At 59.7% G+C, this 57671-nt stretch carries 47 protein-coding genes and 3 pseudogenes (1 of these 50 only partly in view); 25 read left to right on the plus strand and 25 right to left on the minus strand.

What is annotated here, in order from left to right; all coding sequences use genetic code 11:
• Positions 1–302 precede the first annotated feature (302 nt).
• On the plus strand, positions 303–548 hold the full coding sequence (locus tag AB0P14_RS09495) for a hypothetical protein (RefSeq protein WP_068731859.1): 246 nt from the start codon (positions 303–305) through the stop codon (positions 546–548).
• Entirely contained in the window at positions 545–1534 is a 990-nt protein-coding gene (locus tag AB0P14_RS09500; RefSeq protein ID WP_363840939.1) for a Clp protease N-terminal domain-containing protein, read from the plus strand. Before AB0P14_RS09495 ends, AB0P14_RS09500 begins: the two co-directional genes overlap by 4 nt.
• Positions 1535–1760: 226 nt before the next feature.
• Here AB0P14_RS09500 and AB0P14_RS09505 read toward each other — a convergent pair whose 3' ends face one another.
• From AB0P14_RS09505 to AB0P14_RS09540, 8 genes are all read right to left on the minus strand, one after another.
• Positions 1761–4829, minus strand: coding sequence for a Tn3 family transposase (locus tag AB0P14_RS09505; protein ID WP_363840942.1), 3069 nt, complete (start codon positions 4827–4829; stop codon positions 1761–1763).
• A gap of 262 nt (positions 4830–5091) precedes the next feature.
• Positions 5092–5604, minus strand: a complete 513-nt coding sequence (locus tag AB0P14_RS09510) for a hypothetical protein (protein ID WP_104111872.1) — start codon at positions 5602–5604, stop codon at positions 5092–5094.
• Positions 5605–5614: 10 nt separating this feature from the next.
• Positions 5615–6193 carry a sigma-70 family RNA polymerase sigma factor gene (locus AB0P14_RS09515; protein ID WP_104111873.1) on the minus strand — a complete coding sequence of 193 codons (579 nt, stop codon included), beginning with the start codon at positions 6191–6193 and terminating at the stop codon, positions 5615–5617.
• Between the two features lie 162 nt (positions 6194–6355).
• Positions 6356–7435: a hypothetical protein gene (locus AB0P14_RS09520; protein WP_363840946.1), complete on the minus strand. Its 1080-nt coding sequence runs from the start codon at positions 7433–7435 to the stop codon at positions 6356–6358.
• A 26-nt stretch (positions 7436–7461) separates the two neighbouring features.
• A complete protein-coding gene (locus tag AB0P14_RS09525; protein WP_146073263.1) occupies positions 7462–7731 on the minus strand; it encodes a hypothetical protein in 270 nt (89 codons plus the stop codon).
• Between the two features lie 96 nt (positions 7732–7827).
• Positions 7828–8160, minus strand: a complete 333-nt coding sequence (locus tag AB0P14_RS09530; RefSeq protein WP_104111875.1) for a helix-turn-helix transcriptional regulator — start codon at positions 8158–8160, stop codon at positions 7828–7830.
• The gene (locus tag AB0P14_RS09535; protein ID WP_104111876.1) at positions 8160–9278 is read right to left on the minus strand and encodes a site-specific integrase; all 1119 of its coding nucleotides are present in this window, start codon (positions 9276–9278) and stop codon (positions 8160–8162) included. Before AB0P14_RS09535 ends, AB0P14_RS09530 begins: the two co-directional genes overlap by 1 nt.
• A 570-nt stretch (positions 9279–9848) precedes the next feature.
• Positions 9849–10841: a hypothetical protein gene (locus AB0P14_RS09540; RefSeq protein WP_132365259.1), complete on the minus strand. Its 993-nt coding sequence runs from the start codon at positions 10839–10841 to the stop codon at positions 9849–9851.
• Positions 10842–11222: 381 nt separating this feature from the next.
• Between AB0P14_RS09540 and AB0P14_RS09545 the strand changes: the two genes are divergently transcribed.
• Positions 11223–12182 (plus strand): PfkB family carbohydrate kinase, encoded by a 960-nt coding sequence (locus AB0P14_RS09545; RefSeq protein ID WP_363840951.1) that lies wholly within the window; start codon positions 11223–11225, stop codon positions 12180–12182.
• Here AB0P14_RS09545 and AB0P14_RS09550 read toward each other — a convergent pair.
• Positions 12179–12904: pseudogene (locus AB0P14_RS09550) on the minus strand (ROK family protein); the annotation flags it as partial. The gene AB0P14_RS09545 and the pseudogene AB0P14_RS09550 overlap by 4 nt on opposite strands.
• Before the next feature lie 66 nt (positions 12905–12970).
• Here AB0P14_RS09550 and AB0P14_RS09555 point away from each other — a divergent pair.
• The 4 genes from AB0P14_RS09555 (at position 12971) to AB0P14_RS09570 (ending at position 18427) form a co-directional block, all read left to right on the plus strand.
• Positions 12971–15985, plus strand: a complete 3015-nt coding sequence (locus tag AB0P14_RS09555) for a Tn3 family transposase (RefSeq protein ID WP_363840954.1) — start codon at positions 12971–12973, stop codon at positions 15983–15985.
• A gap of 214 nt (positions 15986–16199) precedes the next feature.
• Positions 16200–16661, plus strand: coding sequence for a DUF2306 domain-containing protein (locus AB0P14_RS09560; protein ID WP_363840957.1), 462 nt, complete (start codon positions 16200–16202; stop codon positions 16659–16661).
• Positions 16662–17018: 357 nt separating this feature from the next.
• Positions 17019–17603: a recombinase family protein gene (locus AB0P14_RS09565; protein ID WP_019481146.1), complete on the plus strand. Its 585-nt coding sequence runs from the start codon at positions 17019–17021 to the stop codon at positions 17601–17603.
• Positions 17604–17845: 242 nt separating this feature from the next.
• Positions 17846–18427, plus strand: a complete 582-nt coding sequence (locus tag AB0P14_RS09570) for a peptidoglycan-binding protein (protein WP_363840962.1) — start codon at positions 17846–17848, stop codon at positions 18425–18427.
• A 571-nt stretch (positions 18428–18998) separates the two neighbouring features.
• On the opposite strand, the pseudogene AB0P14_RS09575 reads toward AB0P14_RS09570, so the two are convergent.
• Positions 18999–19838: pseudogene (locus AB0P14_RS09575) on the minus strand (IS3 family transposase); the annotation flags it as partial.
• A gap of 57 nt (positions 19839–19895) precedes the next feature.
• Between AB0P14_RS09575 and AB0P14_RS09580 the strand changes: the two are divergent.
• Positions 19896–22829, plus strand: a complete 2934-nt coding sequence (locus tag AB0P14_RS09580; RefSeq protein ID WP_363840965.1) for a Tn3 family transposase — start codon at positions 19896–19898, stop codon at positions 22827–22829.
• 393 nt (positions 22830–23222) lie between these two features.
• A complete protein-coding gene (locus AB0P14_RS09585) occupies positions 23223–24041 on the plus strand; it encodes a S8 family serine peptidase (RefSeq protein ID WP_363840967.1) in 819 nt (272 codons plus the stop codon).
• Here the strand turns inward: AB0P14_RS09585 and AB0P14_RS09590 are convergent.
• The 3 genes from AB0P14_RS09590 to AB0P14_RS09600 form a co-directional block, all read right to left on the minus strand.
• A complete protein-coding gene (locus AB0P14_RS09590) occupies positions 24035–24523 on the minus strand; it encodes a hypothetical protein (RefSeq protein WP_363840970.1) in 489 nt (162 codons plus the stop codon). The genes AB0P14_RS09585 and AB0P14_RS09590 overlap by 7 nt on opposite strands.
• Positions 24524–24705: 182 nt before the next feature.
• Positions 24706–25257 carry a hypothetical protein gene (locus AB0P14_RS09595; protein ID WP_363840973.1) on the minus strand — a complete coding sequence of 184 codons (552 nt, stop codon included), beginning with the start codon at positions 25255–25257 and terminating at the stop codon, positions 24706–24708.
• Between the two features lie 81 nt (positions 25258–25338).
• On the minus strand, positions 25339–26226 hold the full coding sequence (locus AB0P14_RS09600) for a hypothetical protein (RefSeq protein ID WP_363840976.1): 888 nt from the start codon (positions 26224–26226) through the stop codon (positions 25339–25341).
• Between the two features lie 375 nt (positions 26227–26601).
• Here AB0P14_RS09600 and AB0P14_RS09605 point away from each other — a divergent pair, with 375 nt between their 5' ends.
• Entirely contained in the window at positions 26602–27162 is a 561-nt protein-coding gene (locus AB0P14_RS09605; RefSeq protein ID WP_363840978.1) for a recombinase family protein, read from the plus strand.
• On the opposite strand, the gene AB0P14_RS09610 is transcribed toward AB0P14_RS09605, so the two are convergent.
• Positions 27159–27797 (minus strand): SDR family NAD(P)-dependent oxidoreductase, encoded by a 639-nt coding sequence (locus tag AB0P14_RS09610; protein WP_363840981.1) that lies wholly within the window; start codon positions 27795–27797, stop codon positions 27159–27161. The genes AB0P14_RS09605 and AB0P14_RS09610 overlap by 4 nt on opposite strands.
• A gap of 227 nt (positions 27798–28024) precedes the next feature.
• On the opposite strand from AB0P14_RS09610, the gene AB0P14_RS09615 reads away from it, so the two are divergent.
• The 3 genes from AB0P14_RS09615 to AB0P14_RS09625 all read left to right on the plus strand — a co-directional run bounded on the left by AB0P14_RS09615 (position 28025) and on the right by AB0P14_RS09625 (position 31331).
• Entirely contained in the window at positions 28025–28723 is a 699-nt protein-coding gene (locus AB0P14_RS09615; RefSeq protein WP_363840984.1) for a TetR/AcrR family transcriptional regulator, read from the plus strand.
• Positions 28724–28945: 222 nt separating this feature from the next.
• On the plus strand, positions 28946–30298 hold the full coding sequence (locus AB0P14_RS09620; protein WP_363840987.1) for a hemolysin family protein: 1353 nt from the start codon (positions 28946–28948) through the stop codon (positions 30296–30298).
• Positions 30291–31331 (plus strand): hemolysin family protein, encoded by a 1041-nt coding sequence (locus AB0P14_RS09625; RefSeq protein WP_363840990.1) that lies wholly within the window; start codon positions 30291–30293, stop codon positions 31329–31331. Before AB0P14_RS09620 ends, AB0P14_RS09625 begins: the two co-directional genes overlap by 8 nt.
• Positions 31332–31952: 621 nt before the next feature.
• Here AB0P14_RS09625 and AB0P14_RS09630 read toward each other — a convergent pair.
• The gene (locus AB0P14_RS09630; RefSeq protein ID WP_363840992.1) at positions 31953–33467 is read right to left on the minus strand and encodes an MFS transporter; all 1515 of its coding nucleotides are present in this window, start codon (positions 33465–33467) and stop codon (positions 31953–31955) included.
• 159 nt (positions 33468–33626) lie between these two features.
• Here AB0P14_RS09630 and AB0P14_RS09635 point away from each other — a divergent pair, with 159 nt between their 5' ends.
• Positions 33627–34298 (plus strand): TetR/AcrR family transcriptional regulator, encoded by a 672-nt coding sequence (locus AB0P14_RS09635; protein ID WP_363840995.1) that lies wholly within the window; start codon positions 33627–33629, stop codon positions 34296–34298.
• 394 nt (positions 34299–34692) lie between these two features.
• On the opposite strand, the gene AB0P14_RS09640 is transcribed toward AB0P14_RS09635, so the two are convergent.
• Positions 34693–34851 carry a hypothetical protein gene (locus tag AB0P14_RS09640; protein ID WP_363841432.1) on the minus strand — a complete coding sequence of 53 codons (159 nt, stop codon included), beginning with the start codon at positions 34849–34851 and terminating at the stop codon, positions 34693–34695.
• Between the two features lie 27 nt (positions 34852–34878).
• Between AB0P14_RS09640 and AB0P14_RS09645 the strand changes: the two are divergent.
• Positions 34879–35429 (plus strand): annotated as a pseudogene (locus tag AB0P14_RS09645) (maleylpyruvate isomerase family mycothiol-dependent enzyme); the annotation flags it as partial.
• 180 nt (positions 35430–35609) lie between these two features.
• Positions 35610–37022 (plus strand): mycothione reductase, encoded by a 1413-nt coding sequence (locus AB0P14_RS09650; protein ID WP_363840998.1) that lies wholly within the window; start codon positions 35610–35612, stop codon positions 37020–37022.
• On the opposite strand, the gene AB0P14_RS09655 is transcribed toward AB0P14_RS09650, so the two are convergent.
• Complete coding sequence (locus AB0P14_RS09655) at positions 37019–38446, minus strand: PLP-dependent aminotransferase family protein (protein WP_363841001.1); 1428 nt, start codon at positions 38444–38446, stop codon at positions 37019–37021. The genes AB0P14_RS09650 and AB0P14_RS09655 overlap by 4 nt on opposite strands.
• A 107-nt stretch (positions 38447–38553) precedes the next feature.
• Positions 38554–39768, minus strand: a complete 1215-nt coding sequence (locus AB0P14_RS09660) for a calcium:proton antiporter (RefSeq protein WP_363841004.1) — start codon at positions 39766–39768, stop codon at positions 38554–38556.
• 757 nt (positions 39769–40525) lie between these two features.
• Here AB0P14_RS09660 and AB0P14_RS09665 point away from each other — a divergent pair.
• Both AB0P14_RS09665 and mtnN read left to right on the plus strand, forming a co-directional pair.
• Positions 40526–40993 (plus strand): S-ribosylhomocysteine lyase, encoded by a 468-nt coding sequence (locus AB0P14_RS09665; RefSeq protein ID WP_363841007.1) that lies wholly within the window; start codon positions 40526–40528, stop codon positions 40991–40993.
• Positions 40990–41808: a 5'-methylthioadenosine/S-adenosylhomocysteine nucleosidase gene (gene mtnN, locus AB0P14_RS09670; RefSeq protein WP_363841009.1), complete on the plus strand. Its 819-nt coding sequence runs from the start codon at positions 40990–40992 to the stop codon at positions 41806–41808. The genes AB0P14_RS09665 and mtnN overlap by 4 nt, the downstream gene beginning before the upstream one ends.
• On the opposite strand, the gene AB0P14_RS09675 is transcribed toward mtnN, so the two are convergent.
• Entirely contained in the window at positions 41783–42487 is a 705-nt protein-coding gene (locus tag AB0P14_RS09675) for a TetR/AcrR family transcriptional regulator (protein ID WP_363841012.1), read from the minus strand. The two genes, mtnN and AB0P14_RS09675, sit on opposite strands and share 26 nt — an antisense overlap.
• Here AB0P14_RS09675 and AB0P14_RS09680 point away from each other — a divergent pair, their 5' ends adjacent.
• The 3 genes from AB0P14_RS09680 to AB0P14_RS09690 all read left to right on the plus strand — a co-directional run bounded on the left by AB0P14_RS09680 (position 42488) and on the right by AB0P14_RS09690 (position 45850).
• A complete protein-coding gene (locus tag AB0P14_RS09680; protein ID WP_363841015.1) occupies positions 42488–43918 on the plus strand; it encodes an NAD(P)-binding domain-containing protein in 1431 nt (476 codons plus the stop codon).
• A complete protein-coding gene (locus AB0P14_RS09685; RefSeq protein WP_363841018.1) occupies positions 43915–44790 on the plus strand; it encodes an SDR family oxidoreductase in 876 nt (291 codons plus the stop codon). The genes AB0P14_RS09680 and AB0P14_RS09685 overlap by 4 nt, the downstream gene beginning before the upstream one ends.
• Positions 44791–44932: 142 nt before the next feature.
• On the plus strand, positions 44933–45850 hold the full coding sequence (locus AB0P14_RS09690) for a 2-hydroxyacid dehydrogenase (RefSeq protein ID WP_363841021.1): 918 nt from the start codon (positions 44933–44935) through the stop codon (positions 45848–45850).
• Between the two features lie 44 nt (positions 45851–45894).
• Here the strand turns inward: AB0P14_RS09690 and AB0P14_RS09695 are convergent, their stop codons facing one another.
• From AB0P14_RS09695 to AB0P14_RS09710, 4 genes are all read right to left on the minus strand, one after another.
• Positions 45895–47325, minus strand: a complete 1431-nt coding sequence (locus AB0P14_RS09695) for an alanine racemase (protein ID WP_363841024.1) — start codon at positions 47323–47325, stop codon at positions 45895–45897.
• A gap of 2 nt (positions 47326–47327) precedes the next feature.
• Positions 47328–49079: an FAD/NAD(P)-binding protein gene (locus AB0P14_RS09700; RefSeq protein WP_363841027.1), complete on the minus strand. Its 1752-nt coding sequence runs from the start codon at positions 49077–49079 to the stop codon at positions 47328–47330.
• Entirely contained in the window at positions 49076–50116 is a 1041-nt protein-coding gene (locus tag AB0P14_RS09705) for a pyridoxal-phosphate dependent enzyme (RefSeq protein ID WP_363841030.1), read from the minus strand. The genes AB0P14_RS09700 and AB0P14_RS09705 overlap by 4 nt, the downstream gene beginning before the upstream one ends.
• Positions 50117–50317: 201 nt before the next feature.
• Positions 50318–50494: a hypothetical protein gene (locus tag AB0P14_RS09710; RefSeq protein WP_363841033.1), complete on the minus strand. Its 177-nt coding sequence runs from the start codon at positions 50492–50494 to the stop codon at positions 50318–50320.
• A gap of 196 nt (positions 50495–50690) precedes the next feature.
• On the opposite strand from AB0P14_RS09710, the gene AB0P14_RS09715 reads away from it, so the two are divergent.
• Positions 50691–52148: a hypothetical protein gene (locus tag AB0P14_RS09715; RefSeq protein ID WP_363841036.1), complete on the plus strand. Its 1458-nt coding sequence runs from the start codon at positions 50691–50693 to the stop codon at positions 52146–52148.
• Positions 52145–52651 (plus strand): M17 family metallopeptidase, encoded by a 507-nt coding sequence (locus AB0P14_RS09720; RefSeq protein WP_363841038.1) that lies wholly within the window; start codon positions 52145–52147, stop codon positions 52649–52651. Before AB0P14_RS09715 ends, AB0P14_RS09720 begins: the two co-directional genes overlap by 4 nt.
• A gap of 45 nt (positions 52652–52696) precedes the next feature.
• Here the strand turns inward: AB0P14_RS09720 and AB0P14_RS09725 are convergent, their stop codons facing one another.
• Positions 52697–53629 carry a DUF808 domain-containing protein gene (locus tag AB0P14_RS09725; protein ID WP_363841041.1) on the minus strand — a complete coding sequence of 311 codons (933 nt, stop codon included), beginning with the start codon at positions 53627–53629 and terminating at the stop codon, positions 52697–52699.
• A 90-nt stretch (positions 53630–53719) separates the two neighbouring features.
• Complete coding sequence (locus AB0P14_RS09730) at positions 53720–54553, minus strand: alpha/beta hydrolase (RefSeq protein WP_363841044.1); 834 nt, start codon at positions 54551–54553, stop codon at positions 53720–53722.
• Positions 54554–54921: 368 nt separating this feature from the next.
• On the opposite strand from AB0P14_RS09730, the gene AB0P14_RS09735 reads away from it, so the two are divergent.
• Both AB0P14_RS09735 and AB0P14_RS09740 read left to right on the plus strand, forming a co-directional pair.
• Positions 54922–56808, plus strand: coding sequence for an ABC transporter ATP-binding protein (locus AB0P14_RS09735; protein WP_363841047.1), 1887 nt, complete (start codon positions 54922–54924; stop codon positions 56806–56808).
• Positions 56805–57671, plus strand: the 5' end (the start) of a protein-coding gene (locus tag AB0P14_RS09740; RefSeq protein ID WP_363841049.1) for an ABC transporter ATP-binding protein. It continues 1092 nt past the right edge of the window; only the first 867 of its 1959 coding nucleotides appear in the window; the start codon lies at positions 56805–56807; the stop codon falls past the right edge of the window. The genes AB0P14_RS09735 and AB0P14_RS09740 overlap by 4 nt, the downstream gene beginning before the upstream one ends.

Genomic DNA, 57671 nt, shown 5'->3' on the forward strand with positions numbered 1-57671 from the left:
GGGACATGGTAGCAAGACAGTGGCATCCTTGTATCGTCAAGGATCCCAAGGTGTCTTGATCCGCTGTCTTGCATCCCAAGCGTTATGAGACATCGCGCGAGGCATCATTCTTTTTAAGATACCGACCTTCGCCCATCGGTCCATTTCAGAAGTCGTCTGCACAAATTTCAGTACTCGCCTGCACGGCCCCGTCGCGACCGGAAGGAAACGGTCGACGGGGCAGTGGAACTAGACATGTGCAAGCGGTGGCATTGCAGCAACTTTGGTTGACAGAAGCATGTACAGCAACGTAGGTTGACAGTATGGAGTCTTCACAGATCGCTTCCGTGGCAGCCGACACCAGCGACCCGAAAGCGGGGCTGCGGGCAGTGTCGTCGTTGCGCGTGCTCGCGGACACCTTAGAGCTGCGGCAAGTCGAGGCAGCGCTGCGTTCGGGTATGAATTGGCAGGACATCGCTGACGCGCTTGGGGTGACACGGCAGGCCGCTCACAAGAAGCACTCCAAACGAATTGACCCCACGATCCCGATTCTCAGGAGGAACGCATGAACAAGCTCGTTCGCGCTGCTCAGACAAGTCAATCTCTCTCGCTTGCCGCCATGGAGGAAGCCTCTCGGCTAGGCCTTCGGGAAGCAGACATCGAGCACCTGTTCCTGGCCCTCGTTATCAATGACCAATCCGCCGGACGCGCGCTTCGCAGTATGGGTATTGGCCTTGATGCCGCCCGCCAAGCGGTTGGAGAACAGCGCGAAGTGCAACTTGCTTCGCTCGGCATCGAGGCCTCATTCCCCGAGGCCGGACGGATCGTGTTTCACGAAACGGACGGGTACGAGTGGAGTCCTCGCGCTCTTGGCCTCATCACCAAATCCAGTGGCAAAAACAAGACGGGCGACGCCGCCGCAGTGCTCCGAGAATTGGTCACAGAGCCCAGTGGTTTGATTGCAGAAATCCTGGTCCGTCTAGGTACGACATCCGATGCTCTGCTCAAGCAGCTCGACCAGTTCGACTCACCTGCTGAGAAGACTACGCCTGCCGAAGAAAAGGTGAAGGGGCGGATCTCGGGTTCGTCTGAGACGTTCGTTTCCGCACCGATGGAAAAGGTGTGGGAGTTCCTCGCAGACCCGACACACGTCCCCGAGTGGGAACCTAGCATCGGTTCCGTCGAACACAGCGGACAGGAAACGACTGCAGGTGCGGTCTGGCAGGGTCTCGCACCCACAAGTCACCCAGACGGGAAGCCGGTGAAGATAAAGCCCCAGTTTCGCCTCCGCAGCATTGAACTCGTCGCAGCGCATCGACCGGAAAGGATTGTGTGGAGCTTCGCGCATCCCGATGTTGCCCGAAGCAGTTCGGTTCTGACGGAGTTCACCCTGGTGAACGCAACCGGTGGTACTCAGGTCCAGATCACTAAGTCGTGGTCTCGACGCCATGGTTGGCGGAGTCTCGTTGTATTACCGTTACGACCCATCCAGAAATTCCTCGCGTGGATCACGCTGTTCCAGACTGGCAGCGCGATCAGCCGAGCATTTCGCTAACCCCAGGGGCGAGAATCAACTGACCCACTTGGAGCCGCGGCGAACACCTAAACCGAGAAAAGCCGACACGGAGGGCTGCGACTCATAGCCACACGTCATCGACTTCGTCTGTGTATCGTGCCCGCGACAGGAACCAGGCAGAGCACTACTTTTGACTACCGAATCAGAGTCGTCGTCCCGTTAGGGGTCTGTCCGGATTGACGTTTCGGATCGTACCGCAAGGGGGTCAGGTTCCGGACGCGGCCGCGCCTCGAAATGGTCGCAGTCCTTGAGGCGCGGGTGCGGTGAATGCGTAGCGGCCCAACATGTTGATGTGAGCGTCAGCCAGCGGGGATAACCTCGTGATGTCCTCTTCCGGGATTTCTTGCCCATTTTCACGCAGTTCCGTGATGGCGGCATCGGTGTATTTGGTGTTCCAGAGCACGACGGCGTTAACTACCAGCCCCAGCGCGCCGAGCTGGTCTTCCTGGCCCTCGCGGTAACGCTGGTAGATTTGCCCGCGCCTGCCGTGGAAAATCGCCCGGGCCAGACGATGACGTGACTCCTGCACGGTGAGCTGGGAGTTGATGGCCCGCCGGTAGCTCTCATCGCTCGGGTCGATCAGGGACAACAAATGCAGGGTCTTGGCGATGCGTCCGTACTCAATGAGCGCTGCCCCGAGCGGAGCCGGGGAACCATTCTCACGGGTGAGCATGCGCAGCAGATCGTAAGCGCGCACCGATCCGGTCACCAAAGAAGCGGCCACACGAGTCATATCCTCCCAGTGCGTCGTGATCTTTCCCAGGTTGATCCTGTGCCGTGCGACGTCATTGAGTACCCCATAGTCGGCGGCCACCTCGCCAGGGAAAGTTGCGCGCCACAGGCGCTGGTCGCTCAGGTCCGCGATGCGTGGCGAGAATCTGTAGCCAAGCAGCGTGAAGATCCCAAAGACCATGTCCGAGTAGGAAGCGGTGTCCGAGGCGACGATCTCGGGTTTGGGTCCGCCGTCGAGATTGAGCATCGTGTCCAGCACGTACAACGAGTCCCGGGCCGTCCCCGGGACCACCACGGCACCGATGCCGGCGACCTGGTCGTTGACGGCGTTGAACCATGTCAGACCCCGCCCGTGGCCAAAGTACTTCGGGTTCGGGGCCGCGTTGATCGTGCGCACCGGGACAACAAACCGCAGCCCGTCCACAGAGGCCAGCAGCCCGCCGCCCCAAGAACGGGCTACCGGAACATTCGACTGGGCCTCGATGAGGAACTCGTTCGCGGCGGTGTGGGTCTCGGCGCGGATGTAGTTTGCATCCACATGCCCCAGCCGGTCCCGAGTCAACGCGGGATGCCCGTCGGCCACGACAGGGGTCAACCCCACATTGCAGGCCTGGGCGATGAGCGCGGCAGCCACCGACACCGGCAGCTCATCCATTCTGGGAACAGACCCGGAAATGTGAGTGTAGGCGTCAAGGAAACCGGTCCACGAATGCACTTCAAGCAGGATCTCGGGAAGATCCACCCTCGGCAGCATATCCGCGATTTGTACCCGCAACCGGGTGAGCGATTCCGGGATATCCAGGGCATCGAGCGGTGACACCGACAGTTTGGCTTTCCCCTCACCGTCATCGACCAGACGGACGCTGGCCTCCGGGCCAGCCTGCCCGATTGATTCCGCCAAACCTCTCCAGGCGGCGTCTAACACCTCGAGCTTCGCCTGCAAGTGCTCGCCCACCGGGGCATCCAGACTCAACGACCGCAAGGCCGGTTCGCGTGCCGCGTCCCACGCGGGGCCCGCGAGCAGTTGTGCGCGCGGATCACCCCATCGGGTTGAAGTTGTTGCGAACACGTCACGGCGGCGCAGGCTCGCACGTAGCTGTTCCAACACGCACACCACCCACGCATCGCGGTCAACTTCGGCCTCGTTGCTCGCTCCGAACACGGCCGTGTGCCAGGACGGCGGCACCAGTGCCTCGTCGATTTCATCTCGGCGTACTTTGCGCCGCCCATGCAGAGCATCAACCCCAACCAGTGCCTCCACGACCCGTTCCCCGGCCGGTGTAGCGCCCCAGGGAATCGTGGTTCCAAGCAGCCTCAGGAATGGGGCAACCGTGCGGAAGCGTCGGGACATTTGCTCGCGCATCGCACCCTCAGCACTCGTTCCGTCCGGGACGAGTTCGCCCACTTTCGCCACTGCATCGACAATCCGGTCCCGGGTAGTGATCTTCTCCAGGGCAGCCCAAGCGGCACTGACATCAAGACTCTCACCCGCACCTTCAAGCACGCGCAGCAGCTCGGCTCCGACCCGGGCCAAGACGCTGGAGGCTTTCTCGAGCTCGGGCATCTTCGCCAATCGCTCCGCGGCCGCGGCACGACGAGAGGGACCCAGCACCTTTGTTGCCATCAGGAGATCAAATAGGTCCAGTGCATCATCGACTGTGGACGCTTCCAAGGCCGCGACCGTGGCCACCAACGTTGCCGTGCGGCGTGGCTCGGCAAGCCGACCCAGCGTCTGGGCCTTCGACCCCAAACCGTACCGGGCCAAAGAACGCACCCGTGCCGGAGGCACCATCGATAGATCCACCGCACCGGCCCCGAACGAACGCACCACAGCCGCCCGCTGCAAAGCCCTTTCCAACGCCGGGCCCGAAACCCGCGTTGGCCCAGTACGCAACAATTCCAGGCGGCTTGCCCGATCGCCCTGACCAATCGTCAGCAAGCTCCACAACACCGCCGGCAACCGCGGATCGACACTCTCCGCCGCAACAGCAATCTGTGCGTGCAAACGTACTGTCGCCTGTTCACGGGTCGCAGCCACGAGCCGTGCCAGGACGCTCACGCCCGGCAAAAGGACCTTCTCCCGGCGCAACCAGGCAACCGCGTGTCCGAACAACGTGGTGATCCCCTCGCCATGCGTCCAGGACCGCGAAAAGACGAACGCCGTCAATGCTTCAGTTAGCGGAGCATCAAGATCCCGGTACCCGTAAACGGCACGGATCTCGCGCGCATGCGCGTTGGCTGTCTCAACGCGCTCGGTGTATCGCTTGACCACCGAGGGATCCGCGACTCCGAGCTGCGCCGCAACGTAATCGACCACGGACCATGGCACATCGAGCGGGTCAGCAAGAAGCGCCCCCAAAAATCGTGCCGTCCCGACCTGTACGGCAAACCCAAGCCGACTGTGCTCACCCCTGCGCCTGCGGATCAACTCCTGATCGGTGTCGTCGAGATGGAAGAACCGCTCCAGATCGTTCTGCGAAGGTTCTCCCACGAACCGCCCGAACGCGGCAGCCTGCGCATCACTCAAGAATTCAACTGGCACAACCTACAGACTACCGACAGTCACGTAGCCGAGGGCTAAACGCGCAATCCTGTTCCATTACTACTCATACCCCGAGAACATCCCGATCAGCGCAGCCGCCACAACGGACACAGACAGTTTTAGTGTTTGTTTTGAAACTTTCATTTGAACCCCTCAGTAGTGACGTATGATGATTTTCGACACAATTAGAGGTTTCTCTAGTGGTCTGTCCAGTTTGGGCGCCAGCACTTTTCTTAGCGGATTAGCTGGCACCCAAACTCAATTATTTGGTTGCTGCACGTAGACTGAGCTTCTGGCAAAGTTCCTCTGGGGTCAGGACCGTCCCAGCTGCACTGGTGAGTGGAAACACTGCCAAGATGTCGTTGGGTTGGAGGCATACGCCTAACGGCGGGGCCGCGGCGATTGGCTGTTGGTTGTCCGTGATGTGGACCTGCCCGAGGGTGATGTTTCCGTAGGCCCAGGCTGCTCCACAGTTGGTTATGGCGCTGGACTGGTTGAGCTCCGCTTGGCCGTCTGCTAGGGCTACGTCGGAATACTGGGATTCCGTGCTCTGGTCGCTGTAGCAGCGTGCCGTTGAATCCAGTTGAGTTTGTGTAGCTGGAATGATAATTGCACCTGCCGTGATGCCCAGTGCCAGGGCGCCAGATCCGGCGATCAGGGTGACTTTACGCCGGTGGGCGGTCTTTGCCTGCTTGGTAATGGCCGTCTGAGTGGAATCCCAGATCCGGTCCATATCTGCATCTGAGGGCCACTGACGGTCATATGAGTTAGACATGGTTCCTCCTTCAATTTTTTGCTGTGAGAAAAGTACGGAGTTTCAACTTCAGGCGGGAAAGCCTGTTGCGAACGGATGACTTCGTTATGCCCAAGCTCTGGGCGGCACTGTCGTAGCTGAATCCTTCGATGAGACAGAGCCGGAAAATTTCGCGGTCGACCTGGGACATTTTGGAAATCTCGCGATCAAGGCTCTGGATCAGTGCCGCATCGATGACCTGATCCTCAAGGGAGCGATCCCCCGCTTGGAGTTGGGGGAAATCATCGATGGAGGTGTGGTCTCGTCGCCATTCTTTCTTCTGGATATTGCGGCACTGCAACCTACACACTGTCGCAAGCCACGGCATGAGTGACGAGTCGGCGAGAACGATCTCTTTCGACTTCTGCCACAGAACGAGAAACGTTGCTTGAACGGCATCTTCGCTGAGCTCTTTGGAGCCAAGGAACCTCAAAGCGATCCACGCCACCGCCTTGAAGTGGCGTTCATATATCTGCCGGAAGGCATCCCTGTCTCCGGACTGGACTAGGGACAGCAACGCAATGTCAAGAGACATGTTGCGGTCGGTCTCGATATCCGTATAGTGCTCCATGTCTCCCCCCAATTCCCATGCAACTGCTTCCCTTATGCCTACTTATGTCCTGTGAAACCAAAACGTCTCACAAGTGACAAATCTTTTTTTGGGGCTTGCTGGTGATGGTCTGTATTAGAGTTGCCTGCTTTCGTGTGGTTTCTGGATTCCGTCTGCGGTTGCCTAGTCGTGGCCTCCTGATGCGTAGCCGGACCAAGGGGAACCGGATTCTGCGGCGATTCTGGTGCTGCTGGTGTGGTGGTAGCCGAGCGCCTGGGCTAGGACGGGGGCCGGTACTTGGAGCACTAAGTGTCGTAGTGCGGAGGTTCGTCCGCGTTGGGGTGGGATGCCTTGTTTGTGCAGGAAGGCCCGGAGGGTGACCGGGTGAATGGGTTGACCGGCGCGTTGTCCGGGGAAGAGCCAGTGGGATCCGGGGTTGGTTGCGGCGTCCAGGTTGATGCGGTTCGTCAGGTAGTCCTGCAGGAGCCGGGCCACTGATTCGGGTACCGGTGTCGGAGGATCACCAAACCGGATGGTGGTGGTGTTGTAATCTGTGGTGATGTCCCCGACCGTGAGCCTGACGATGCGTGTTGCAGGCTGGGCGTAGAGCAGAACCAACAGGCCCGCTATTCTGGCATGCAGCGGGATATTCTCCTCGGCGAGAAGGCGTCGGATGGCGTTGATTCTGTGGTGTTGACTCATAGGCGCCTGACGCGCCGCTTGTCGGGAATGGATGGTCAGGACGGGCATGCGGCCCGTGTTCATGCACCAGGTCAGGAATGCGTGGGACGCCCGGCGCGTGAAATAGTTCTCGCTTTGCCAGGCGTCCAGATCGCCTTGCCGGGTGTCGTTTACGGCGGTGCCGCGGTGGTTGAGCCAGTTCAGGAACGCCAAAGCCTGGATTTGTTGCTCATGGGCTTCCCGGACTGTCGAATCGCCCAGCGGGGCTTTAGCTGCTTTGGCCCGTAGCTTGCGTAGTTGATGCCAGGTGGCGAAACGGCGCAGCAGCTTGGCATGGTCGGGATCGGCCACGGCGCCCAGATGGGTCTCCAGCCATCGTTCAAAGAGGAGGAGTTGCCTGTCTTTGAGCGGCAAGACTCCGCTTTGCATGAGCAGATCGCGTAGATAGGCAGCGCTTCTCCAATTGGGTACTTGCTGGAATGCTTCATGGGTCAAGGCAAGTCGCCCGGCGGCAATATCTCTGAGCATCGCGTGGGGCTGGGCACTCTGGATCCAGCCCAGCCCCAAGACAGGCTTCTGCATGGTCCTAAGCTGATCAAAAAGCGGGATCAGTGGCGGATGGATCCGGCCGGTTCCATCATCGAGCAGTGAGCGCAGACGGTCAGTGAGGGTGCAGCGTTCGCACAACCTTCCACCAAGTAAACGTCCCTCAAAATGACAACGATCGCAGAAGAAATCGCGGCTAATTCCTGCACAATCTCGGCAAACAGGTTGGCCAGTGCTGTCCCGGCCCGGCAATAGACGCTCCGTACCGCAGCCGGTGCAGGAACCGTAGGTGCGGCTGGCCTTATCGAGGCAGTTCCGACAGATTGGCCCATCTGACCAGTTCGCCGCCTTGGCAGCTTGCCGGCCGCAACGAGCGCAGATCCGTATATGCCACCGCTCATACTTTTCACGGCTGTCGTAGGACGGACTCACCGTGCGGGGGTGATCCGGGCACGCTTGGGCCGGATAGTGGCCGCGAGATCCACGACCTCGGCACCACCGGTGGCCGTGCGGCGTGGAGCCACGGCCTCTGCCCGGGTGGCGATCAGCTCGGCAGGGGTCACATCCAGGATGTCGCAGAGCGCGGCAAGAACTGGCAGAGAAAGCCGCTCCGGGACCTGAGTAACCAGCCGCCAGACCTGCACCGAGGACAGCTCAATGCCGCGCTGAAGCAGTAGCGGGGACAGGTCGGTGGCGTTGAAAATCCCCCGGGTGGCCATGACTTCCCGCAGCCTCCATTGGTAACTTACCTGGCGTTTCATCAAAGTTTCCTTTCCAGCTGCAAGGCAGCAGCAAGCGTGGTGTCCAGGGCACGGCGGAGTGTTCTGGTGCGGAAGTCTGAAGAGACACACGTGTAGATCGAGGTCGTGGAAGCGTGTTCGTGTCCTACTTGTTCCTGAACGAACCTCGCATCCCAGCCGTCCTCGATCAGGTGCGTGACGTAGGAGCGCCGAAAGGAATGAAAATCCAGACCCTTATCCAGACCGAGACTGTCCCGATAGGTCCCGAAACGGGTATTCATCTGGGTAAATCCCACACGCGGGGAACGTTCCGAAGGCCACAGCGCCCCGGAACCAGCCGTGGAGAACAAGGGACGGACCTCTTCAGTCCACTGCTGCAAAATCTCCGCCGACCAATTAAAGACCGTCAACACACTGCGGCGCTTGGGCGCAGAGCCCTTCATGGCCTTGCCATGAAGGACATAGAGAACGCCGTAGTCCCCAAACTCCGACCCTTGGGGATTGCGGCCAAAATCCACAACATCCAGCATCCTCGCCTCGTTGCGGCGCAGCCCGAAAGCATAAGCCGTCTTGAAGAGCATCGCATCACGGAAAGCCGGCAACCAACCCTTGCGTCCACGCCCGCGCACCCGCACAACCTGTTCATCGGCATAATCGAAGAACGCCTGCAACTCATCACGCGTGAAGGCACGCTTCACCGGGCCAGATTCGGCCTCCTGAACATGCACGGCCGCGTTCCACTCGTGGATCACCTGTATCGGGTGGGTGCCGAAGCGATCCTGGCAAATGGTCGCCCAGCCATAGCCCGGGTCGGTCACAAACCCGCAAAAGGAACGGATGGTCCCCTGGTAGGTCCGCAATGTGGAGTGGTGCAGATTCCGGACCGACCGCAAATCACCCATCCACTCATCCACCATCAGCGGCGTCCAGGCCCACGGGAAAGCGTCGGCATGTAGGGCGAATGCTCGCACCGCCTTCTCACGACCCTCGATCGTGGAGAATGCCAAGTTGCGGGCCAACTGCTGGTTGCGCCAACCATCCAACATGGCCGTGAAGACCTGTTCCTCCGGCCGCAGCAAGGGCAGATCACCGATCAGATGCAGACTCGGTGCCCCAGGTGCAAAGCTATTCCCGACCATCCAAAAACACCCCCTCCACATCTTGCATTAGATGAATATATCTTTCATCAGATGCAATCTGATTGCAAGGGTGCAGGTCAGGAAGCTTTCTGACCTGCACGGAGACAAGGTAGAGAAAAATATCCAAGTGGAGTCCAGAGACGGATTAGGGCCCTGACCTGCATAAATGGCGACGATCCTCGGACTAATTTAACTAACCTCAATAGAGTATTGGATGAAATAGCGGCCATAATGTGAAAAAGTGAAATATCCGACGTTAGTGCGATATTCCCCTAAGTTCCGGCTAGTTCATCGTGGCCTCATTAGACCAGGTGAGGTCGTGGCGCGTGGTGTCCTACAAGGGAGGTAGCCAATACATTGGCGCGTACACGGGAAGCGTTACATCACAGGCCTCTAGAACCCAGGGCGGCATCAGCGCCTCGGGAAGTGTCTCGTGAACGATCGTTACCGGACGCCCCGCAGGTCTAGAGTCGGATATTTGACGAATTCACAAGCCGCCCATACTAGAAACCTGCCCTTTCTGAAACGTGCGACACAAGGCTATTGTCCCGTGTCACCCGGTTCCCTCTATCACTTGGGCAGGAAGTCGAACGCGCTACCGATTTCGTCCAAGTTCGTCGCGCCTCGCGCCTGGCACACCTCAACTCCATCGTCATCCTCGTCCATTTCACGTTCACCCATCCGTTTGTACGCCTCATCAAGCTCTTCCTTGACGACTTCGTCGTCAGAGAATCTCGCGATCTGGAAGTTGAAGAAGTCCACAGATGAATGGATGAAACTTACAGCGACGACTTCGCCAAGCGTTGGGAGATTCATGATCCGGTAGCTTTGTGCTTCATCATGGTGCGGGCTGTCCGTGACAACATCAAGGATTGTAGAAACCCACCGGACCATCCGGAACAGGCTCAACATCACACCGACCGATGGCTTATACAACTGAATTTCGAGGTCAGGTCTCATGCTCTCGTGGGTAGATTCAAGCTCTAAGTTGATCATTTCCGATTCGATGACATTCGCCAGTGACTCCTTGAGGGCAATTAGCCCGTGCACTTCAGCTGAGACAGAATCCTTTGCTTTTGCCGCAAGTTCACACCACTCTTCATAGGTCTTGACCTCAGCTTTGTCCTTCCAGAGCGAATCCAGGTGCTCGTATCGTCCGCTTCCTTGGGCGAACCGCAGAACTGTCGCTGTGAGCTCTTTTTCAAAGTCACCATCCGGTCGGACGAGGTATTTCGACCTATATTTTGAGGACCCAAAGCCCTCAAGACTCAAATCCGCAACGGCGTCGAGCAGTTTTCCAATCTTGTGTGAATATTTTTGGAGCTCGGGGAACTCTCCCGTAGTTACATATCCGTGGCATGCGATAGCCAGTTTGCACAGGCGCTCTAGTCCGGACGAGTACGAGTACATTCCGACGTGAAGTGCGTAGTTTTGGTCGTCGCTGCCATACATGGCTTCTACAGGGTCGGTAGGGACGGCGGACAGCCTCCGTAGTCCGGTAAGGGTCAGTTCATTGGCGAACTGGGTCTCGACAACAAGATTCTTCCAGGTGGAGGTGATCATCTGACAATTCAATCCTATTCAGGTAAGGGTCTGTGACAGCGGCCATGAAGGGGCAGCTCGTGAATTCGCCAAATATCCGGTTCTAGACCTGCGCGGCATCCGGTTGACCGCCGGGCGTTGCAATACTGATGCCTGCGAAGATTGGACCCAGAGCTTCAAACGGGACAGATCCCCGGTCAACGGCGGCACACTTCTCGCAGAAAACCGCACTAACGTCGGATATTTCACTTTTTCATAAGCCACCCCGTCATATGCGTTTTGCGGTGATTTCGCGGCTGGGATAGCACATGCCAAAGGAGTGTTGCTGCGGCTCGGGTGTAGTGATGGTATCAGCGGCGCAACCTCTCATTAGATGGGAGATTCTTGTGTAGAGTTTGATCCGTGAATATTGAAGCCGGCCGGATTCCGGCCGTTCTGACCACCGCCAATGATGCGGCCCAGGGTCAGGTTGTTATGAATGAAGGGCTGGATACGGCCATGTCTGCGCCTCCTTCTGTAGCTGTCTGCGGCCCCGCATCGTGGAATCAACTCATCCTCCTCGACCACCTTCCGGAACCTGTCCCCCACATGCAGTTTGCCCGCCGCTCGTGGCACACCATCGGAGGGACCTCCGCTGGCAAGGCCCTGCATCTGGCCGGCCTGGGCATCAAAGTGCGGATGTGTTCGCCGCTTGGAACTGATGCCGAGGGGCAGCGGATCCGCAGCGCCCTTACGGCAGCCGGGGTGCACGTCGAGCCCTTGGCGTCCGAGCAGACCGAACGCCACGTCAATTTGATGTCCGACGGCGGCAAACGGGTGTCGCTGTACGTTGCGGTTCCGTCGACGCCCACCGAGCGCGAACTCAGCATCGCGGCTGAGGCGGTGGCCGCCGCCGACGTCGCCGTCGTTGACCTCAGCGAACTTGGTGCGCTCCTGTTGCAGCGCTTGGACGCGCAGGAGACGCCCATTTGGGCGGACCTTCACGACTATGACGGATCGTCAGAATTCCACGAACCGTTCCTTCGCGCTGCCACAACGGTGTTCATGAGTGACGACAATGCAGAAGACCCGTGGGACCTTATGCGTTCCTGCCTGGAACGCGGCCCCCGCTTGGCCGTTTGCACCCGCGGAGCAGAGGGTGCAATTGCACTGGAGGCATCCGGGGCGCGGCACGAGGTCAGCGCTCTTCCCGCCGAGGTTGTTGATACCAATGGTGCTGGTGATGCCTTCATGACCGGTTTCCTGGCCGCGACACTCCGCGGTGCCACCATTGACGATGCCCTGACGGTAGCCGCGACTCAGGCCCGCACTGCGATTGAAAGTAAGCATCTGCACCCGAAACTGTCCGAGCTACTGACCTAACTGTGGCGTAGCTCGATATCCAGGGTCTCCTTCTCGACAAAGTCCAGCGCGCTTCTGACCGCACCCATGGTCACCACCGAATCACCCAGGGGTGAAACGGCCAGCCGTGGAGGGGTCGCGGTGAATTGGGGCAGTTGCTCAGCAATTGGGTCCATCAGTGCGCCTGCAGACTTGGCAACTGCACCACCTATCACCACAAGCTCCGGGTTGTGGATGGTAGCGACGGCCCCGATGACCCGTGCCATGCGATCGGCAAGCCGATCCAGAATCCGCCGTGCCACAGCGTCACCTTGGCGAGCGGCGGCGAAGACGTGTTCAGCTCCAATTGCTTCGGCAGGATATTCGCGGAGCAGCGTGTCATCACGTCCAGCGAGGGCCTCCGCAGCCCAGGTGCGTGCCATCAGGGCAATGCCAAAGGTGTCCCCTACCCCCTCGACTTGTTTGAGGAATGCCAGCTCGCCGGCGCCTCCGCCACAACCATGCAGAAGCCTGCCGTCGTCGATCACTCCGGAACCAAATCGCTCACTGGCGAGGATAACCACGACGTCGTCCACCCCCACCGCTGAACCGCGCCAACGCTCGCCCAGGGCCGCCAGGTTTCCGTCGTTGGCGAGCAACACTGTCCATCCGTGAAGATCCTTCAGTGCCGATTTCAAGCCAACGTCCAGAAGAGCCCAGAAGGGTTGAGTCACCAATACATCGCCGTTACGGCCCACCGGAGCCGGGGTCTGAGGAAGAGCGGTACGGAAATTCACGCTAAGGTGTCAGCGGCCTGTTGAATGGGTGGCATGGCGGTCGATTTTCTAAGTGATGAGCAGGTTGCAGGGTTCGGCGGATTCCCCGACGAGGTACCAGCGGAGGACCTGGAACGCTTCTGTTGGTTGGACGACGCCGACCTGTCGGTGGTTGGTCGCCGCCGGGGAATGCACAACCGCCTGGGATTTGCTGTTCAACTGATCACGGTGCGGGTAGCCGGACGTTTTTTGACGGATCCATTGGCTGTTCCGTGGCCGGTGGTGGAATCCCTGGCCGGACAGCTGGGCATTGCCGATGCTTCCGTGCTCAAGCTGTATGCGCAGCGGGGACAGACCGGGTATGAGCACGCCGCGGAAATCTCCACCGCGTACGGGTATACGGATTTCTCCGATCCGGCCAGGTACGAAGAGCTGAGGCTGTTCCTGGAGGCCCGGGCCTGGACTTCGTCGGAGGGCCCGGTGCGTATGTTTGAACGGGCAGTGCTCTGGCTGCGTGAGCGCAAGGTCCTGCTCCCCGGCCTCTCCACGCTGACACGACTGGTTTTAGAGGTCCGTGCAGGATCAAATGACCGTCTCTATTCCTTGCTGATTGACGCTGCCGGCCCCGCGTTGATTCTGGAACTGGAAAGCCTGCTCCGCGTTGAGGAGGGATCAAGGCTGACTGCGTGGGAGCGGCTGCGAACCGGACCGGCGAGGGTATCGGTGCCGGAGTTGTTGCGGCAGTTGGAGCGGCTGGTTCTCTTGCGGGCATTGGGTGCCGGGTCCATCGATGTGGAGATGGTCCCCGAGGGCCGGATGAATGCCCTGGCCCGCTACGGGTTGGCGGGCAAGGCCTCATCGCTTCGAGGACTATCGGGACAGCGCCGGGGTGCGACACTGCTTTGTGCCGTGCGCGCATTGACGTCGGAGGTTGCCGATGATTTGTGTGATGCTCTGGATGCCATTGTTACCGAACGCGTTCTGCGCAAGGCAACCAGGGAATCCAGTGCGGCTCGGTTGAAGTCCCTGCCCCGTTTGTCCAAGGCCTCACTGCAATTGGCGAAGGCCGCGAAAACGCTGGTCGAGGTGTTGGACAATACGGAGTATTCCGGCGCAGAGGCCGCCTCGGTGCTGGCCGATCAGGTTTCCTTGTCCGAGCTACGCGCCGCGCTGGAGGTGGTGAACGAAGTGGTGAATCCCGACGGTGCCGAGGCTGACACCGCGGCCGAGATGCTGCGCCGGTTCGCCACCGTGCGCTCGTTCCTGCCGGCGTTGGCCACCGCGGCACCCTTCGGGGCCACCGTGGGCGGGACGCCAACGTTGGCGGCACTGACAGCGCTTCCGGAGGTTCTGGACGGCCTCAAGAAAGACCCGGCCGAGGTTGATCTGTCCGTGCTCTCGCCGGCTTGGCAGCGTCTTGTCACGGTTGCGGAGGAGATCGATCGCAAGGCCTACACGGTGGCGGTGACGGTGGCCGTCCACAAGGCGCTGCGGCGCCGGGACATTTTCGTGGTGGGCGGGCGTCGCTGGGGAGACCCTCGGGCGCGGTTGCTGACCGACCCGGTGTGGAAGGCCACCAAAAACGAGACCTTGAGGGCGCTCCAGCTGCCGGAAGACCCAACGGACCACCTTGCCGGTGTTCGTCACCGCCTGGACATCAGCTATCGTTCGGCGGCGGAACAAATCGAAGACAATCCTGCGGTACGCATTGATGATGCTGGCAAGGTCCACCTCTCACCCCTGGAGGCCAAGACGATACCGGAGTCCCTGACCCAGTTGCGGGGGCTGGTCTCCGGGATGCTGCCGCGGGTGGACCTGCCCGATGTGCTGCTGGAAGTGCATTCCTGGACGGGGTTCCTCTCGGAATTCAGCCACGTCTCGGAGGCCTCCGCGAGGATGGGCCAGCTCAGCGTCTCGGTCGCCGCCATCCTGGTGGCCGAGGCATGCAACGTCGGGCTAACACCGGTGGTCAAGGACGGCCACCCAGCACTGACTCGGGGACGCCTGAGCCACGTCGATCAAAACTATGTGCGCGCCGATACGCTTCGCGCGGCTAACGCCCGGCTGATCCAGGCCCAGTCCGGTCTGGGACTCGCGCAACGCTGGGGTAACGGGTTACTGGCGTCCGTCGACGGAATGCGGTTCGTGGTTCCGGTGGCCACCGTCAATGCCGGGGCGAATCCGCGCTACTTCGGTCAAGGCCGAGGCCTGACCTGGCTGAACTATCTCAACGACCAGGTCTCCGGCCTGGGTGCCGTTGTGGTTCCGGGGACGGTCCGCGATTCCTTGCACATTCTCGATGGGCTGCTCGACCTTGACGGCGGCCAACGCCCCGAGATGGTCGCCACCGACACAGCCTCCTACTCGGATCAGGTTTTCGGGCTCTTCACCCTGCTCGGATACCGGTTCTCACCCCGCCTTGCAGGGTTGCCGGACCAGCGGTTCTGGCGCATCGACACCACAGCGGACTACGGGAAGCTGAACGCGGTGGCCGGCCGCAACCGCATCAACATGGAGCTCATCACGGCCAACTGGCCGGACATGCTCCGCCTTGCCGGATCCCTGACCGCCGGGACCGTGCGCGCCTCGGAAATCCTGCGGGTCACCCAGGGCGGTGGGACACCAACCCTGCTCGGAAAGGCGTTGGCGGAGTACGGAAGAATAGCCAAGACCGAGCATCTGCTGGATTTCATCGATGCTGATGAGGGCTACCGCCGGCAAATCCATACGCAGCTAACGCTGCAGGAATCCCGGCACGCCCTGGCCAGGCTCATCTTCCATGGCAGGAGGGGGCAGATACGCCAGTCCTACCGGGAAGGCCAGGAAGACCAACTCGGCGCACTCGGTCTGGTGCTGAACGCGGTCATCTTGTGGAACACCCGCTATCTGGACGCCGCGCTCACCGAACTCCGCGACCGCGGCGTCCCCGTCGCCGACGAGGACGTACAACGACTGTCGCCGCTGGTCTCGGAACACATCAACATGCTGGGCCGATACTCTTTCGCCACGGACTCCACCGGCACGCAACTTCGACCCTTCAGGAACCCCGACAAGGACCTGGAGACCTAAACGAGGCGACATTGCCCTGAACATATCTCGGCCGTAGGGGGAACCTTGAGTGGGACAACGGAGGGAAGTTAAGACTTGGGCATACCCGTTTGTGACTGTCAGGAACTCAGAATAGATCTATTCACGCTTGCCCATCGTGTAGCGTAACCAATCGGCGCATCTGCGCCATCGATTGGGGGAAATTTTGGGTTCACCGTGGGCACCACTCATTGCTGTGCACGCCATCGCAGCAACTTATTCACTTGTCTTTGGTCTGTTCCAGCTGGTGCGTCGCCGCAAAGGCGGCCCCCTCCACCGCTTTGTTGGACGTACATGGATTATCTGTATGTACATTGTTGTTCTCACTTCATTTGGCATCTACACAATCGATGGCGGATTTACCTGGCTGCATGGCCTCTCCATCTTTACGTTCTGCACGGTCACTATTGGTCTCCGGGCGGTGGTCAAAGGGAAGATCCAAGCACACAAGTCATTTATGACAGGCAGCTACTTTGGTATTGTCGGCGCCTTTATAGGTGTGATCGTCGTGCCGGAACGTCGCATTCCTCAGATGGCTATGCACAATGCACCGGGACTGACCCTATGGATACTGGTACTTCTAGCTTCGGCTGCGTTCACGGTATACGGTGCCTCCCAGCTGACAGAAAATCGAAAGCTAGCAGACGCACACTCATGACCTGACGGCATGTAGCCTTCCTTGCCCGAATATTCCAAGTAGCGGGGTCGTACCTGCTGTTGGTTCCCACTATTCAGGATGCCGAACCTGGCTTGATGGGAGGACCGCAGGTACTTCGCGAGAATTGCAGCGACGTCAATTTGGTCACTGCGATGAGGATCTACCCGGGTAGAGCGGGCTAGAAGGTCTTTCGGAACTGATCAGCAATACCGTCCCGCAAGCCGGTCGGCCAGCGGAGCGTGTGCAGACGACTTCGGACTTTTTTCAAAACCGCGTGTTTCCGCACATGTCAGATTCCCGTATACCGTGCCCGCAATTAAGCCCGGTGATGGGGGGCTAAACGGTACACTCAAAGCCATGACCGGACTCCTGATCGGATACGCGCGCGTATCCACCAATGACCAAGACCTCACGGCGCAGAAGAACGCCTTGCTTGCCCTCGGAGTGTCACCGGAAAAGACTTTCACCGACCAAGGCCTCACCGGCGCGAACAGGGCACGGCCCGGACTGGGGCAAGCGTTGGCGGCCTGCCGGGGCGGGGACACCCTGGTCGTGACCAAGCTTGACCGCCTGGCCCGGTCCCTGCGCGATGCAAAGGACATCGTTGACGAACTCACCCGTCGCGAGGTCAAGCTCAGCATCGGCGGCTCCGTCCATGACCCCACCGATCCCGTGGGCAAACTCCTCTTCAATGTCCTGGCCATGGTTGCCGAATTCGAGGCAGACCTGATTCGGGCCCGCACTCGTGAGGGGATGGCCGTCGCCAAGGCAAAGGGCCGGCTACGCGGAAAACAACCCAAACTCTCCAAAGCCCAGGAAGCACACCTGGTTTCCGTTCACCGGGCGGGAACGCACACGACTGTTGAAATTGCCGAACTTTTCGGCGTAGCCCGGTCCACCGTCTACCGTGCCATCAAACGCGCTGGCGAGCCCGCCGCTTAGATCCATAGAATTTCACCGCCCGAGCCGGAGCGCCCTTAGCGTGAATTTCCGGGCGATTCTTCCCCGGACCCCTATCCTTACTCGCGGATTCGGGTCTGAGGCAACGTATGGGCCTACGCGGAGGTTTCTTTGTGAGGCAACGCGCATTCTTGCCCAGTCGCCACGCGTGCGTTAGGTTGGGTGTAATACCGCACTTGCACGCCCCGTGCCACCGCGGCTGCAACCGAGGAAGGGCCTCCGCTTTGACTGAACCCACTGTTAAGCCCATGTCCAAACTACTTTCGCGACGAGTGGCGCTGTCCGCGGGCAGCGCGACCGCGCTGGCAGGTGTGGCGGCGTTGCTCGGCGCGCCAACAGCCAGCGCGGAGTCGGCTAGCTACTTCCCCAAGCTGAAGTACGCCATGATACATAGCAAGGTAACTCTGTTGCAAGAATATCTACACGTCATCGGCCTGCCCAGAGGCGCCGATCTTCGGAACGGGAACCGCTTTACGATTTCCATGCGGGCGTCGGTCATGAAATACCAGCGTCGGTACGGCTTGACCGACGACGGCGTCGTCGGCCCAAAAACTTGGGCGTCAATGATAGTTGTAGCCCCGAGCAGCCGATTCGGATACCCCACTTTGCGTCGCGGGTCACGAACCAATCCGGTGATCAGCGTGCAGCGCGCGCTCGTTGCCCGCCAGCGTCGGTACCTCGATTGCGATATGGTCTTCGGCGGCACCACCGAGTCGCGTGTCAAGGAGTACCAGCGCAGCTGTGGGCTCGTAGCTGATGGCGTTGTCGGAAGCCGGACCTGGGCCGCTCTGCGCACCGGTCGCTGATCCCCTGCTTCGTCCACTCACGGTGGCCCTAGGAAAGAGGACGCTCTGACCCAGGGTCACCGGGACCGCCATACAATTCACCAGCTTGGTATCCCGCGAAACGATCCTTGCCGCCGGGCGATGTCCAAATCCGCATCATAAGGAGTACCCGCTCGAACTTCGGAAGATCCAGGCCGCTGCGTCGCAGCGGCGCCCAAGCCGGCATTGCCCTCGGCCGAGCGAATCGTGAGCGTGCCGAACATTCCATAGTCGAGGTCACGCGGGTTTGGGCCAAAGTAAGGTAGATCGATGGGGATCTGCTGGCGACGGTGCGGGCCATTGTGATTGCAGAGTTTGAAGGTGATGGAGTTTCGGAAGAGCGTGAGCCAGCGCTTGCTGTCAGACCCGAATCCGCGAGTAGTGGATTTCAGGGGCTGACCTTCTGGCGATGCGCGGGAATTGGGCAATTCTCGGTTTTTGGGCACGCCGACGACCCCGGGTCACGTGCCGGTTCTGTGAAGAGTCCACTTTCCCTGGGGATCTACTTTCTCGTGTGTGGGGTTCCCCGCAAGTTGTGGACACGTGTTCTGCATCATGCGGCTTGCGTGAGTGCTTCTTCCGTCATTGCGTCCGACGCTGTTTGAGTGCGTAACTGCTGTTCATACTCCGCCGGCGGCACCATCCCCAGCTTCGAGTGAAGACGTTGACGGTTGTAGAAATCTTCAATCCACCACCCGACGGCGGTCTTCGCCTCGGCCCGGGTCAGCCAGGCTTTCCGGTCATAAAATTCTGTCTTCAGGGTGGACCAGAATGACTCCTGCATTGCGTTATCCCAGCACACTCCCGTGCGTCCGACAGATTGCAGGATCCCTAATTCTTTTGAGGCTTCCCATAGCTGTGTCGAGGTGAACTGCGCGCCGCGGTCCGCGTGAAATACGACGTCTGCAGGCAGCTCGCCACGGAGCGTGTGGGCCATGCGCAACGCCCGCTCAACCAGGTCGGTGTTCTGCACCGAATCCATCGCCCAGCCCAACACACGCCGAGAGCAGCCGTCCCGGACAGCACACAAGTACAACCAGCCTTCCCGAGTCTTCAGGTAGGTGATATCGGAAATCCACACAGCATCCAACCGTCCCCGGTCCCATCTGCGGCTGACCAGGTCCGGCAGGTGATGGGTGTTGGTGCCCGGGATCGTGGTGACCGGCCGGAACATCCTTGGACTGATCCCTTCAATGCCCTGCCGACGCATGGAGTCAGCGACCGTCTTCGGGTTCGCGGGCGTCCCTTGGCGGGCCAGCTGTGCCGCTACTCGCGGCGCCCCATAGGTCTGTTGAGACTCGTCAAAGACCGTAGCGACCCGCTTGTCGCGTTCCCGCCGGGCCACCGCCCGTGGGCTGGGCCCGTCCACGAGACGCCGGTGCCAGTTGTAGTAGGCCCGGTACTCCTAAAGGTGTCGCCAGGGGCAATCTAGATGTGATTAGGTTCTGGTATGGGCCTGAAACTGACGAGTGATCTTCTTGATTCGTGGACTTTAGTCGATGAGGACGTGGCATTGATGGCTAAGAAGTCAGGAGTTACTCGGGCAGGGTTTGCTGTCCTTTTGAAGTTCTTTCAGCAACATGCCAGGTTTCCAGGCGGTCCTTCGGAGCTTCCGCTGGGAGCGTTGGACTACATCGCGGCGCAGATTTCTGTGCCGAATAGTGAGTTGGGTCCTTATTGGGGTGGGCGCTCCATCAAATACCATCGCGCCGAGATCAGGTCTCATTTTGGGTTTCGGGAGTTCACCTCGGCTGATGAGGCCCGGTTGGCGGGGTGGCTGGCGGAGCGGGTATGCCCGTCGGAAGTTCGGGAGGCTGCTCTTGTTGAGGCTTTGCTGTCTCGGTGTCGTCAGGAGAAGATTGAGCCGCCTGGGCGTGCTGGCAGGATTGTTGGTGCCGGTCGGGCGTTGTTTGAACAGCGCCTATGTGCTGATGTCGTCAGCAACCTGGGGTCTGCGGGTGCGGCGGGATTGGAAGCCCTCATCGCTGACGGAGCAGCAGGTTCCTTGTTGGCGATGTTGAAGGCTGATCCTGGCCCGGCTGGGTTGGAATCGCTACTCTCGGAGGTGGAGAAGCTTTCAGCTTCACAGGGTCTGGATCTTCCTTCTGATTTGTTTGCCAGTGTGTCTGAGAAAGTCGTTTCTTCGTGGCGGGTGCGGGCGGCGCGGATGTATCCATCGGATTTCTGGGACACACCCCAACCGGTGAGGCTGACGTTGTTGGCGGCGTTGTGTCAGCAACGCACGGCTGAGATCACGGACAGCCTAGTAGATCTATTACTGGTCCTGGTGTTGAAGATCAATACCAGTGCGGTCAGAAAGGTTGAGAAGGAACTGACTGAGGACCTGCAAAGGGTTCGTGGGAAGACGGCGTTGCTGTTCAAACTGGCAGAAACAGCGGTCGCATGCCCCGATGAGACGGTCCGGAACGCCGTGTTCCCGGTGGTGAGCGAGAAAACACTGCGGCAGCTAGTCAAGGAGGCAAAAGCTAACGAAACAGTGTTCCAAGGCAAAGTTCGGACAGTGCTGCGAGGTTCATATTCGAATCATTACCGCCGCATGCTGCCGGCCTTGCTGTCCGTGCTGCGGTTCCGCTGTCACAACACGGCATTCCGCCCCATCATGGACGCCATCGAGTTGCTGAAACGGTACGCGGATACCGGCAGTAAAAACCAGTTCTTCGCCGCCACGGAGGTAGTTCCGGTCGCCGGGGTGGTGCCCAAGTCCGGGGAGGGTGCTCTCCGGGATGAGAAGGGCAGGATTGAGCGGATCCCGTATGAGCTCTGCCTGCTCGTGTCTTTACGGGATGCTTTGCGCCGCCGGGAGGTCTTTGTCGATGGGGCAGGAAAGTGGCGTGACCCCGAAGATGACCTGCCCCAGGACTTCGACGCTTCACGTGAGCTTCACTATGAGGCCCTGCGCAAGCCATTGGACCCGGCCGCGTTCATTTCCGATCTGAAGTTGAGAATGGCCAGGTCACTGGAGCAGCTGGACAACGGGCTCCTGGGTGATACCACCGGTGGGGTTACGATTACCAAACGCCGCGGGGCGCCTTGGATCAAGGTACCCAAGCTGGAGAAGCTCGACGAGCCGGCCAACCTGGGCAAACTCAAGGCCGAGGTCCTGGCGCGGTGGGGAACCCTGGACTTGCTTGAGGTTCTCAAGGAGGCGGACTTCCTGACTGGGTTCACCGAGGAATTCGTCTCTGTCGCCTCCCGCGAGGTCCTTGACCGGGAAACCCTTCAGCGAAGGTTGTTGCTCTGTCTTTTTGGGTTGGGGACGAACATGGGCATCAAGGCAGTTACTGATGCCGGGGGTCATGGGGAGAGCGAGCGGGAGCTGCGCCATGTCCGCCGGACCTTCATCACGAAGGACAACCTGCGCCGGGCCATCGTGAAAGTCGTCAACGCGACGTTCGAGGCCAGGACCCCGGCCTGGTGGGGTGAAGGGAACGCGTGCGCATCGGATTCGAAGAAGTTCGGGTCCTGGGAATCGAATCTGATGACAGAATGGCACAACCGCTACGGCGGACCCGGCGTGATGATCTACTGGCATGTGGAGAAGAAGTCGACCTGCATCTATAGCCAGTTGAAGAACTGCTCCTCGTCCGAGGTTGCAGCGATGATCGAAGGCGTCCTGCGCCACGACACCGAAGCGGAGATTGAAGCGAACTACGTTGACACCCACGGCGCCTCGATCGTGGGCTTCGCGTTCACCGAGCTCCTGGGCTTCAAGCTGCTGCCACGGTTGAAGAACATCGGCTCCATCCGCCTCTACCGTGCCAGCAATGAAGAAAGTTACGGGGAGATCAATGCGGTGCTGTCCCGTCCGGTCAATTGGGAGATCATCGCCCAGCAATATGACCAGATGGTCAAATACGCCACCGCCCTCAAGCTCGGCACCGCCGAGTCGGAAACGATCCTGCGCCGCTTCACCAGGGGAGGTCCGAAACACCCCACCTACCAGGGGCTGGAGGAACTTGGCAGGGCCGTGCGGACGATCTTCGCCGCCGACTACCTCGCCAACGAAGACCTCCGCAGGGAGATCAATTCCGGGCTGCAGGTGGTGGAGAACTGGAACAGTGGCAACGACGTCGTCTTCTACGGCAAAAACCGTGACCTCACCGGTCCTGACCGTGAAACGACCGAAGTGTCCATGCTCGCCCTGCACCTGCTCCAGTCCTCGCTGGTCCTGGTCAATACCTTGATGCTGCAAACCGTACTCGAAGTCCCAGAGTTCAACGAACTGCTCGAGCCCGAAGACCGCAGGGGGCTCACCCCGCTGCTCTGGACACACATCAACCCCTACGGACGCTTCACCCTCGACATGACCACCCACCTGGACCTGGGCCAGGTGAGGGCGAAACCGGCGGAAAGAGTGCTTTGATGGTGTTCCGCATGAATGGATATTTTTCTAACAAACCGCTCAGAAAACCTCAGCTAGGCCGTGCCCGGCGTGTCTGGGATAGGGGCCATGTATTCAGCCCCTTCGTCATGTCGGTATCCAACCGGGTAGGACGAAACGATCACCCTGTTAGCAAAGCACCCACCGACTTCCTCAGCAAATGATTGCGCTGAGTCTTGCGCGGCGAGCACACCAAGAACAGTGTTGTGATCGGATTCAAGGTGCTGAACGATCCTCACTTCAACACCGAGCTATTCCCTACGACGATGGTCATGGACAAGATGCCGAACAAATCAGAGGAATACAGGCCACTTGCATAGCGGCCACTGCCAGTTTTAAGCCCCGTTTAAGCCCCGGTCGGTGATACTAGTAGACATGGCCAAATTTTCATCTTCTCGTACTGCTGCGTTGAGAACCGCGTCGAATGCCACTCTCAACTGTTCCAGGAAGTTTCGACGTTCGAGAAGTGCTGCGTGGCTCGCATTTATGCTCGTCATGGTTTCACTTTCGCCTGCGTGCGCCATGCAACCTATCGAACGGGATGTGTTGGTTGCCTTGATCGACACCGGCATTCAGACGAGTCTCGCAGAGTTTTCTGAATATGGGATCGAACAAGCGCAGAACGGCCCTTCCAGCGATCACGGGACCATGGTATTGTCCGTGCTGCTCGGCGTGAACGGAGGGGCGGATTCACTTCCCCCAGACCGAGTACGTATTCTCAGCCTCGATGTGGGGGAAGGAGCTGTCGCCACTGATCTTGCTGAAGCGATCGATACTGCTGTCGCAGCGCGGGCAGATCTGATCTCGATAAGCATGGGAGTACGCCGACCGAGCAGTCAGCTGGAAGCAGCTGTCCAACGGGCCCATGACGCTGGGATTCTCGTCGTGGCCTCAGCGGGGAATGTTAGATTCTTGAGCCCGGACTACCCAGCTCGATTCACGAGTGCAATGTCTGTATCGGCGATCGATTCCAACGGAAATTACGCGACCGCTGCCGCTCGCACAGGTATCGATGCCGTGGCCCACGGTGTCGATATTCCGGTTTTGCTGCCTGACGGCAGTAGAAGACATGAATCGGGAACCTCTTTGGCAACGGCGGCGGTGAGCCGCAACATCGTAGTGGAACTCTTATCGGGTGAAATCAACCGTGCGGCCGAGCATATTCCGCAGAGCCCGCCCTTGAACGATCAGTAGGCGACAGAGTCAACAACGAAGAAGACGCGTTTTCCCTCACCACGGGAGAACCCCAACCTCGCGTAGCTGTTGGCCAGCTCCTCGGTCCGCGCCACCGCGACAACGACAGTTCCGGGGGGAAGGGCGCGAATCGCAGATCGCACCTCAAAGACGACTGAACTGCCCGAGCCGGGTAGCTGTGCAAGTGCAGAGAGAACCATCCGCGGTCCGGAGGGTGTCTCAGTGCCGATGGGCGATGTTGGTGCACCCGCTCGAAGCAGAACGCTGAGGGAGCTCAATAGAATGATCATCAGCCCTACGAGCGTCAAGCTTGTTACAGCCATTGCTATCAACGCAATCGGAAGCACCGGCCAAATCTGCAGGCAGACTGTGACGGCAACAGCAGGAACGAGCAGTACCGCGAACAGTGCGAACAAGCGAGCCCAGGTCCGCCCTGGTCGATGCGGAGCAAGCATGAAAACCCCTGCGCGGTTCGATGACACATGCACACTCTCAACCCCTTGAGCCGCGAACGCCAGCAATACCGAGGGGAAAACCACACTTGCCCCAGCCCCGCTTCCTGAGAACGCTGTGGCAGCCAGCCAAGCCCCCACCCGTAGCCGACCCAAACCGGCCGGGCTCCTAATCTCGCTGAGAGTGGGGCGATCAGCGACGCCGTACCTTGTCACTGGAGCGGAACCGCCTCGAAGCGTTCGCGCCCAACATGCGCAAACGCTCGCCCAAACAGTTCGGACTCCGCGGAGGGCGCACCTGGATCGCGCGGCACGACGCCCGAAGCTGCCCACAACGTCTCACGCAACCACTGACCGGCGCCATACACCCGAAAGTTCCCCAGCAACTCTTCCGACTCTCGATCGCGTTCAAGAACCACCATCAGCCTTGCGAGCGTCTCGACCTCACGGGCCAAGAGTGTCCATTCTGCACGGTCCCCACCGTATTCCAGCGGGTCGAACTTCTCATCCGGGGAAGCGGTGAAATTCTCTATCTCTTCCGGCGTAGCTCGTCGTCGGAGAAGCGATGGCTCTGCCAAAGTGTAGGCGCCAACAACGAGACTCGGATCGACAAACTCATCAATAAGATCGTCCCGATGCGTGTCGAAATCGAACGGCACGGCACCGAGTGAGTAAAGAAGTGAAATCGCATCCGTACAGGTCACCGCAGGCTGGACGCCGAAGTGCTCTCGAGCCTCGCTCAGGAGCATGTCGTAAATGGCCATCAAATTCTCCTATCGTTTCTATTCAAGTGTGCGGGCAGAAGATTACCGCTTCCGCCCGCACACCTGCTACGAATGGGCTATCTACGATGGGAGGCCGTAGAAACTGTGCATGTTCGGCCTGTGAGCAGCCGGGTGGAAGTGCCACAGGTAGCCGGCACCATGCTTCTCAGCACCGATCGGTGTGCCTGATGGGTTCAGTGTCTTGGCCAGGGACTTCGCACTGTCACGTGAGAGTGCCCAGACGTCCTGCCCTGCGCGGCCACGCGTCTGGGCTTGTGCAGAGCTCAGACCATTTGGACTGATGAAGACCTTACTGCCGGAGCGGACAGCAGGGTAGTAGCTGCGCTTCTGGCTGCTGGGGCGCCGGTTATTCTCAGCGATGATACGCGATACTGCCTTCACAGCTTCGAGTGCGAGAACCCCGGCAACCACGATGGCTGCACCGATAGCCAGGTAGTAAAGGGCAGTCGAGAGCGAAATCGCCGCGAACGCGATCGGAATGACAAACGCGATCGATGTACTGGCAGCCTCCGAATCGTACTTGTATTCTTCGCCGGTCTCGGGGCTAGTCAACACAAAGACTGAACGACCGACCTGAGATTCCAGGATTTCGATCTTGTAGTTCTCAGTCGCTGTCACACCGTCGACAGTATCGGTGAAGGTCACGTTTCCGTGAGCCTGACCCGGTTCGAGGGCAAGATCGAAGGCGAAATTACTCTCGGGGTCTGTCGTCTCGGCTGCAATCTCGATGCCGCTGGCATCGACAACTACATGCTCGACATCCAGTCCCTCCTCAGCAAGGCCCTGTTCTACGATCTCGCTAGGTTCAAGTCCCTTGTACTCGGCCTGGACAATTGCAGTGGCAGATTCGTCTGGGTTTACATCGACCGCCATCGCTGGTGGTGCTACGAGCAGACTCATGGTGAGAGCGAGCGCGGAAACGCTCGTCAGTATGTACTTCTTAATCATCTATCCCACGGTTTGGTTCTTGTGAGCGGCATTGTGCCGTGCTTTGTATCACAGTGCAATTCGAACTCTATGTTAGGGCTGGTGACACCCACAACCTGTGACTCACCAGTTTTGGTAAAAAACCAACCTGCCGCTGCCAATAGTTTGAGCACTGTTCAGAAGCCTGGGGATGACTGACCAGTGGGGTCTTGGTAGTAGTGTCGTGAAATTGCCTGCTAAGTATGCGGAGTCTGGTTGGGGTACACCCCAACCAGACGTAAACCCTGCGTAAACCGCCCCCAATGAACACGTGTCAACTTGAGGTCATCAATCGCTTATTTTGACACTTAGGTGGCAGGCTCTTAGAGTTGCCCTGACACTATTGAGCGGGGAATAATGACTGGCCAGACTTTCGGTTACATTCGGGTCAGTACGCTGGACCAAAGCACGATCCGGCAACTCGACGGCGAGCATCTCGACCGGGTCTTCACCGATCAGGCGTCTGGGAAAGACCTGAACCGTCCCCAGCTGGAAGCGTTGATTGATTTTTCCCGGGACGGCGACACCGTTCTGGTGCATTCCATGGATCGCCTGGCCCGGAACCTCGATGACCTCCGGGCCATCGTCCGGCGGCTAACCGCGAAGAAAGTTCAGGTTCGGTTCGTGAAGGAGAATCTGACCTTCACCGGAGACGACACTGCGATGGCTACCTTCTTACTGTCCGTGATGGGGGCATTCGCCGAGTTCGAACGAGCACTCATCCGAGAACGACAACGCGAGGGCATAACCTTGGCCAGGAAGGCTGGGGTCTACAAAGGCAGAGGCAAGGCGCTGAACGCCGAGCAGGCGGGTGCACTCATTCGGCGCGCCGCTGCTGGCGAGGCGAAAGCAGCACTCGCCCGAGAATTCGGCGTCAGCCGCCAAACCGTCTACCAATACATACGAACTAACCCCTAGATTGCCCCTGGCGACGCCTTCAGGAGTACCGGGCCCATGGGATTGCCGATGAGCCCCGGGTACACGCAGTTCACTCGTACCCCGTAGCCAAGAGCTCCGGATTCGGCTGCGGCGATGCGGGTGATCCGGTCCACCGCGGATTTGCTGCCCGAATAGCCTGACAACGCAGGGAAGGCGATCAGGGCTGAGACCGAGGCGATGTTGACCACGGCACCACCCTTACCCGCGGCGCCGTCGGGCTTCATGGCTTTGAACGCGTTCTTTATGCCCAGCGAGGTGCCCACCACATTCACATCCAGCATCTTGCGTAGCGCAGCCGGGTCAAAGTCGATCAGCAAGCTGGTGACTTCGATGCCGGCATTGTTCACCAAGATATCCAAGCCACCCAGGGCCGAAATGACCTGTGGCATGGCGGTGTTCCAACTGGCCTCATCCGTGACGTCAAGGTGGACGAAGGTGGCCTGCGCACCGTCAGCCCTTAGCTCGGCTGCCTTGGCTTCCCCCGCCACGGCATTCACATCTCCAAGAACGACGGCGGCCCCCGCCTTTGTCAGTGCCGTGGCGATCGCTGCACCCAGGTTTTGTGCACCTCCGGTCACCAGTGCCTTGCGGCCCGTGAGCAAAAAATGGTTCATCTAGAACTCCTCCTTGAGTTTGACGCGCCAATCCCACCCCCATGCCGCTTGCGAGGGGGTAGCCACCGGCCACTCCGCTCACCACAAGACGGACGATGAAGCGCTGTCTAGCCTTTTTTGGACAGTTGTATAAATTCTCCTTTCCACGTGGGCCGGGCACGGCTCATGTCCGGATCGCTGATTAATCCGGGTTCTTCGGGCTATAGTGGCGATAGAACGGAGGCATTATGACCCATCGAAACGTTGCCATCAGAGCTGCCGAATCGAATGCCGGCTCCGATGTCGCCAGCGCCGATGCCCTGAGTTCTGAGAGCCGGCAGTCGGAAAAGTTTGAGGTACGCCGGGCGGAACTGGCGGCCGCCGCATTAGCCACCTTGAACGATTTTGGCTATGCCCGCACCAGTTTGCGGGAGATCGCCCAAAAATCTGGATTTTCTCACGGAGTCTTTCACTACTACTTTCGCGACAAGGTAGAACTCATCACATACTGCGTGCGCGAATACAAGCTCGCCTGTGTTGGGCACTATGCCGAAATAGCATCCAGTGCCACCTCTGCTGAGCAAGTGCGCTTGGCTTTTGCTGCGGCCTTGGCTGCATCGGCTCGCGACGATACCCCCATGCACAGGCTTTGGTATGACCTGCGCAATCAGAGCATGTTTGACGAGGACTTCCACGCAGATGTCACCGAGGTTGATTCCAGCCTTGAGGTCATGATCTGGAGCATCGTCAGTACCTACGCAGCTTTCCACACCACCGAAATAGCCTTGCCACGACGCACTGTCTATGCACTCTTTGATGGCCTGTTCCAGCAGTGCCTGCTGGACATTCATACCGGCAGCACCGATGCGCTCGCTACCCTTCAGCAAGGAGTTTGGCAGCTATTCCCCCGTCTCCTAGTGGGGTTCGGATCCCCTGACATGGCCTAACTGCCGGCTCACGGATATCGGGGACGCGCAGGCAAACGCACCCGCTTCAGAGCACGAACATTCACGGCAAACCTCAAGGTTTCAGCGCCGTTAAAATACGACTACCGGCACTAAGGGCCCGTATAGTTAGTCACACTATGGACGACCCCCCAACACATATGCCCTGGCCCCTCTCCCTATCTGCCGGATTGATTCCGGCACCCACAGGAGAGGGGCGCCTCAATGTATGAATGGATCATGATCGGCATTGGCTTGGTCCTCACCGTGGGTACCGGCTTGTTCGTTGCCTCCGAGTTCGCGCTGGTAAATCTGGACCGCAACGACCTTGAAGCCCGCGCCGCGCGCGGGGAAAAACGTCTGGGCCCCACCATCAAAGCCCTGAAGATCACCTCCACGCACCTCTCCAGCGCCCAACTGGGCATCACCCTCACCACCCTGCTCACCGGCTATACCTTTGAACCAGCTATCAGTTCCCTGCTGCGCGGCCCGTTGCTGGGGGCAGGTGTTCCGGAAGCGATCGTGCCAGGCATCGGCGCAGTGATAGGCATTTTCATTGCCACGGTGTTCTCCATGATCATTGGCGAGCTGGTTCCCAAGAACTTCGCACTCGCCCTTCCGTTGGCCACAGCCAAGGTAGTGATTCCCTTTCAGGCGTTGTTCACCACCGTCTTCAAGCCCGTGATCCTCTTGTTCAACAACACCGCCAACGGGATCATTCGGTCCTTCGGCATCGAGCCGAAGGAAGAGCTCTCCGGCGCACGCAGCGCCGAAGAACTCAGTTCGTTGGTTCGCCGCTCTGCTCTGGAGGGGGTCCTGGACCAGGACCACGCCACGCTGCTGCATCGCACGCTGCGCTTCTCCGAGCTCAGCGCCGCCGATGTGATGACGCCGCGCGTGCGCATGGTCGCCGTGGACGCGGAGCACCACGCCGAGGACATCATTGCTCTGGCCATCCAAACAGGATTCTCCCGTTTCCCGGTGATCGGCCGGGACCGCGACGAGATCTTGGGCGTGTTGCACGTCAAGGCGGCCTTTGCCCTGCCCATGGAACAACGCACGACGCACCTTGCCACTTCTCTGATGCATGCACCATTACGGATCCCCGAATCCATGGGCGTTGAATCACTCTTAGGACTACTGCGCCAGCAGGGCCTGCAGGTCGCCATCGTCTCCGATGAACACGGCGGAACCGCCGGAATCGTCACTCTCGAGGATCTCGTGGAGGAGATCGTCGGGGAATTGGAGGACGAACATGACAAGGTCCGTGTCGGGGTCGTGAAAACCGGACGATCAGTGACCTTTGATGCCTCTCTGCGCCCGGACGAGCTGCTGGACCGCACCGGGATTAAAGTTCCGGACGGCGAGCAATATGACACCCTGGCAGGTTTCGTCACTGACCAACTGGACAGAATCCCCGAACTCGGCGACCAAGTGTCCCTCTCAGAGGGCACCCTGCGCGTTGAACGCGTATTGGGAACCCACATCGAGCGCTTGAAATTCACTCCGTTGGACCCTTCCCGGAGCGAACACGACCAGATCATCGAGAACATGACCCAGGACCTAACCCATGAGTGAATATCTTCCCGGAATCATCTGGCTCGTCGTGCTGCTGGTCATCAACGCCTTCTTTGTCGGCGCGGAATTCGCCGTCATATCCGCCCGCCGTTCGCAGATCGAGCCCAAAGCTGAGGCCGGTTCCAAGGCAGCGAAAACTACCCTCTGGGCCATGGAACATGCGACATTGATGCTGGCCACCAGCCAGCTGGGCATTACCGTGTGTTCCTTGGTGATCTTGAATGTCTCCGAGCCCGCTATCCACCATCTGCTCGAAATCCCGCTTGGCTTAACCTCCCTGAGCGCGGAGACTATCGGCATCATCGCGTTCATCGCGGCGCTACTGCTGGTCACCTTCTTGCACGTGGTGATCGGCGAAATGGTCCCGAAGAACATTTCCTTCTCGGTACCTACACGTGCAGCCCTGATCCTGGCTCCGCCGCTGGTCATGGTGGCCCGCATCGTCAAACCGGTGATCTGGAGCCTGAACGGCATCGCCAACGCCATCCTGCGCCTCTTCCGGGTGGAGCCCAAAGACGGGGCCACGAGTGCCTACACCCTGGATGAGGTGGCAGGCATCGTGGAGCAATCCACCCGTGACGGGATGCTCGACGACGTCAGCGGCACGCTGAGCAAGGCGTTTGAGTTCACCACCAAGAAGGTCTCCGATGTTGAGGTTCCACTCCGTGACATGGTCCTGTTGCCGGAGGGTTCTTCCCCCGCCGACATTCAGTCTGCGGTGGCCAAACACGGGTACTCCCGCTACATCCTTGTGAATGCTGACAGGGAACCTGTTGGTTACCTGCACCTGAAGGACGTCATGGACTTAACCACGGCCCAGAAGCTTTACGAGGCGGTTCCGGCGAAGCGAATTCGAGCATTGGCCTCCACGTTCAGCGGTCATGAGCTCGAAGATGCCTTGGCGGTTATGCGCCGAACCGGTGCCCACGTGGCAAGGGTGTTCGATGCGGAGGGGAACACCACAGGTGTGCTCTTCCTGGAGGACATCATCGAGGAACTGGTCGGCGAGGTGCAGGACGCCACCAGCGCCTAAGTAGCACGGGCGAGACACCGGCGGGGCTGCAACCTTTCAAGGTTGCAGCCCCGCTTTTTTCGCTCGATTCCCCAAGGCTCTTGCCAGGGCCAGTGGCCAGGGTGGATCTCCTGTTCTAGGGAACGGAAATTTCGCGGAGTTGTTGTGATGCCTTTCTCCAGGCGTTCAGTTGATCTTGACCCGGAGGTCTTTCTGGGCTGGTTGCCCAATCTTCTAGGACTTTTCCGCCAGTGGATTCTCCTAGGAACTTGATGTCACGCTTTTTTGGACTCGGTAGCCATTTTGGCGCCGATTTGTTCGGCGTGCGGAACGTCGGCGATTTCTGTGAGGTAGGCCTGCGCGAACCTATCCGCCGTTGATACGGCTGCCTAGGACCCCCTGGTAAGTGCAACGGTTTGCGAACTACGCTACAGACCACAATCGAACGGGACCATCCCTCACCGGGTGGACGGAGAGCCGTTCTGTCCTTCACCCGAGCTGCACTTCCTGATTTTCACGGGAGCGTCAGCACGAGTTAAACAAGAAGTCCGCCTTACCCACCACAGCATGTGGTGGGTAAGGCGGACTTCTTTAGTCGCCTATCGACTGGTGGTCCACGCGAGGACTACATGTGCCAGAGTGCTACATGTGCACCGCTGCAACACCTGTGGGCACTGCTGCGTCGGCACGGCGTCGGTACATCAGGGCCGTCACGATGGCACCAACCACCAGCAATACGGCGCAGGCGAAGTACGCACCCGAGTAACCGCTGACGAGGGATTCCAGTTGCCCCTTGCCGCCGTCGATGGCCGTAATGGTTGCCCCGGCAACCAAGGTGTTCAACACGGCTAGGCCGATGGAGCCTCCCAGCTGCTGCGATGCGTTCACGGCGGCGGATGCGGCGCCGGCATGATGGCTGTCAACACCCAAGGTGCCTACGCTCATGGCCGATGAAATAATGGCACCGAGACCAAGAGCAATGATGAACATCGGCAAAGCCACGTGCAGAGCGTAGCTGCTATCAGCCTTGGCCGACATCAGCAGGACCGAGCCAGTGGCGGAGATCATCATGCCGGCCGGAACCAGCATCTTTGCGCCCAGCTTGGGCATGAGAACCGAGGTAGAAACTACGGCAGCGATCATGATGCCCAAGCACAACGGCAGCACGGCCAGGCCCGTTTGCAATGGGGTGAAACCGAGCACAATCTGCAGGTAGTACACCAGGTACAAGTTCACCCCAAAGACTACGGCGCCAGATACGAAGATAGCGAGCATGGAGGCTCCGCGATCCCGGTCCAGCACAATGTGCAGCGGCAGCAACGGAGACTTTCCCCTGCGTTGGATCATGACGAAGACAACCAGCAGAATCAGGCCGGCGGCCAGGAAACCCCAGGTGCGCGCGTCAGCAAAGCCGTGCTCTTCAGCATTGGTAAACCCGAAGACCAGTGCAAAGAAGCCCAAGGAGGCAAAAATCGCGCCCGGAACATCCAGCTTCACGCCGCGCTCACGCATTGTGGGGGCGATGGCAATCAGGCCAACAACAAAAGCAATGGCAGCAAATGCAATGTTGACGTAGAGGGTCCAGCGCCAAGAGAGCGTTTCCGTCAACACGCCACCGAGCAGCAGACCCACAGCGCCACCGGCACCGGCGAGAGCACCGAAAATACCAAAGGCCTTGCCGCGTTCTGCGGGATCGGTGAAAGTGGTGGTCAGCAAGGAAAGAGCCGCCGGAGCCAACAGGGCTGCGAAGATACCTTGCAATACGCGCGCGGCCAGCAGGATCGCGAAAGTGGGGGCAGCGCCACCGAGTGCCGAGGCGACGGCGAAACCTACCAAGCCAATGAGGAAAATCTGCTTGCGACCCATCAGGTCAGCAATACGGCCACCCAGCAGGAGCAAGCCGCCAAAGGCGAGAGCGTAGGCCGTGATGACCCACGGACGGAGTGTGTCCGAAAAGGCAAGTTCAATCTGGGCGCTGGGAAGCGCCACGTTCATAATGGTTGCATCAAGCACCACCATGAGTTGGGACATGCCGATGGCCAGCATCGACCACCAGCGAAGGCCGACCCATTTTGAGTCAGGTTTGGAGTCCAGTTTAGAGTCAGGCCTGGAGGGTGGCGTCGGATTGACGTTTAGTGGTTGCGTTGCAGTGCTCATGTACCTTTTGCCTCAGTGTGAATATTGAAACCATCCCCTTGGAATAGCTATTCCGTTAAGCGTATCGCATCCGGAACAGCTATTCCGCACTGTGTGGTCTCACGCTACACTTGATGTGACATCGCTTGATTTTCTCCTGCCATCGAAAGCTCCACCAGCATGCCACTGACCCCTTCGATTAAGAACCACTCCCCCGACGGACAGAGTATTGGCGACCATAACGTCGTCGTCCTTAACGAGCGTGACCGAGCTTTGAACAACGCAGCCCACGAGCTCTTTTCCAGTAAGGGCCTCAGCGTGCCCCTGGCCGATATCGCCAAGGCGGCAGGGGTGGGGGTGGCAACCCTGTACCGGCGCTACCGCGACAAGGACCTCTTAATCCTGGACGTTTACCGAGAGCATCTTGCCTACGGTGAGCAATTGTCGATTGACGCCAACGGCCACGAGGACCCCTGGGAAGGATTGATCTACTTCTTGACCAAGTCCACGGAGCAATTTCTGCGCGATCACGGCATGCGTGAATTGATTCTGGGCGGCTATATTGGCGGAGTCGGCTGGGCGCGAGGCTCCTCCCACCAAGAGCTTCACGAAGTCCTAGACGCACTCCAACATCGGATAGCGCATCAGCTTGAATTCTTGGTGGCACGGGCCAAGGAACAGCATGTGGTCCGCGACGACTTTGAGCCCACGGATATTCTCCTGATGTCAGCCATGGCGCACGTGGCAGCGCCCGTCAAGGCATCAGGTTGGCCCGTTTCCGCGCAGCGAGCCTTGACGCTGTTGATTGAGGGCATTCGCCCACCCGCAGAGGCCAGCGCCGCCAGCAAATAGCTTTGGCTGTCACTGCCGATACGGAACCCAAAATTATGGGACACTCCAAACGCGTCAGAGAGAACGCTAAAGTCACCAAGGGCGAGCCCACAGCCGCAACGGTCGCCCCGCACGATGAGCTCACTGGCCGCCAATATACTCTCGCGACCAGCACTGCAGTAGCTTCGAACATTGACCAGCATGGTGCTGCTCGGCCCCGGGCCATGCTGGATTCTGTGCCGGCATTCAGCGCCCCACCGTCACATCAGCAAACTCTCCCGGATTGGAATCGCGCCAGACCATTGCCTGTCGCTTCAGCACAATGGAGGCTGCCAGTACTGCAGGAACCACGGACATATGGGGCAAGGACCCACGCGAGCCCCTCCGCCGGCCTCCTCAGTTGGCTGAAACAAGGCTATAAACAAGCCGGGGTGATCATGGGGTAATCAGAACGGAACAGCACCTTGGTCCGCAGCATCGTATTGGCGTACTGCACCAGGATGCGCGGGAAGTACTTCAGCGACCGGCCCGAGAGATCGATGTAAACCTTGGTATGCCTCGCCGCAACGGCCAGCGCCTCATCCTGTCAGGGAAATGACGGGTGGGCCATGATTTGACCACCGATCCGGACCTGCAGGAAGCCCTCCTGCAGGTCCGGCGCGGCACCGCGTTCATCGCCCGCAAACTCAACGAGCTCTCCGATAAACCGCTCGACGGCGACTCCCTCATTCCCTGCTAGAGCCGCCGACACCTCGGCGCACACCTCGGTTACAAGGCGCGTACGATCGCCCGTCTCATTGAATGGGCGGCGACTGGGGTGGAGACACCCATGCATTCCTCCCCCACCGCACGCAACCAGGAAATCGGCTTCGGCGCGATCCTGTCCTCCATCGCGCTACGTGCTCTCACCGATCATGCCGCCGTGCACCTCAAGGTGGAATGGCGCGAGCTGCCCGATAACAACTGGTCAAACCAAGTCAAAGCCGCCAGGGCCGCACCGTGCCCGCCAGTGAAACTGGCTGGACGCGCAGCCGCGCAGTCTGGCTGCACGCCGTCGACTTTAACAACGGCGCCACCGTGTCAGATATCCCCGCACCCATCCTCGAACGACTCCTGGCCTTCATCACTGGCGCATGGAATACCCGCGGCACCATCACCAACGCACCTAAGGCTCCCGACTGGATCTAACTTGGTGACAATCTGAGGATAGGGTGGCTCTAGGTCCGCCGACGCATCACTGCGGTGGCGGACCTTTGTGCGCTGGCAACAGTGCCGAACTTGCCAGGCAAGATGTTCTTGTGCCCAATTCTCCACTGAACGGATGCAATCCCCATGCCTCACTTTGACCTCGTCATCATCGGCACCGGCTCCGGAAATTCCATCCCGGGCCCAGAGTTTGATCATTGGAACATTGCCATCGTGGAGGACGGTCATTTCGGCGGCACCTGCCTAAACGTCGGCTGTATCCCCACCAAAATGTTCGTGCATCCGGCGGAACTGGCCGACGCCGCCCGCCACGGCAGGGCGCTGGGAATCGATGCCCACCTGAACTCCGTGGACTGGCCGGGAATCCGTGACAGGATCTTCGGGCGGATCGACGCCATCGAATCCGGCGGCAGGCAATACCGCGAGGGTCCCGAGTGCCCCAATATCACCGTCTTTGCCGGGCGCGGGCGCTTTTCCGGACACAAGGAGCTGCACATTGACCTGCACGACGGCGGCAGCACCCACGTGACCGCCGACAGATTTGTTCTGGCTGCGGGTTCGCACGCTGTGGTACCGGATACTCTCGGCCTCGCCGATAGCGCCACCCAGACCGCGGCCGTCTTTCATACCTCCGATTCGATTATGCGATTGGAAACGCTACCCGTCAGCATGGTCATTTTGGGCGGCGGCTATGTTGCAGCCGAATTTGCGCACGTATTTTCCTCCTTTGGCGTGCACGTTACCCAAATCGCGCGTGGAAAAAGGCTGCTCAAGTCTCAGGACGAGGACGTCTCGGTCCAGTTCACGAAGGAGGCCGCGGCGCGCTACACAGTCCTGCTCGAGACCAAGGTGAGTAGCGTGGCGGACACGGCGGACGGCGTCGAACTTCAACTGAAGGGGCCAAACGGGCCGCAATCCTTGACGGCTGAGGTGTTGCTGGTGGCCACAGGGCGCAAACCCAACGGAGCCAACCTGGATGTAGAAAAGACCGGGGTCGCCCTGGACGGACATGGCCGGGTGGTGGTTGATGAGCATCAGCGCACGGACGTCGACGGTATTTACGCGTTGGGCGACATTTCCTCCAAATACCAGCTCAAGCATGTCGCCAATCACGAGGCCAAGGTGGTTAAGCACAACTTGGCGCACCCAGAGGCGCTCATCAGCTCAGATCACCGATTTGTTCCGGCCGCGGTCTTCAGCGATCCGCAGATTGCCTCAGTCGGGATCACCGAGGCGCACGCCATCAAGGCCGGAATTGGGTATGTGGTGAAAGTGCAAAATTATGGCGACATTGCTGCAGGTTGGGCGCGCGAGGACTCCGGTCATTTCCTGAAGGTCCTCGCCGACCCCTCCACTGGCCTGCTGCTGGGCGCACATGCGATTGGTCCGGAGGCGGCCACCATCATCCAGCCGCTGATTCAGGCCATGCATTTTGGCCAAACCGCCCATGATGTGGCTAAGAAGCAGTACTGGATCCATCCCGCCCTGTCTGAACTGGTGGAGAATGCGCTGCTGGGCCTGCCGGAGGCTACGGCTTAGAGCAGTCCAGCCACCCGTTGTACGCCTGCCCGGATCTGCGGAATGGAAGCGGCGCTAAAAGATAAGCGGATGAAGGGTGCGGGCGGCTCGTCAACAAAGTACTGTTTGCCGTCGCCGATCAGCACGCCTGCTTGGTGGGCCGCAGTGGTCAATGCCGTGGAATTACTGCCTTCGGGAAGCTTGACCCAGAGGTGGATGCCGCCGGTGGGAATGTTTGGCACCTTTGCACCGGTCATGGAGGTGTGAATCTCCTCCACCATGGCATCACGGCGCTCCAGCAATCCGGCGCGCAGTCGTGTCACGTGGCGCGGCCAGGCGGAGGAGGTCAGCAAGCCCAGCGCGATTTCTTGTGTGAGCGGTGGCACGCACATGTCATCGGCAATACGGGCGGTGCGCAGACGTTCCCCTGCCGGGCCTCTTGCAGCAATGGCACCCACGCGTAATCCTGGTGCGGCAGGCTTGGTCAAGGTGGCGATCGAGACTACATGCCCATCCGGATCCTGGGTGAATAGTGGCGGCGGAGCGTTTCCATCGAGGGACAGGTTTCGTGCCCAATCGTCCTCGATGATGAAGGCACCGTAGCGCTTCGCCAAAGCCAGCACCTCCACGCGACGTTCGGGACTGAGGATGGCACCGGACGGGTTCGCGTAACAAGGCTGGAGATAAATGAGCTTAGCGTGCGTGCGCTCCAAAGCATCGGCGAGTTTTGCCGGAATAATTCCGCGCTCATCGGCCTGCACTGCGGCCAGATTCAGGCCGGCAGACTGTGCGGCGATGGCTGCCCCGGGGTAGCTGGGGCTTTCGGTGATGAGCGTTGAGCCTGGATCGGCCAAGGTGCGCATCGCAAATACCAGCGACTGCTGCCCGCCCGGCATGATCAGCATGTCCTCTGGTTCCGCGCTGAGCTGCCCGGCAAATGCACGACGCAATTCCGGCAGTCCCATGGGCGGAGCCATGGTCCACGCCCGGTGGCTTTTTGCGCAGCGCACGCCGAGCGTGCGCAACTCATCGAAGGGCTGCAGCTCGGGAGCCAGATAACCCCACGATAATTGAACGTGACCGGATGTGCTCTGTGAATGGAACCGTCCAGCACGTACCGCGTCAACACGGGAACGGCCTAGGGTGGAAGATTGCCAGGCGTAATCGGGTTCGGCTAGATGGTTGCGGCTAGATGTGAAGGGCTGCTCCGGATGCGGCAGCTCGTTCGACTCCACCCGGCCGGCAACAAAGGTGCCACGGCCTGGCTCTGCCCTGACGACCCCCAGACCCGAGAGCGTGCTGATGGCTTGGGTAATAGTCACGGGGCTGGCGCCATAGGTCTTGGATAGCTGCCTGACGGAGGGCAGCTTGTCCCCCACCCGCATCAAGGCCGCCTGCTGCTTGAGCAGCTCAGAGATATCGGCGGCCCTGTTGTTGATCGACATAAGCACCAGTCAATAACGTTACTGTCGAAAGTCCAACACAGTGTTACTCAACGTTTCGGGAACTTTGGAACATGTCATGATCCGGAATCAGGAGAATTGGTCCTCAATCATGAGAAGACAACAAGTCCATAGATGGCGAAGACCGCCAAATGGGTGGCTCCGTGCATGGCTGTCATCTGCTTCGCAGCGAAGGTGCTAACCGAGAGCAGCAGTGTCACGCCGAGTAGCAACAGGTTGGCCGGCGACTCGGCCAGAACCACATCTTGGCCCGTGAGCATCCCGATCAAGAGCACTGCCGGGATAGTCAGGCCTACGGTTGAGACGAGAGCACCATGGCAGAGATTGTTGACTCGTTGCCCTTCGCCCGCCAAGGCGGCACGCACAGAGGTGATGGATTCCGGGAGGAAGACGATCATGGCGATGAGTAGGCCCGAGAGCGCAACGGGAGCACCTGCGCGGCCCAGGCCGTCGTCCAAAAGAGTTGCCATATCGTGCGAAAGCAGCACGATCGGCAGCACCGTGACAAGCAACAGAACCAAGCGCAATAAGATCTCCTTTCGGTGCTTGACGAAGATCGCCGCAATCGGCGTTGCATCGGAGGACACCACAGGGGAAGACGAGATCGCAGCTGAGGAGGAGACGTCGTCGTCCTTGGTTGTGGATCTTGATTTGGCACTGATTTTGGGGGCAAACAGTCCGGGATCGACCTCGGTGAAGTCGCCAGCCTGGGCGCCCATCTGGCGGACAAGAAAAAATGCGTACAGACCAAGGGCGAGCACGATGACGGGGATGCTCTGGCCAGAGGTGTACGAACCATCGCGACCGATGAGGGCTGGAAGGGCAAAAGCGATCGAGGTGAGGACGATGATCATGCCGAGGTAGGCGGAGGTGCCGGTTCGGTTGTGTTTGAGGGAGCCGTGCCTGAGCCCGCCGAACAATAGTGAGAGGCCGACGACGGCGTTGAGGATGATCATGGAAACGGCCATCACGGAGTCGCGCGCGATGGTGGCGTGCTCGCCTGGGCCCAGCATGACAGCGGAAATGAGGACCACTTCGATCAGTACGATCGAGAGCGTCAGGACCAGTGAACCGTAGGGGTCACCGAGACGGCGGGCGAGATGCTCGGCCTCATGAACCACTCCGAACGCGCAGACCAAGATGACGGCGACAATGGCCAATAGCGCGGTGACAAGCAGTGGTAAGGGCACCGGTGGATTCAGGAGTGGGCCCAGGAACATCAGGGCTGCGACTGCACCCCAGCCGACAATTATTCGGCCGATCGCGACGGGGGTGAAGATTGAGCCTTTGGCTGCTGCAAGCATGGGTTCAAACCTGTTCTACGAGGTCGTCCCCGAATCAATTGAACAAACGGGCCGTCCCGTTCGTGATCCTGTGTGTCTTGGCACTGTAGCTCCAAGGCATCAACCGGCGTCTATTCGTGGCGGGTTAAGAAGACTTGCGGTCAATGCGGCTAACTTTCTCAGCATAGGACAGCCGGGTTGTGGGGGCCAATCAAACTGGTAGTTGCTCTGCGGTGCTGCTCTGTGGTGCTGCTCGAAGTCGTAATCGGAGGACGAGCTCAGATGAGGCAGTGCACAAAATCCCAGCCGCGTGCATCTCTGCAGCGAAAATTTTGAACTGGTGTGTCATCTGCAAGTTAGAACTGACCGTCGGCCATGGTCTCCGGATCCAAATCATCCGCACCCCGTGCTGGGTAGTGCAAAAGAATCTTGTATCGCATAGTCAAGGCTAGGTCCGCCGATGTGAACTGAGCAGGATACGGCTCCCGGAGTGACAATGGAGGCTTTGATTGGCAACCAACAACGCCCGCGACCATCGCCGCACGGCTGGACCAGAATGCACAGCCGGACCAGTCCGCACAGCTAGCGCCCGGAAGCTAAGATTCGTTTTCAGCCAGCCCCGACGCCGTGCCGACCCAGCCGCCGCACCACCGCCCGACCCACCGCCCTACCCCACCGCCGCACCAACCGCGAATCCACTCCAAGCGGCTAAGCTAGATGTGGCCAGATATCGGGCCCGAGGCGGTCCGGCTTCGACACCCACGGAGGAAAGTACCCCATGAATACTTCACGCATGAACGTCGAGTCGTTCAACCTTGATCACCGCACCGTCGTTGCGCCGTATGTGCGCGTGGCCGACCGCAAGCAGTTGCCGCATGGCGATGTCTTGACGAAGTATGACGTTCGGTTCACTCAGCCCAACGTGGCTCATCTGGACATGAAATCCGTCCACTCCTTGGAGCACCTTTTCGCCGAATGCTCACGTAATCATTCGGATGCTGTCATCGACTTCTCTCCTATGGGCTGCCAGACAGGCTACTACCTGATCCTTGCTGGCGAGCCAGATCTGCCGGCCGTCATGGACCTGATTGAGGCCACGCTCAAGGAAGTTCTGGAGGCCAGCGAAGTGCCTGCCGCCAATGAAATCCAGTGTGGCTGGGGCGAAAGCCATTCTCTCAGCGGCGCCCAAGACGTCGCCCGGACCTTCCTCGCCAAGCGCGACGAATGGGCGCAGGTCACCGCGTGAGCTCTTCTGTTGTGAACGCTAGTAATCCCGCGGGGCTGAATCGCGGGCAGGGCAGTCCCGCTGAGGTTATTGTCATCGTCGCTATGGAAGAGGAATTAGCTCCCTTCCTCCAGCTAGCCGAGTCGGTGGCTGAGCCGGTCCAGGTAGGTAACTCCATCCACCGTGCGAGCGTTATCAACGGCCATAACATCTTGCTGGTTCACGGCGGCATTGGGCTGGTGAACGCGTCCGGCGCGGCGACCTCTGCTCTGCTGTTGACCCAGCAGAAGAACGACGGCGCGTCCCCTCCCCTGGTGATCAGCGCCGGCTCAGCCGGTGGACTGGGTGACGACGTCAAGGTCGGCGATGTGGTCATCGGCACCGACACGATCAACGCCGATGCCGACGCTCGCGCCTTTGGCTACCAGCTGGGTCAGGTTCCCGGCATGCCGGTGTCTTACCCGTTGCCGGAGGCGCTCATGGCGCTCATTGATGCCACGCCGAAGTCGCTCGCGTCCGCAGGAGAAGGAATGGTGAACACCGTCCACCACGGGCTCATGGTCTCCAGCTACAAGTTTGTGGGCCACGACCGGGCCCCAGTCATCAAGGACCGGTTCGACGGCGTGCTCTCCACGGACATGGAATCGTCTGCGATCGCACAGACTTGCCACGTGTATGGCGCACCCTTCGTAGCCATCCGCGGGATTTCCGATCTATGCGGACCGGCATCCGACGCTGATTTTCTGACCCATGTGGACGACGCCGCGGAGCGTTCGGCACAGATTGTGCTGGCAGTCATTGATACATGGTTTACGGCTGGCTCACCCCGCCCGTAAACCGGACAATGACTGCGGTGATCTGTTCAATGAAGTCGGCGACGGGTTCACGTTCGCTGGGTTCGCTCTGCACCCGTTGCACCAGCGCTTCGGTGATCCCACCAATCAGGACCAGGCTGGTCAGCCCGCCAGGAGCGGAGCTGATCAGCCCGGCTGCGGCAAAGTCCTCGAAGGCGTCATCCAATGCTGCTGCCAAACGGCGAATCGTGAGACGGCGTTGTTGTTCCAGCACCACGGAAACGCCCACCGTCTCTACTTCCATGACCCTTGCTTTGCGATCATCCGTTAACATCGGGCCCAGCACCTGTGCAACAAGAGTGCGGGTGGCGGTCAAGAGGTCCTGCCCCGGATCGATCGGCCGGGCATCGATAGCTGCCAGCACCTCTTCATTGAGGTCGAGGTAGAGTCGCGTCAGCAATTCGTGGTGGTCGGCGTAGAGCTGATAGAAGGAACGGGTGGAGACCTTCGCGAGTCGGCACACGGCTTGAACGGGCGTGGCTGAGTAGCCTGCGGTGCCGTAAAGCTCCAGTGCCGCATCGAGCAGCCGCTGCCGGCGGTCCTGATCGCGCTTGAATCGGTCGGTCCCATGCCACATTTCGGCTTCTGGGTTGAAGTCTGCGGTCATCTCAACTGCCCCTTCTGCATTGAAAACAGATATTTTCAGTGTAATACTGCTCACATGCCGTACCTCGTAAAGCCCGAGCACCTCGCCCCTGCGGTTCTCGATCCTATACCCGTCAACGACGCCCTGCCGCGTACTGCCGTCATTGGCGCAGGTTCCTCCGGCATCACCGCAGCCAAAGCGTTGTATGAGGCGGGGATTCCCTTCGACTGTTTCGAACAAGGCAGCGCCCTAGGTGGCAACTGGCTGCTGGACAACCCCAATGGGCAATCCGCCTGCTACGAAACCTTGGAAATCAACACCTCCGGCGCCCGTATGGCGTTTTCTGATTTCCCCATGCCTGCACACTACCCACCGTATCCGCGCCACGAGCAGATCTACGCCTACTTTGAAAAGTATGTGGACCACTTTGGCTTCCGCCACACCATCACTTTCAACACCACGGTTCAGGACGTCAGCCGAGATGCCGACGGCGGCTGGCTGGTGCGCATCAAGGGCCCGCAGGGAGAACATGCACAGAAGTACGACGCCGTTTTGGTCGCGAATGGTCATCACTGGGACCCGCGCTGGCCCGAACCCACCTATCCAGGAACCTTCGACGGCGAACAAATCCACGCTCATGACTACCGTTCCGGTGATCAACTACAGGGCCGCGACGTGGTGGTTTTTGGCGCAGGAAACTCGGCCATGGACATCGCGGTCGAAGCGTCCCATAGGGCCAACACTGTGTCTTTGTCCATTCGCCGCGGACAATGGGTGCTACGCAAATTCCTGCTCGGCAAGCCCAGCGACCAGGTGGCGCTGCCCGGTTGGCTGCCATGGTGGGTCACGGGTGTTCGGCTGCGCATTGGCGCCATCACCTCAGGCGGTCTGCGCAAGTCTGGGCTGCCCCAACCTGAGCACAAACCGGGGCAGTCCCATCCCGTGCAATCGGAAGAGATCCGCAAACGTCTTGCCGCCGGCAAGGTGACGGTCCGCCCGGGCATTGAGCGCTTTGACGGCGATGCCGTGGTATTCCTCGACGGCACCCGCACCCCTGCCGATCTGATCGTCTGGGCCACCGGATATAAGGTCACTTTCCCGTTCCTTGACCCGGCCCTGATCGCTGCGTCCCAGAACGATCTCCCGCTCTTCAAGCGCACCGTCCATCCGGATCTGCCGGGGTTGTATTTCATCGGTTTGGTGCAGCCAGTGGGTGCTGTCATGCCCTTGGCCGAGGCCCAGAGTGTGTGGATCGCAGAAACCTTGGCCGGACGCTACGCACCCCCGCGGGTTGCTGAGCTCCGGAAGCAGATGGCCAAAGACCACGAGCGCAACAAGCGCCAGTTCTATGCGTCTCCGCGGCACACGATGGAAGTGGATTTTGACCATTACCTGTGGGACCTTGACCGAGAACGACGGCGTGGCTATCAGCGCGTAGCGAACGGCGCCCAGGTGTTCCCTCGACACAGAGACGATCGGTCCAACGATGATCGGAGCCAGAGATGACCAAGACCAACAGCCCGCACAGCTCGCGCCGCGACAACAGCCCCAACAGCCCAGCAAAACTCAGCGGAAAAGTTGCGGTGGTCACCGGAGGTGGCAACGGGATTGGGCGTGAAATTGCCCGTCTCCTTGCTGCGCAGGGCGCCAAGGTAGCCATCGGTGATCGCGACGGTGAAGCCGCCCGCAACTCTGCCCAGGCACTTGCGGGGACCTTGCTCGGCGTCGACCTTGACGTCACCTCAGCACGGTCCTATGCCGCGTTCCTTGACACAGTTGAGGCCAAATTCGGTGCCATCGACATCCTCGTCAACAATGCCGGAGTGATGTGGGTGGGCAGCTTCGATGAGGAGAGCGAAGCTGCGGCGGAACAGCAAATAGCAGTGAACTTGCTCGGCGTCATCCGTGGCGTGAAGTTGGTGGCTCCGGGGATGGTGGCGCGCGGTTCGGGCCACATCATCACGGTCGCCTCGGCATCCTCCATTCTCACCACACCCGGAGAAGCCAGTTACTCGGCCAGCAAGCACGGTGTCTTGGGCTATCTCAAGGCGGTGCGCGAGGAACTCCACCGCTCCCCCGTCCAGATTTCCGTCATTATGCCCGCCGTGGTGGATACGGCATTGGCGGCAGGGACCGGCACGGGAGCTTCGAAATTACTGGCGCCGGAGACCATCGCCGCAGCCGTGCTGCGCACCATTGAGCGTCCACGTTTTGAGGTCAGCATTCCGGGCTATCTGGGGCCGGTGGTCCGGGCGGTCAATATCTTGCCTGCCGCACTGCGGGATGGATTGATGCGGCGCCTTGTCCCCAATCAAGTGCGGCAAGTAGACCGCGGCGCACGGGCAGATTACGAATCCCAGTTCGGCGACCATGCGTAGGAAACTCACGTAAGAAGCCCAGAAGGAACAGACTCAGACGGAAAGGGACCAGAAGGAGAGCTGACGCGGGTCACTGTGGTGGGGACCGGCGTCGTGCCTGAACTATCCTGAAGGTTGCTGACAGCTACGGAACGGAAGATCTTTGACACTGCGCGTCCTCGTCCCCACGGCCCAGTTTGCGCAAGCGATCCGGGGTCCGGAAATTGAAGCAATCGTCTGGCACATTAACGACAGCCCGGAGGATGCGCTGGCCGCCGATGTGCTGGTCACGGAGCGGCCGCGGGAGTTCGAGAATCGGGCACGGGTGGGGAGCATCCCGGGTCTGCGCCACGTGCACCTACTCTCGATTGGCTCGGATTGGATCCTGGGCCACATGCCAGCTGCTGTCACACTCAGTAATTCTCGCGGTGCGGTGGAAGATGCCACAGCCGAGCACGGCATGGCGCTGATTCTCGCTGCACTGCGTGAGCTGCCGACGGCGGCCGTTCAGCAGCGCAGGCATGACTGGGCGCCGCTGTGGACCAGCTCGCTGCACGGATCGGTGGTTTTGGTATTGGGCTATGGCGGGGTGGGCAAGGAGCTCTTTTCGCGGCTGGAGCCCTTTCGCCCGGCCGCATTAATTCCCGTTGCTAGCGGGGCCCGAGTCCTAGATGACGGGCGCCAGATCCACGGCACGGTGGAACTGCCGGAACTGCTTCCTCAGGCGGACGTAGTGGTGGTGACGCTCCCCCACAACGATTCAACAGCCCACTTGGTGGATGCAAACTTCCTGGCCCGTATGAAAGATGGGGCGCTGCTGGTCAATATTGGGCGTGGTCCTGTTGTGGACACCGACGCGCTGCTAGCGGAGCTCAGTTCAGGGCGGCTGCGGGCTGCTTTGGATGTCACCGACCCGGAACCGCTGCCCGCCGATCACCCTCTCTGGGATGCGCCCGGCTGCCTGATCACTCCGCACATGGCAGGTAATACCGCTGAGTTCGTTCGGCTAGCCACGGAGATAACGGTTGAACAGTTGGGCCGGATCTCCCGGGGCGAGGCGCCGCTCCATCTGGTGGAGTGAGTGGGGCCGGTTCGAATCAAGGGAATAGCTGCAGCGGCGCTGGCTCAGCTGCGCTTCTCGATATCGTCCACCACCCACCGGCCACCGTCACCGCTGCTGCCGCTGTCCCCTTTTCTGTCGCTACCACCGTCCCAGAGGACATTGACGGCCAGCGGTAACTGATGCGAGGCACTTTCCACAATATGCATGAGATAGCCAGCCGTGTTGGGAAACGCCACCAGATCTCCGGCAGCAACTCCGGCCGGAAACTCGAAGCGTCGGCGCAGCAACAGTTCCTCCTCGATGCAATAGGCCCCCACGAGAAATGCGCTGTCATTGCTTCGCTCCCGTCGCGGGGTCGTGGCGTGAACGAGCACTGGATCCAGCAGGAAGTCCGCTGACGTGGATCTGCATTGCGTCCTGTTCATATGCAAGCCCACCAGCGGGACTCCATCACTGCGGTGCTTAGCGAAGGCCACTTCGGCGAGTGTCAGCCCGCATCCGTCCAGCAACGATCGCCCAGGTTCGCAGCGCAGCTGAATCCGCGCTGCTGTCAACGTTTGGGCCACGGAGTGCTCAGACTGAGCCGATTCCGGAACAGCTGTGAGGACCTGATCGAGCCACTCACCCCGGATCAGTTCCTGGTGATAAGGATAGACGCCAGTGCCGAGCCGATCGGACTTCCAGGTGAGCGTTTCGTCCCCCTCCGGCAAGTCTTTCAACGTGGTCCAGAACCCCTCCCACTGTTTTCTGCTATCTAGATAGGACATCGGTATACCACCACCCATGTCCACAAAACGTGGTGCGTGGCCCAGCGTGCGCAACTGTTCGATGAGTCCGAGAGACTCCACAATCCCGATGGCACGGGCCTGCGCTTGGTAACCGTTGAGGTGAAAGTGGATGCCAGCGACCTGCACGCGACTCTTCAGATCACTGTCACCCATGACTTCCACCCACTGGTCGCCAGAGAGTCCAAAACGGGTAGCCGGAATCGATGAATGGGTGACAGCCAGCCGCAGCGCTACCTTCAGCGGTTGCTCCTCGGCACCCGCCAGTTCAAGTGCGTCACGCAATTCGTCGTCATTGTCCACGCTGATAATCACCCCGGAAGTGATTGCCAGTGTCAGCAATGCTGTGGACTTCACCGCCGCCGTAACGATGATGCTTTCTGCCGCAACACCTCTTTCTAGGCACTGCCGCAGTTCGTTCAAACTTGCCACATCGATACCGCAGTTCTCGCGAACGGCCTGGTCAATGGCTCCCATGGTCTTGTTGGCTTTGCGAGCAAAATAGATTTGAAAGTCGATTCCGTGGGCGGCAGCAGCCGAGCGCAGCTCTGAGACGTTGCGTCCCATGGGCCGGAAATCGTGAATATTGACCGGCGAACCGTGAGTCTCGATCAACTCCCTGCACTGCTGCGGATCATTGAGTAAATCCTCCATCCACGGTTCCAGCCGTGCTGTCAGCGGTGCGGTACCGTTCATTTTCTGGCGCATCATCACTCTTTCAGTACTGATTCTTCGGCTGGTGTGGGTTGTTTGGGGAGGGGCCCTGTGGCGGGTGACGGCTTTGCGGCATTCAGCGCAACGTGCCCGGCGATTCGCTGAGCCCACAGTCGGTGTTCGCCATGCAGAGAACGATTGAGGGTGTCGTGACCCAGCGTGGGGTCCTCGGTGGGGCGTCCCACGGCTGCCAACGACTGTGTTCTGGAACCGTCGGAAGCTATGCACGTTGCGTCCCGGTCGGTCAGTAAGCCACGCTCGCCAGGGCGGACCGAAACATGACCGTCCAGCAGCAGACCCAGGTATAAGCCACTCACGGGATCTCCGTCCGGGGCCGGTGCCCCCAGCACGCCGGGACTCGGAGTCACCGCGTCAATGAGCACTACGCCCGGTTCGGGCTCCTCACTGGCAGGAGTCATGTGAAGAATGCCGGAGTCGAACAGCGCCAGTAGTTTACGGGCAGTGAGTTCCGGTGGCCCAAAGGCGAAGCGTTCGAGGTTGCCAGCTACCCGTAAAAACTGTCGCCAATCTTGGCGGCTTCGCGAGCTTCGATCCATCACCGCAACCAACTCGGGATACAGACCTGACCACACCCGGGCCCACAGCCAACCCGTGGTGAGTGGTGCCAGAAAATGGTTGGCCAAAAGACTGTGGCGCAGCAGTTCCGCTGGTGCCCAGTCCTCTGGCAGCCAATCTTCTGTCGCCAAATTTGCCGGCCCAGGTGAGCTCGTCATGCACGCAGCGCCACTTTCAGCAGCTACGGACACACCAGTCAACGCAGTACGCCACAGCGTCACGGCACTCGTCTGCACACCCATGATCTGGGCACATTCTTGAGCACAGCGCAACAGAATTGCCCACAGCCCAGCCAACCGTCCGGCGTCGGACGTGGCTTGATGAGGCCTACCCCACTGCCACAACTGAGGCTTGAACCGCTCAAGGCAGGCAGTAATGGCGGGCGACACAGTCTCGCTCTTGGGGTCCATGAGCAGGCCACTGCGTGAGGCAAAGGTGATGCGCTGTGGCTCGCGTCCGCTGGGAATGTAACGCAATTTTCCTAGCTGCGCCCCGCTCGTGAGGCCCTGCCACGAGCCGCCGCGGCCTTCGGTGAGGAGCAGCGCCACGTCGTAGGCCGTCAGCGCGGCGCCGCGGATCCACACGCTTTGCTCCGGCCGGATAGCCGCGGTGGTCAAGGAGCTATAGTTGCCGATCAGCGGGTGCGGATTCAGCGCGCCTGGCAGGAGTTCGAGGGGCGGAGGTCGCCTAGGCGAAGCGTCGCCCAACCCATGCCCAGTTGCCAACAGCACCTCCTCATAGGTTGAGCTTCCGAAGGGTCCCTTGAGCATCCATTGAGTGCCCAACCGTTCGACGCCGGTCACGACGTAGGGACGGTGGCTCACGGTAACGTTTCCATGCTGGCGCAAGAACTCGAATTGTTCTCGCAGGTAGCGGCCTACCAAGGCCCGTGGCGGATACTTTTCACCGCTCAGCTCAGGCGCGGCATGGTGCACCCAATTAGCGAAGTTCTCGCTGGTGAGGCTTGAGGAGGCGTCCACAATGCCAGCGTTCACGTTCAGGCGCAGCGCCTGGGGCTGGGCTTCTCGCCACACACTGCCTGAGCCGGGAGGGTGTGGGTCGTAGACGTCCACCCGGATACGCGATCTTGAGCCGGGCGGAATCAGATCATTGAGTGCAAGCAGTGCGAACAAGCTTTTGGGTCCCCCGCCCACCACAGCAATTCGGATCATGAAGCCGTGACTTCTTCGGGGTTGGCGGCCTGCCCCGGCTCGGTTGCTGGCCCTGATTCTGGCTTTGACTGTGGTTCTGGCTCAGGTTCGGGATCCGCATTCAAAGTGGCGCGCACCCACGCATCGTTGTAGACGGTTTCCAGATAGGGCACCCCGGTATCGTGAACCATGAAGGCAATGCGTTTGCCTGGTTCAAGGTCTGGCAGCACTTTGCCCATGGCAGCAACGATGGCCCCGGTGGAGGCCCCCGCCAGGATTCCTTCCCGGCGGGCCAGCAGCCGGCAGCCGCGCACCATCTCGATTTCCTCCATCGCAAAGACGAGGTCCGGCTCGGCTCCAGCAGCAAGTTCCGGCACAACACCGGCACCGAGACCGGGAAGTCGTCGGATCCCGGACTGCCCGCCAAAAAGAACAGAACCTACCGAATCCACTGCAACAATTTTGGTGTCCAGCTCATGTTCGCGAATGTAGTTCTGACATCCCAAGAGTGTTCCGGTGGTGCTGGTCGCGATGAACAGGTAGTCCAAGTTCCCGCCGGAACCGGCAATGATTTCGGGCATGGTGGACTCGAAGTGTGCCCGTGGATTGGCCGGCGAGCCATACTGGTTGCTGGTCACGGATCCAGGGTGTGCCACCAACAATTCCCGCACGCGGCGGCGGCGGGCGGCGAGTTTATTTCCGTCGGCAGGAGTCTCCACCAGATCGACCGTGGCTCCATAGGCCCGCATAAGTTCTAGTGCCACAGTGTTGGCATTTTCATCGACCACTGCCGTGAATCGCAGGCCTCGCACAACACACTGCCGGGCTAGGGCAATACCCAAATTTCCCGAGGTCGATTCAATGATCATGCCGCCAGGTACTAACTGGCCAGAACTGAGCAGTTCTTCGATCAAACCATTAGCCGTGCGCTCTTTAGTGCTGCCGGACAGTTGGAGCAGGTCAAGCTTTGCGTAGATTTGGGCGTCATGAGACTCGAAGAGTCGGCTCACTTGCACCGTCGGGGTCACGAAGGGATGAAGCGTTTCTGAACTACTCATATGCCTTTTCTCCCATTCCTGATCGATACTTCCTGATCGATACTGCCTTGTTACCGGCGAATATACCGAAACCGCAAGCATCGAGATAGCCCCACGGGCCCAACACTAGTGAATCATGGCCTTGAGATACACGATGCCAACACCCGGAAGCGTCGTCACAAGCGCCGCCCCGAAGCGATAGTGCAGCTTGCGGGTCCATCTTCAGGAGCTGAGGAATCCAAAAAGAGCCAGCAAACTTACATCTACCCAGAGAGCAACCCAGACGGCGGTGTCGTCATCAACCAGATCCAAAACGCCGAAAAGGGCAATCGTTAAGGGAATAATCGCCGCCAGCAGAAGACCAGCCGAATGGCTCAGGGCGTACTTGGAAGATTCCATGAAACGCGGCGACCCCTCAGGCGTCTCGCTCAGATGGGTAACCACATTGGAGAGGAAGTGAGCAATCCAAGAAACGACTACAGCCAACAGTAAATGTCCATGGAATTGAAACAAAGCATAGCTGCCTTCATGGCTTTAGGCTTGGGTATGAGGTGGAATTTCAGCATCTCTCGCGTGTGCCGAGGAGGGGATTCTGGTGGCACTTGAAATCATGGCCAGCAAGCTATTCGCTCCCGCACTCAAGAGCGGATTCCTGTCACGTCCCCGGCTTACTGGAGTGCTGCGTCAAAGTACCGCGTCGAAACTGGTACTAGTCTCCGCGCCAGCCGGATTCGGAAAGACAGCTTTCTTGGCCGATTGTTTGGCTCAAATGCTCGATGAGGAGAACGCCTTAGCCTGGCTCTCTTTGGACGTCTCTGACCGTGATCCAGCGACTTTTTGGACGGGGGTCGTGACCGCTCTCCAAAAAGCAGTTCCCGGGCTTGCTGCAGGCGTGATGGAACAGTTGACATCATCGCCTTTGCCGGTTGAGCAGGTCCTCATCACCGTGTTGCAGGGGCTCGCCTCCTGGTCAGAGGTACCGGATGGTCAACGGCACGAGAAACTGCACGGCAGCGATTCAACGCCGGAGTCCGAGAAAGAGTCCCCAAAGCACGAGCTCTGGCTGATGCTCGACGACTACCATTTAGCCGATAACCGTGAGATAGCTACAGGCATGGTTTTCTTGCTTGAGCATCTTCCGCCTTCTGTGCATGCGCTCATCAGCACCCGCGCAGATCCGGACCTTCCACTCTCGCGGTGGCGGGCTCGAGAGGAGCTTCTGGAAATTCGCGCCGCGGATCTCCGCCTCACCGCCGAGGAAACCGTCGAATATTTCAACGCCGTGCACGGTGTTGATTTGAAGGCTGCGGAAGCGGCCGCACTCTCGGACAAAACCGAGGGCTGGATCGCGGCACTTCAGCTTGCAAGCCTATCGCTCAAAGGACACGCGGACGTGGCTGGATTCATCGGCCGCTTCACCGGCGACGACCGGTACATCTTGGACTACCTCCTCGAGGAAGTGTTGGCACAACAGCCCGCGGAAATCCGCTCCTTCCTGCTTCACAGCTCCGTTCTTGATCGATTGACCGGTCCACTGTGCGACGCTGTGATGGGTGGCGATGCAGTCACCAGCGGGGTGAGCGGGGAGAGTATGCTCGCGGCCATGGAGCGAGAAAATCTCTTCCTGATCCCCCTCGATCATCAGCGCCAGTGGTACCGATACCACCGCCTGTTCGCCGATATGCTCCGTGCCCGGCTCCTCAGCGAAGAACCGGAACTGATTCCTCAGTTGCATGAGCGCGCGAGTCACTGGTTCGAAGGTGAGGCAATGGCGGCGGAAGCAATCGGGCATGCCCTCGCTGCAAAGAACTTTGATCGGGCCGCGCACCTTATGGAGATGGCCGCGACCCAAATTAGGCGCGAGCGGCGCGATGCCCTTTTTCTCGGCTGGCTCGATGAGTTGCCGTACGAGGTAGTGCGGCTCAGCCCGGTGCTGACAGTGTTCAGAGCCTTCAGCCTGATGGCGGCCGGCGAGCTCGACGACGTCGAACCTCACCTTGTCGAGGCCGAACGCACCATGGCCGCTGTCCCACAAGGAGATGACTCACCTTGACCCGCGGCGGCAAGACGGTGGAAGTCCTCAACACTGATGCCGAGGGACGCCTAGTCATGTGCGACGCTCTGGTGTTGGCTGTCGAGGCCGGGGTCGATGCCGTTGTGGACATCGCGACGTTGACAGGAGCGTGTCTGCGGACTTTTGGCACCGAAATTGCCGGGATCATGGGCAACAATGAGAGCATCCTGGCACAGGTGGAACTCGCTGCTCCGGCGGCGGACGAGCCCGTGTGGCGGTTGCCGCTGCCACCGCAGCTACGAGCCGATCTCAATTCCGATATCGCAGATCTGAAAAACATCGGCGGTGTTAACGCGGGGTCCATCACCGCCGGGCTCTTCCTGCAGGAATTCGTTTCCGGAAAACCGTGGGCCCACATCGACATCGCTGGCACCGCTCAGGCACCTGCCAGCAGCAGGTGGATCCCGCGTGGCCCTACAGCTTTTGGTACGCGGCTCCTTATTGAATTGGCCCTCACCTTCGAGCCGCCCACAACGCATTGACTCTAGGGAAACTTTGAATCTGGGGAAACGCAGTGAACCTCAGGGCTAGTGTTTTACACGGAGCTTGTTGATGCCGACAACCGCAGCGGTGATGACGCAGCCCACGATAAAACCAGCTAAGCAGGAGAAGGCGGTATTCACGAGCCAGCCCAACACCGCACCTGCGGAACCGGTGGCGTCGTGGACTAATATCTCCACATGATGAACGAAGCCATAAGGGGCATGCCAGCCCAGTTCGTCCATGCCCACCAGCAGCAAGTGGCCACCGACCCACAACATCGCAACAATACCGACCTTACTCAGGATGGACATCAGAATCGGCATTCCCTTGACCAGTCCGCGGCCAACTTTGCGCGAAACGGTCGAGGTCTTGCTGGCCATGTGCAGGCCAATATCATCCATCTTTACGATCAGTCCAACTACACCGTAGACACCTACCGTCATGAGGAGGGCAATCAGGATCAGAATCAGCGTCCGGTTAATGAAGCTCTCATGGGCTACCTCGTTGAGGGAGATGACCATGATTTCCGCCGACAGCACCAGGTCGGTGCGAACGGCAGCACTGATGATGGTCTTCTCATCACGGACCCCGTCCTTTCCGTCAGCCCCATGATGTTTAAGGACGCCCATCGCCTCAAGGATCTTTTCAGCGCCCTCGAACACCAGATAGGATCCACCGAGCATCAAGATCGGTGTCAGAGCCCACGGAGCAAACTGCGAGAGTAATAGGGCGACCGGCAAGATGAAAAGCATCTTGTTCCGGATGGAACCCACCGCAATCTTCCAGATGATGGGGAGTTCACGTTTCGGTGACAAACCCGCAACGTATTGCGGTGTGACAGCAGCATCGTCAACCACCACACCCAAAGACTTTACGCTGGCCTTGGCTGCGCCCACTGCAATGTCATCCAGAGACGCGGCGGTGACCTTCACCAGTGCTGCGATGTCATCCAGTAGTGCTACGAGGCCACCGGCCATACCAAAACTCCTTGTATTCTTCGTTGTCGCGTTGTCGCGTTGTCGTGGAAAGTCTTTTGAAGTTTACAACGCCGTGCCAGTTGCTAGTGATCAGCTTTTGCTGATGAAAGCCAAGAGTGCGGCATTGACTTCCTGCGCGTGTGTCCAGATTAGTCCGTGGGGAGCTCCTTCGACTTCAACGTACTCGGCGTCAGGCAGCGCCAGGCGAAACTTCCGGGCAGTGACATCGATGGGGAGGATATTGTCTTTGGTGCCGTGCAGGATCAGTGCTGGTTTGCCACTGGCACGAACGGCTTCCACATCGCCACGGAAATCTTCAATCCAGGCCGGCACCACTGCGTAGGCGGCCACCGGCGCACTTCGTGCTGCCGTGTTCCAGCTGGCTGTGACGGACTCTTGGCTGATTCTGGAACCTAAATTTTCATCCAGGTTGTAGAAATTGGCGAAGAAGTTGGTGAACCAGGCGAAGCGGTCATCCTTGGCCTGCGTGACAATGTCGTCGAAGACTTGCTGCGGGACACCGTCGCTGTCCACCAAGAACGGCTCCAGCGATGCAAGGAATGCAAGCTTGGCGATTCGCGCATGTCCGTAGCGCGAGACGTACCGAGCCAATTCGCCTGTACCCATGGAGAAGCCGATCAACACCACGTCATTTAGATCCAGCGTCTCAAGGACGGTGTTCAGATCTGCTGCGAAGGTGTCGTAGTTGTATCCGTCGGTGACCTTGCTGGACTGTCCAAAACCGCGGCGGTCATAAGTGATGACACGGTAGCCTGCCCCTAACAGTTCACGCGTTTGGCGTTCCCAACTGTGACCGTCCAGCGGGTAGCCGTGAATCAGGAGCACCGGCTGACCCGTTCCGTGGTCCTCGTAGTACAACTCGATGTCTGTGCTGTTTTGTTTTCCCACTGTGATGTAAGCCATGGCGTGCTCCCCATTTTGTCTGCTGAGCCTGAATGTTCAGGCCCGTGCGACAGCCTATTAGCCTCGAGAGTTACACGCCATGGTGCTTGCAGTATTACTCAATACTTCCGGGAATCACTTCTTGGACTCTGGGCCGTCGCTATGGCCTTCGCCATGCAGTGGGACAGATCGCCCTGCACCACGCAAAGCCACGACCGCAACCAGCCGCACAGGCCGTCAACGCCTAAGTGTCACGCTGACTAACCGCGGTGGGGAACATTCGTTGACACGCGTTGGAGCCCGGTAGTTGTCAGCTGCGCCCAACAGCACTGGCGTAGGGTAGAAAACTCCAAGAACGAATCCTTATCTGGGGGCAGTTACAGCAACGCATGGCGAACAACGACACCACCACACTATGGACTTCCCTAGGCCGGCTGGCCCCACAATTGCGGCCCATGATGTGGCCACTCATCTGGGGATTCCTCTCAGCCCTCGCGGCCAGCGCCGTGGCCCTGGCCATCCCGCAGGTGTACCGATCCCTGGTCAACACAGCGTTCCAGCCCGGCAACGGAGCGCAGGCACTGTGGATTGGGGCCGCCGTCGTTCTGGTTCTGGGCATCCTCGAAGCAGGCCTGATCGCCCTGCGCCGGCAATTTGTGCTGGTCCCGGTCAGCACCGTAGAAACGCGCATGCGCACCTCCTTCTACCGGCACTTGCAGCAACTCGCCGTGGAATTCCACGATCGCTGGGGCTCCGGACAGCTTCTGAGCCGGGCCATGAGCGATCTGAACTTTATGCGCCGTTGGATGGCTTTTGGCGCCATCATGCTGGTAGTGACGGCGCTGACCGTGGTGATTGGCGTGGTGCTTATGTTCTCGATGAGCTGGGAATTGGGCCTGATTTTCCTCGCTGCCGCCGTGCCGATCGTCATTTTCGGCTACCGCTTCCGGCGCTCCTACGGCAGGGTCAGCCGCAAGAGCCAGGATCAGGCCGGGGATTTAGCCACCACCGTGGAGGAATCCGTCCATGGCATCCGCGTGCTGAAGGCGTTTGGCCGCGGTCAGGAAGCATTGGATTCATTTGCTTCGCAGGCGCAGGAGCTGCAGGCCACCGAAATTCATAAGGCCAAATCCCTCGCCATTTTCTCTCTGGTGGTCTCGCTGCTGCCCGAGCTCGCCTTGGGCGCAGGCCTAGTGGTGGGCATCCTGTTGGTTTCGGAGGGAAGGCTCGACGTCGGAGCCTTAGTTGCGTTTTTCGCCACGGCTGCCGTGGTGGCTGGCCCCGTGGAATCGATGGGCCCACTGCTCGCCATGACGTTTGCGGCCAAAACCGCCCTGGACAGACATTTTGAAGTTATGGACGCCGTGAACACCATCACCGATCCGCAGTCCCCGGCATCATTGACTCAGGTGCGCGGCGAGCTTGAATTTAGGGACGTTCATTTCCGCTTCCCAGACAGCCCGGACGGCACCCCCGATCTACTGAACGGGATCGACCTGACGCTGCAGGCGGGCGAAACCATGGCGCTGGTGGGTGTGACCGGCAGCGGCAAAAGTGCCTTGCTCAATCTGGTGCCCCGGCTCTATGACGTCACCTCCGGCACGGTGCTCCTCGATGGCACCGACATCCGTCAGCTGCCTCTGGCCGAGCTCCGCCGGCACGTCTCCGTTGCCTTTGAAGACACCACCCTGTTCTCCCATTCGGTACGTGGAAACGTTTTGCTGGGCGCGGCCAATCACCCCGAATTATCCGAAGACCAGGTGCTGGAACGGGCCTTGGATGTGGCGCAAGCAGGATTTACCTATTCTCTCGCCGACGGCGTGGAGACCTTGATTGGCGAGGAAGGGCTCAGCCTGTCCGGTGGCCAGCGGCAGCGCATTGCCCTGGCCCGTGCCATAGCCGCCAAGCCCGCCGTCTTGGTGTTGGATGACCCGTTGTCGGCGCTCGATGTGAACACCGAAGAGCGTGTGAGCGGCCGGCTGCGTTCAGAATTGGCGGGCACCACCACCTTGATTGTGGCTCACCGCCCATCCACTGTGGCCATGGCCGATCGGGTGGCCTTGTTACAAGATGGCCGTATTTCAGCCGTGGGTACCCACGCCGAACTGCTGGCTGGAAACAGCCACTACCGCTATGTGCTGGCTAGTCTGACGGAGGAACCCCGCGATCTGGACAGCGATTCAGATGACGAACTACCGGATGACCTTGGTTCCGAGCGCCACATACCGGCAGACGCACACGCGCAGGCGCACCGACCCAAGGGAGCTCGCGCATGAGCCGCGGCAAGAAGCGCAAGGACGCTCCGACGTCGAACATTAAAGCTGGCAAGCTGAAAACCACAAAAGCAGCGCCGCAGGGCACCACGGATGAGGATCGGGTAGATCTGAGCCGCGAGGCCAGCCGTGCCGTGCGCCGTCGATCCGTGAAGCTCTTGGGTGCGTTGCTGCGTCCGGTGCGGTTGAGATTCGCCATCACCGTGGCGCTCGTGGTGCTGTCCCAGGCGGCGAAAGTTGCCGGTCCGCTGCTGATTGCCTACGGGATTGATACGGCGCTGCCCGCGCTCACCGCGAAGCCCGATTCAAATCCCCTGCCGCTGATTGTCACCGGCGGTGGCTACATTGTGGCTGCGCTTCTCAGTTCTTGGCTGACGGCGACGTATCTGACGGCGACCGCGCGGCTGAGTCAGGCGATGCTGCTGGATCTGCGCATTCAGGTCTTCCGGCATACGCAGCGGCTGAGCATGGAATTTCATGAGAAGTACACCTCTGGGCGCATCATTTCGCGCCAAACATCAGACTTGGAGGCCCTGCGCGAACTGCTTGATTCCGGGATTTCCTCGCTAGCCTCGGGGCTGGTCTTCATGGCGTTGACGGCTGTGTCGATTTTCGCGTTGGATCCCATCACGGGCTTGCTGGTACTGGCGTCGGCGGTGCCCATGTTCATGCTCTCGCGCTGGTACCAAAAGCGTTCGCAGGCCGCTTACCGCTCCTCGCGTGTGGTGTCCGCGGCGCTAATTGTGCACTTCATCGAGACCATGACGGGTATTCGTGCGGTCAAGGCGTTCCGGCGCGAGGAGGAGAACGCGGCCAAGTACGATGCTCTCGCCGAGGATTACCGCCGCGTGACCGTCACCTCCATC

The organism is Specibacter sp. NPDC078709 (assembly GCF_040686795.1).
Taxonomy (GTDB): Bacteria; Actinomycetota; Actinomycetes; order Actinomycetales; family Micrococcaceae; genus Specibacter.

Coding starts and splice junctions, on each gene's coding strand:
- AB0P14_RS09685 (WP_363841018.1), top strand. CDS start 43,915: ATGACCAAGACCAACAGCCCGCACAGCTCGCGCCGCGACAACAGCCCC.
- AB0P14_RS09540 (WP_132365259.1), bottom strand. CDS start 10,841: ATGATCACCTCCACCTGGAAGAATCTTGTTGTCGAGACCCAGTTCGCC.
- AB0P14_RS09580 (WP_363840965.1), top strand. CDS start 19,896: ATGGGCCTGAAACTGACGAGTGATCTTCTTGATTCGTGGACTTTAGTC.
- AB0P14_RS09725 (WP_363841041.1), bottom strand. CDS start 53,629: ATGGCCGGTGGCCTCGTAGCACTACTGGATGACATCGCAGCACTGGTG.
- AB0P14_RS09530 (WP_104111875.1), bottom strand. CDS start 8,160: ATGAAACGCCAGGTAAGTTACCAATGGAGGCTGCGGGAAGTCATGGCC.
- AB0P14_RS09655 (WP_363841001.1), bottom strand. CDS start 38,446: ATGTCGATCAACAACAGGGCCGCCGATATCTCTGAGCTGCTCAAGCAG.
- AB0P14_RS09565 (WP_019481146.1), top strand. CDS start 17,019: ATGACCGGACTCCTGATCGGATACGCGCGCGTATCCACCAATGACCAA.
- AB0P14_RS09730 (WP_363841044.1), bottom strand. CDS start 54,553: ATGGCTTACATCACAGTGGGAAAACAAAACAGCACAGACATCGAGTTG.
- AB0P14_RS09620 (WP_363840987.1), top strand. CDS start 28,946: ATGTATGAATGGATCATGATCGGCATTGGCTTGGTCCTCACCGTGGGT.
- AB0P14_RS09680 (WP_363841015.1), top strand. CDS start 42,488: ATGCCGTACCTCGTAAAGCCCGAGCACCTCGCCCCTGCGGTTCTCGAT.
- AB0P14_RS09615 (WP_363840984.1), top strand. CDS start 28,025: ATGACCCATCGAAACGTTGCCATCAGAGCTGCCGAATCGAATGCCGGC.
- AB0P14_RS09495 (WP_068731859.1), top strand. CDS start 303: ATGGAGTCTTCACAGATCGCTTCCGTGGCAGCCGACACCAGCGACCCG.
- AB0P14_RS09735 (WP_363841047.1), top strand. CDS start 54,922: ATGGCGAACAACGACACCACCACACTATGGACTTCCCTAGGCCGGCTG.
- AB0P14_RS09510 (WP_104111872.1), bottom strand. CDS start 5,604: ATGTCTAACTCATATGACCGTCAGTGGCCCTCAGATGCAGATATGGAC.
- AB0P14_RS09700 (WP_363841027.1), bottom strand. CDS start 49,079: ATGATCCGAATTGCTGTGGTGGGCGGGGGACCCAAAAGCTTGTTCGCA.
- AB0P14_RS09665 (WP_363841007.1), top strand. CDS start 40,526: ATGAATACTTCACGCATGAACGTCGAGTCGTTCAACCTTGATCACCGC.
- AB0P14_RS09610 (WP_363840981.1), bottom strand. CDS start 27,797: ATGAACCATTTTTTGCTCACGGGCCGCAAGGCACTGGTGACCGGAGGT.
- AB0P14_RS09650 (WP_363840998.1), top strand. CDS start 35,610: ATGCCTCACTTTGACCTCGTCATCATCGGCACCGGCTCCGGAAATTCC.
- AB0P14_RS09525 (WP_146073263.1), bottom strand. CDS start 7,731: ATGGGCCAATCTGTCGGAACTGCCTCGATAAGGCCAGCCGCACCTACG.
- AB0P14_RS09500 (WP_363840939.1), top strand. CDS start 545: ATGAACAAGCTCGTTCGCGCTGCTCAGACAAGTCAATCTCTCTCGCTT.
- AB0P14_RS09515 (WP_104111873.1), bottom strand. CDS start 6,193: ATGGAGCACTATACGGATATCGAGACCGACCGCAACATGTCTCTTGAC.
- AB0P14_RS09630 (WP_363840992.1), bottom strand. CDS start 33,467: ATGAGCACTGCAACGCAACCACTAAACGTCAATCCGACGCCACCCTCC.
- AB0P14_RS09605 (WP_363840978.1), top strand. CDS start 26,602: ATGACTGGCCAGACTTTCGGTTACATTCGGGTCAGTACGCTGGACCAA.
- AB0P14_RS09705 (WP_363841030.1), bottom strand. CDS start 50,116: ATGAGTAGTTCAGAAACGCTTCATCCCTTCGTGACCCCGACGGTGCAA.
- AB0P14_RS09585 (WP_363840967.1), top strand. CDS start 23,223: ATGGCCAAATTTTCATCTTCTCGTACTGCTGCGTTGAGAACCGCGTCG.
- AB0P14_RS09535 (WP_104111876.1), bottom strand. CDS start 9,278: ATGGTCGGGAATAGCTTTGCACCTGGGGCACCGAGTCTGCATCTGATC.
- AB0P14_RS09635 (WP_363840995.1), top strand. CDS start 33,627: ATGCCACTGACCCCTTCGATTAAGAACCACTCCCCCGACGGACAGAGT.
- AB0P14_RS09600 (WP_363840976.1), bottom strand. CDS start 26,226: ATGATTAAGAAGTACATACTGACGAGCGTTTCCGCGCTCGCTCTCACC.
- AB0P14_RS09710 (WP_363841033.1), bottom strand. CDS start 50,494: ATGGAATCTTCCAAGTACGCCCTGAGCCATTCGGCTGGTCTTCTGCTG.
- AB0P14_RS09555 (WP_363840954.1), top strand. CDS start 12,971: ATGGCGGTCGATTTTCTAAGTGATGAGCAGGTTGCAGGGTTCGGCGGA.
- AB0P14_RS09660 (WP_363841004.1), bottom strand. CDS start 39,768: ATGCTTGCAGCAGCCAAAGGCTCAATCTTCACCCCCGTCGCGATCGGC.
- AB0P14_RS09695 (WP_363841024.1), bottom strand. CDS start 47,325: ATGCGCCAGAAAATGAACGGTACCGCACCGCTGACAGCACGGCTGGAA.
- AB0P14_RS09595 (WP_363840973.1), bottom strand. CDS start 25,257: ATGGCCATTTACGACATGCTCCTGAGCGAGGCTCGAGAGCACTTCGGC.
- AB0P14_RS09520 (WP_363840946.1), bottom strand. CDS start 7,435: ATGCAGAAGCCTGTCTTGGGGCTGGGCTGGATCCAGAGTGCCCAGCCC.
- AB0P14_RS09625 (WP_363840990.1), top strand. CDS start 30,291: ATGAGTGAATATCTTCCCGGAATCATCTGGCTCGTCGTGCTGCTGGTC.